Below are 57032 nucleotides of genomic sequence, written 5' to 3' on the forward strand. Positions count from 1 at the left end.
CGACTCCTCCTTCTTCTTAGGCGATGCCGAAGGCGCCGGCGACGAGGGTGCCGATCTTCGTGATGACCCAGGCCAGAACTCCCTGGACGCCCTCGCCGATCGGGCCGGGGATCGTGGAGGCCAGCACCGGCAGGACCGCGCCCAGGGCGAGCGTGCGGTGCTCGACCTTCCGGGTCACCAGGTCGTTGGCGAACATGAAGGTGACGAACAGCGCCGGGAAGCCGGTGATGATCAGCCCGGTCCACTCGCCGACCGATGAGGTCGCCCAGGGGACACGGTTGGGGGTTTGACAGAACGTCACAGAGCGTCGTAACCTCGCGCGCGCCCGCACGCGCTCGTGCGCGCAGGTACGCGTGGGCGTACGGGTGAGGGTTTTTTGGGCGGTCACAGGGCTTGTCACAGCTCCGGTCACAGCGGCTGTCACAGCCGGGCCGGTTACTGTGCGTGGCGCTCGCGGATCTGGTCCAGCGTGCTGACCGCGTCCTCGAACGCCCTCTCGCGGGCGTCCGCGGGGAGCGTGTCGAGGGCCTTGCGGAGCCGGTCGAAAGCGACCGCGGCGACCATGTCGGGGCCCTCCTGGCGGGCCTCTTCCAGGCGCCGGCCCCAGTGCTCGGCACGGCGGGCCAGCTTCTCCGCGCGCTTGCGGCGCAGCGGCTTCGCCCGCTCCGGCGGGTTGTTCCACGGGGCGCCCTGGGTGCTGTTCATGTGTTCTCACCTCCTTCTCGCGGGCTGGGGTGGCAGGGTGGGACCGGCGCTTCGGCGCCTTCACCGAGCTCCCGGGGCGCTGTCTTCGTCCCGGGGGCCGGTGGAACCGTCGAAACAGGTCGTTTGTGCAGGTCACACCGTCAGGCGGTAGCCGTCGGCGATGAGGATCGCGGCTTCCTGGCGGTACTTGGACGCGGTGTCGGTGGAGGACACATCGCACTCGCGCTGGACGTCGGCGATCGAGACCAGCTCGTTCAGCTCGTACTGCACGTCCTCCAGGGCCAAGCCGTCGTGGAAGATCCCGGCGGTGAGGGCCATCCGTGCGACCTTGCGCACGGAGCGCTCGCGCGGGTGGAGCTTGGCCTCGTCCTCGATTTCGACCGCGCGCCGCTCGATTTCGGCAGCGGCCCGCCGCGTTTCGGCAGCAGCCTTCTCCGCTTCGGCAGCAGCCTTGCGGGCGACCTCCACACCGGCTTCGGCGCGCGCCGTCCGCTCGATCTCCTCGGCCTCCTTCCGCGCCGTTTCGGCAGCGGCCCGACGCGTTTCGGCAGCAGCCACTTCGATTTCGGCAGCGGCCCGGTCGGCTTCGGCCGTGGCCTTGCGGGCTTCGGCGATGGCCTGGGTCTCGACCGCCTGCGCTTCGGCGGCGGCGACCCGGTCGGCCTCCGCCGCCTCCTTCCGCTTCTGCGCCGCCTGCCGTTCCAGCTCGGCCGTACGGAGGTCGGCGTCGGCCGTTGCCTCGCGGGCTTCGGCCTCCTGGCGCTCGGCCTCGGCCCGGCGGGTGCGGGCCTCGGCCTGGACCGCCGTCTCCAGCGCCGCCTCGTCCCGCTCGACGGCCTTCTCGGCGGCGCTGATCTGTGCCTTGGAGTGCGCGCGGGCCATCCCCTTCTCGCCCTCCACCCGGGCCCGGACCGATTCGAGCTTGCCGTCGGCTTCCAGGCGCTCGGCCTCGGCCAGCTTCTCGGCGAGCTCCTGGCGCGTCGTCGCTTCCAGGCGCCGCTGCTCGGCCTCCTCCTTCCGTGCGTCCGCTGCGGCTTCCTGCTGGTCAGGCATGGCGAGGGCCTCGCTGACGGTGTAGCCGTAGGGCGCCATCTTCATCGGCAGCCGCTCATCGTCGGTGGCCTTGGACAGGTCACCCTTGTACTTGCGCTTGAGCCACTGCTCGTACGCCAGGAGGTCCTGCTCACGGCGGACCATCTCCGGGTAGGAGGCCACCCCCCACAGCCGCATCCGCCGGTAGATCCGGGGAGTCGCGACCGGTGCCAGCACCCAGCGGATCAGCGGGATCGCATCGCGTCCCTCCCGGTCGGGGCGCACGATCCGGTCGATCGCGTCCCGGCCGACCTCCACGATCATGATGAACAGGACCGGGACGACGCCGTGCGCGAACGCGGCAACGTAGTCCAGCAGCGCCCACTGCTTGTCCTTGGGAGTGGCAGAGGCCGCGTTCAGGACGACAGTTGCGCTGGTCAGGAGCCATACCGGGTAGCGGACCCAGGTGATGGGGCGCTTGAGCCAGGCCATCAGCAGGTCGACCGCGATCATCACCATGATCCCGACGTCGACACCGACCGCGAACAGCTGGCCCTTTTCCAGCGACCCGAAGCGGAGCTCCTTGTGCGCGAAGCTCGCGACGTGCGCGAACGACAGGTAGAGGCCGATGCCGGCGAGGATCAGCGCGAAGGCCACGATCCCGCCGACGGCCAGCTTCTGCATACCCGTCAGCGGGCCGCGCGGGACGGCGGGAGCGGTCTCGTCCGGATTCCGCTTCTGCGTCTCCGAAACGAAATCCGGTGTCTCCGAAACGATGCCGGGTGTTGCCGAAACGGCGGCCGGTGTCTCCGAAACGACAGTCGGTGCGGGCGAAACGGGGTCGGGTGCGGCCGCGGTCTGCGGCCACTCGGTAATCGTCATGAGGGCCTCCGGAATGAGGGATTCAGGGCGTGAACGAAACGGGAGGCGCTGCCCCCGAAACGCGGGCGGCTGCCCCCGAAACGGGGTGGGATGGAACCGAAACAGGGGCCGTGCGGCTCACCGGCCGCAGCCCGGAGTTCCGTCTCCGCCGGGTCCAGCGCGGCGGGAACACCGGTGCCCGGAGGCGGGCGGCCGGTGCTCCCGAAACGCTGTCGGGCGGAGGCGAAACGCAGAGTGCGTGGGGACGAAACGCGGGGCGGCTCGGATACCGAGAGGGTCAGGCCGGCCGCGAGGCGCCGGTCGCCATCGCCGCGTGGAGCGCGGCCGTGTTGGTCTTGCCGCTGCGGGTCGTGCCCCCGATGAACGTGCCGGTGTCCGTGAACCGGAGGAGCAGGGCCCCGTCGACGCTGTCGGTGGGCCGGTGCGGGGCAACGACCTGGCCGTCGGGGAGCAGCGCTCCGGTGTCCTCCCAGAGCAGCAACGCGTTGCACAAAAGGCTCCAGCCCTGCTCCGGGCGGGCAGCCACCACCTTCGCGGCCTCCCGGTCGGGGCTGTCGGCGCTCGGGCACCTGGGGGTGTGCTGGCACAGCGAGTCCGGCAGCACCGTGGTGGTGGTCGGGGTGGTGGGGTGGCTGCTTTCCATGGGGCTCTCCTCGAGGAGGGAAGCGGTCCCGGGAGTGTCCCGGGCTGGAGGCGTGCGAAAGGGCCGGCGGCCCGTGGTGCGGGCGGCCGGTGCGAGCGTTCAGCGTGGGGCGGGAGAGGAGTTGGGATCCTGTCCCGTGGTGCGGTCAGGCGCGCTTCGTCTTCTGCTGGGCGAGGTAGTCGTCCTGGAGCCGGACGAGCTCGCCGTACAGGCGGCGGCCGGTGGTGCAGCGGCGGTCCGGCGAGCACGTGGTGCAGGTGGCGTCGTGCTGCCGGACCGCCGCTGCGGCGTCCATGTAGAGGTCGTACAGGCTGCGCTTCGTCACGCGGCGGCCCGCTGCTCCTTGAGGCGGAGGCGAGCGGCCCGCCGGTGGATCCGGCGCCGGTCTTCCTCGTCGGTGCCGCCCCACACGCCGTGGTCCTGGCCGGACTCCAGCGCCCAGTCCAGGCAGGCCTCCATGACCGGGCAGGTACGGCACACGGCCTTGGCTTCCTCGGCCTGGGCGATGGCCGGGCCGGTGGTGCCGATAGGGAAGAAAAGGTCGGGGTCCTCGTCCCGGCACACCGCGCTGACCCGCCAGTTGGTGTTGACCGGCAGGTTCGCGGAGGGCGCGTAGACGGCGTTGACGATGGTGCTCTGCATCAAGGGCTCCGGAGGGTGTGTGCGGAGCAGGCCGGGGAGTTGGCTCCCGGGCTGCTCACGGTGTTGGCGGGGTGGATGTCCGTCACGCGGTGGCCGGCCTCCCACGCCCTGGCGGCCGTCGTGGAGGCGGCCGCCAGGAGCGCGAGGGTGAGCGGGTGGGCCAGGCCGTGCGCGGTGAGGGCCCGGACCGCGAGGTGCTGCGCGGTCCGGGCGGCGCGTATGAGCGGCACCTACTTCGGGCGAGACTCGCTGCGCTTGTTGGCCTCGCCAACCTTGCGCGAGAGGTCCTCGCGCTCCTGCTGGTCGGAGAGGTCCTTGCACTCCGGCCTGGTCGCGGTGACGGCGGGCGGGCAGTCGTGCCCGCCGCAGTTCCACCGCAAGCAGAGCGGGCACTGGCCCATCACCGGCCGGTGCAGGATCAGCACCGGCTGACGGTCGTAGCCGGGGGCCATTTCCTGGAGCGTGCGCCGCGCCCGGCGGCCTGCCCCGGCGGCACGGTCGTCGCCGTCATCCACGAGCTGCTGCACGAGCTGGCGGAACTGTTCGGTCTCGTCGCGCTCCGGTCCGCGGTTGTTGTCGTCCTCGGTCATGTCGTCGTAGATACCGAACGACGGAGTCGGGATCGTGCGTGTCATGCTGAGCTGCATCAGGTCCTCCGATTCAGGTCCTGGACAGTCCGAGGGCCGTAATCCCAAGGGCTGTCGCGATCACTCCCCATTTGGGGAGTCGACTGCGTCGAGCAGCCGAGGCCCCGGCCGACCCTGTGATGGGTCGGCCGGGGCCTCGGTCGTTCGTCGCAAGGTCAGGCGGGCAGAGTCGCCGTGGTCTTCCGCTGCGCGTACTGCATGCCCAGCTCGGCCTGCCGCCGGTCGAAGGCCTCGAAGTCGTACGGCTCCGTCGGCACGCTGGGGGCCTCGGCCTGGGCGGGCGCCTCGGGCCGGGCGGGAGGAACGGGAACGACCGCACGGCGGGTGTCGGCATCCTGCACCGCCGGGAGTACGGCGGCCCACCCGGCCTCACGCTTCGGAGCGGCCGCGCGACCGCCCCGCTGGCGCTCCTGGTGCTTCAGCTGCTCGCGGGCGATCGTGCAGGACGCCTGGGTCTCAGCGGCGCGGACCTCTAGGGCGCGGCCCGTCTCGCACCGTCCGCCAGCCGTGCAGCAGGAGCAGGCGGCACGGTGCTGGTCGACGGCGTGGCGAGCGCGCTGCAGCAGCGGGAGCAGGCGGTGCAGGGTCGGCGTGCCCTGCAGTCCCCGGTCAGCGAGGCGGTAGATCGGGGTGGGCGGCTGCGCCAGCGGCTTGTAGTGCTGGCGGGCGGAGCGGCGGCCTGTCGCCGTGCTGTCGGCGGCGAGCATCCTCTCGCCCCACTGCTCGACGCTGATGTCCATGTCGATCAGCTGCGCGCTGCCGGGGCAGCGGGGAGCGCGGCCGCCGCGGACCTCGCGGTCCAGGTGGTGGGTTTTGATCATCTTGCGGTAGAGCGGGTGCCACGAGTCGCAGTCGGGACAGACGATCGACTGGCGCTCGCCCTCGCGGAGGTTGAGGTTCTGGGGCGGGATCTCGCTCGCCTTGAGGGCAGGCCGACGGCTGGGACGCATCAGGAACTCCCTGGTCAACAAGAAAGAAGCTCGGGTCCGGACTTGGTTGCGTTCTCCGCCCGCCACGGGCGTACGAGGGGCCGTGGAGAGGGGGCAGCGCAACTGCTGTGGGTGGTGCGCGCAAAGGGCCGGCACGGGGACCTCGTCGTTCGTCACCCGGCATCCCGCCAGTTGAGGCGGGCATCCACATAGCTCTCTGCGGTAGTGCTCTTCGGTTGTGGGTGGTGCAGGGGACCGAGGTTCCGGCTCCCTCATCCGGCCGCGTGCTAGACGGCGTCCGGGTGGGGGAGCCGGGTCCGTGAAGACCCGGCTGGAGCTAGGCCGCGAGCGGCATGGGCTCCGTGGCGGTGACGGGCGGCGTGATGCGCAGCTGCTCGGCGTAGGGGAGAAGGACGTCGACCAGGCGCTCGCGCACCAACTCGGTGGTGGTCGGATCGACGGCGACGATGTCGCGGGCGGCGAGCATGCGGTTCTCGCGGGCCTCGATCGCGGCGATGGCGGCGGTGATGTCCAGGCCGTCCAGCCGCTCGTGGGGGAGGGGGCCGGCCTCGTACATCTCCAGCGGTGTACCGAAGGCGACGTCCAGGTCGAGGTCGGCGAAGTCGGGGAGCGGCACTTCGACGGCCTCCAGGAGCGCGAGCGTCTCCGCGTCGAAGGTCTCGGTGGTAAGGCTGGCGGCGGGGCGGCTGGTGGTGTTCATGAGGTGGTGCTCCCTTCGGAGGTGCTGAGCTCGGGAGGCGTCCCGATGGCGTGTGGGCAGGGCGAAGCAGCACCTCTTCGGCGCCCGCCCCGACCTCGTTACCGAGGTTCGGTGCGTCTTCAGTACACCTATCCTCGTTAACGATGTCAAGAAGTACGTTAACGAGGTACGCTCGCCCGGTGGCTGCCTCACACACCGGGGTGCCCTGCCGGTTCCTCGATAGCCAGCGGCCGTAGGATCGCTAACGAGGTAGGGAGATGCATGGCGAAGGACACGGGCGAACAGCGGCCCAAGTACCAGCGGATTGCCGACGACCTGAAAGCGGCGATCGAGTCCGGCGCGTACGGCCCCGGCGATCGGCTGCCGGGGGAGAGCGCACTTGCCGCCAAGTACGAGGTCGCTGTGCTTACCGCCCGCCAGGCGCTGAAGATCCTGCGGATCGAAGGCTTGGTGGAGACGAAGAAGGGTGCCGGCGCTCGAGTCATCGAGTTCCGCCCGATCCGGCGTCACGGCATCCAGCGGCTCGCACGCGAGCAGTGGGGCGCTGGCAAGTCCATCTGGTCCGCCGACGAGGAACGCCCGGTCACGATCGATGTCCGCGTGGACACCGTGGCCGCGCCCGCACACATCGCCCGAATGCTGGACATTGAGGAGGGCGAACTCCTCTGCGCTCGGTCCCGACGCTTCGTGCTGGCTGACAGGCCCGTCATGCTCGCTACCTCGTACCTGCCTCTCAGCCTGGCCGAAGGCACAGCGATCATGCGCGTAGACACCGGCGAGGGCGGCACGTACGCCCGGCTCGCTGAGCTCGGGCACGCGCCCGCTCACTTCCGCGAAGAGATCCGGTGCCGCCTGCCCATCGCTGGGGAGGCCAAAGGGCTGGCCATGCCCCTGGAGCGTCCGGTCATCAAGCTGTGTCGCACCGCCTTCGACGCCGGGCTTGAGGCCGTCGAAGTGAACGAGATGACCATGGACAGCGCGGCCTACGTGCTGGAGTACGCGTTCGATGCCTAAGCGGCTCAGCTCGTCCATGTCGTGCCCCCTGATGACTGGTCGTCTTGTGGGGGCCATCACACTCGCGAGCGCCGCTCCGCAACATCACAAAGCCTTGTCGAAGCTCGTGCACACCCGTGTTCACGGGTTTTCAACATCTACGTACACATGGGATTTGGAGCGTGAGCTCTAGGCTCGCGGCCATGACGATGACGGAGGAGCAGAGGGTGGGGAAGCAGCGAGCAGGGTGGAGGCCAGACCGGCTCCGGGAGCAGCGTGAGGCCCACGGCCTGACCCTGGAGAAGGCTGGCGAGCGTCTTCGGGCGGTTGCCGAGCAAGCGAAGCTCAAGGGCATCCCCGCCGCAAATCCTCAGACCCTGTGGCAGCACGAGCAGGGCGAGGTCTTCCCCGGCCCCCACTACCGGCGGGCCTACTGCCTCCTCTACCGGGCCACTGAACCTGACTTGGGATTCCGTACGGCCCTGCCCGGTGAGGAGTCCTCCTTCAAGCTCACGCCGCTGGACGACCGCCTTAACGGATCACACGTCCTGGCTGTTGAGCGCGCTATCCACCGCATCGCGCCGGGCTCGGACGAGGCTGACCACTTCGACCTGCAGCAGCGGATCATCGATGCGTGGAAGCGTCGGCACACGGGCGGAGACCCTCACCGTCCGGTGCTCATCCTGGTCGGCGGCTTCGCCGGCAGTGGAAAGACCGAGCTCGCCCGCTTTTTCGTCCAGCTCACCGGCTGGCCGCTGCTCGACAAGGACCCGCTCACCCGCCCGCTCGTTGAGCGCCTCCTCGTCGCCCTGGGCGGCGACGCGAACGACAGGCACACCGACCTCTACCGCGAGCAAGTCCGGCCGGTGGAGTACGACTGCCTGATGCAGTCGGCCATGGCCAACATCAGGTGCGGCATCTCCACCGTGCTCACCGCGCCGTTCATTGCGGAGATGACCGACCCGGCCTGGATGCAGCGCCTGACCAACCGGGCCGGCTCCATGGGCGTCGACGTCTTCCCCGTGTGGGTGCGTTGCGACGAAGAATCGATGCGCGAATACATCGGATTCCGGTCCGCGGCCCGCGATGCGTGGAAGCTGGCGCGCTGGGACGAGTACATAGCGACCATCGACCTAGACCTGCGCCCTGCGGTGCCGCACCTGGTGGTGGACAACCGGCTGGGCACAGCGGTGACGCTCGCAGACCAGGCCCGGCAGGCGATGGGAGCGATGTACACGTGACCCCGAAACTGGGCGTGATCCTGTACGGCCCGCCGGCATCAGGCAAGGACACTGTCACCACCGCGCTCACCGAGCTGGACCCGAAGTACGCGCAGTTCGCGCGGCTCAAGGTGGGGACGGGTAAGGCCACCGGCTACCGAATGGGCACACCCGAGCAGCTGCACGAGCTGGAGTCCGTAGGCGACGTCGTCTACGCGAACTCCCGGTATGGCAACACGTACGCGATCGACCGGCCTGGCGTCGACGCGGCGTTCGCGGCCGGGGTGCCGGTGATGCACCTCGGGCAGATCGACGGCATTCGCGCGCTGGTCGACGGCTACCCGGCCGACTGGTCGGTGGTGCTGCTGTGGTGCCCGCGCGAGGTGACCGCGCAGCGGTCGGCGGGGCGCGGCGACAGCGACACCGCAGCACGCCTGGCGGCGTGGGACGCGACCCGTGCAGACCTGGACGCGCACCCCGGTGCGACCTGGGACCTGACCGTGGACACCACGGCGGCGGCCCCGCAGGACGCGGCTCGACTCATCGACCAGCTGCTGGCGCAGCGGGCGGGGGCGGCGTCGGTATGACCGTGGGCTACGGGTGGGCGAGTCGGTCTAGGGCGTCGGTGAGCGTGAGCGCGCTGTCGTCCTTGACCTCATGCCACCGTGCCAGCGTGGACGCGGCCGCGCGCAGCATCTCCGGGGGAAGGCCGGCGGCCGCGAGGGCGTCGGCGGCTTCCTCGAGCTCCGGCCCCCAGCGCCAGGCGCGGGCTGCGGTCTTGGCGACGTACTGCGGCTCGGACAGGTACGAGTCGGTGCGCCGTGAGGCGACCTCGATGAGCTCCTGGTCGACGCCGTGCTCGCGCGCCATCCCGACCGCAAGCGCCACCAGCACCCGCGAGGTCTTCTGGAAGCTGGCGTACGACAGCTTCAGCGCGGACGCCTTCCCCACCTCCGTGCCCAGCACCGAAGTCTGGACGGCGGTGTCCGTGAACAGCGCCTCGATGCGGGCGGTCGCGTCAGCGGGCCCGGACAGATACAGGGTCGGCGCCTTGCCTCCGACCGGCGGGGAACCGACTACGCCGCCGTCCACGACGGTCGCGGTCGGTGCGAGCAGGGCGGCGATTCGCTGCACGCGCGTGGGATTGATGGCGTTCGCCTCCACGTACACCCCGGCGAAGCGGTGCTCGGCGACGTCGCGGGCCAGGTCCTCGGCAAAGGCCGGCGGGCAGAGGCTGATGACAATGTCGCTGCGGTCAAGCAGTTCGGCCAACGCGACCACCGGTGTCAGGCCGAACTCGGCGGCGCGCGCCGCCGACGCGGTGCTGCGCCCCGTCTCGCACCAGAGGACTGCGGTCGCGTTGGTCGCGGCGCAGGCGGCGACGGCGGCGCCCATGCTGCCGGGGTGGAGGATACCGACAGTCGGCTGGTCCACAGTGCTACTCCGAGTTCTCGTTGAGCAGGATGGTGATGGCGTCGGTGACGTCGTCGACGACGTGGTGCGCGGCGGGAAGTCCGTCAGGCCAGGGGCGTCCGCGCAGCCAGATGGTGCGCAGGCCAGCCTGGTGGCCACCGCCGATGTCTCCGGTCGGGTTGTCACCGACCATCCAGCCGCCATCCGCGAGGTTCGCGCCGCAACGGGCGGCTGCGAGTTGGAAGAGGCGCAGGTCCGGCTTGCGGACCTCCAGGTCGCCCGAGACCGCAAGGCCGTCGACCAGGACGTCGAGGCCGGTCGCGGCGAGTTTGGCGCGCTGGATGTCACCGGCCCCGTTGGTGATGATGCCGATCGTCCAGGCAGCCGCGCGCAGGCGGACCAAGCCCTCGATGACCTCGGGGCGGCAAGTGACGGCGGACGACATGAGGTCGACGTACTCCTCCCACAGGTCCGCAGCCGACGCCTTCAGGGTGAAGGCATTCCGCAGCCGGGCGAAGTCGTTGACGGTCGCGCGGTCGGCCAGCTCGATGCGCAGCCACCGCTCGGCGTCTGGGGAGAGCGCGCGGGAGCGGCACAGGCAGGTCAACGCGTCGCTGAGCGCCGCCTGTCGGTCGGTCAGCGTGCCGTCCAGATCGAAAAGCGCGAGTCGGTGCACGGTCCCGGACCCTACCGGGCGTCGGGCGCATCGCCGTTCACGGCAGCAGCGCACCCCCACTCTAGATCAAATGGTGTATGTTTCGGAGATCCATCGATCATGGGAGCCTGCGCTATGTCCGACCCGGACCGCCTGAAGCGGGTTGATGCCCTGCTGGACGGCCCACCACAGGGGCTTCGCGGTTCACCGGCCAAACGAAGGAAGAGAGGTGATCCCCACTCGCCTGATCGGTGTCCAACCTCATCTGCACATCCAGACCGGGCCCGAGGGCTCTGGTATGTCCGCGCATCTGAAAGCTGGTCAACGTCATAGTGCCCGATCTCCCGGTTTATGAAAAGCCGACCCATGTCCGTTTCGAGTTCGACGGCATACCGGTCAGTCACCCGGTATAGCGGTGGTGCCCTGTGAGCGCGGGCGCGGCGTCAGCCGCCGTGCTGGACCACCCCCTGCGTGAGGACGTCGACAACTCGGTCGACGAGCTGCGGGGAGAGATTCCCGGGCAGCGGAATGAGGTGCTGCCGAAGGCGCCCGAGGCGGGCTCGCCGGAGGTGCGGCATGCCCGTGTGGTGGGCCGGGAGCAGGACATCGTCTGGACGCGGTCGCGGCGGGCTGAGCCGCGGGCGTGGCTGCGTGCGGTGGTGTGGCTGGTGGCTGCCGGGCTGCATGACGGTGCCGGTCCGACGACGCTCGTGGTCGCTCGGGATCTCGCGGCCCGGATGGACTACCGGCGCGGGATCGTCGTCTACGACCTGGCGGGCGCGGCCCGGCGGACTGATACGTCGGAGGCGACGGTGAAGCGGCACGTGAAGGTGCTGCGCGAGCTGGGCGCGCTGGTGTGGCTGGTCCACGGCAGCAAGCGCAACCTGGCGTCACCGGGGGAGCCGTACATGGCGACGGCAACGATCTACGGTGCGGTCATTCCGGCCGTGTTCGACGAGGCGATGGGTCACCGGCTGACCGGGACGGGCTACGAGGGCCGGGTGTGCGGGGTGACCGAGGCCGGGCGGGAGCGTGCGGTCGCGCAGGCGACGGTGCGCAGCGAGGCCCGGCACCAGGGCCGGCGGCGTACGGACCGGCAGCGGCCCTCCGGTCGGCGTGGTGCCCGGGTCCGCACGGCCCGCCCTGTGGATAACCCGGCTGTGGATAACCGCAGCTCGCAGCCGCGTGAGCCCCATTCTCCTGGTCGTTACCACCGAGCACCTGCAGTTCAGGTTGATGGTGGTTGTAAAGACACCTCGCGCGAGCGCGCGACCTGCCGAACCTCTCCCCGCCCCTTCTTCAAGATCAGCTACAACCCGGACGGGAGCCGCCGTACAGCGGGCCAGACGCAGCGGGCGATCGGCATCATCCAGCAGGTCAGGCCCCGGGTCACCTGGACCCAGCGGGCCAGCCAGCGGGAGCTGGAAGTCGCGCTTCGGCCGTTCACGGACGCCGGGTGGGACTGGCCGACGATCACAGCGGAGCTCCACTCCTGGCACCTGACCTGGCGCCCGGCCCGGCCCGCCGCCTACATCTGCTCCCGCCTGGCCCAGCAGGCCACCGCTGAGCACCAGACGGCAGCAGCAGAGATGGCCGAGGGCTGGGACGAGCAGGCAGCCTCCGGCCCGCTCGCCGCCCCCAGCCCCGACCTGGTGCGCAACGTGATGCACGGCCTCGCCGAAGGCCTCGCCAAGCACTCCGCCCGCCAGGCCGAACTCGGCCTGGACGACCTCACCGACCACAGCGCGGCCGCCACCATGGCCGCCTTCCTCAACAGCGGGACGGGAGCCCCGGCATGAACGAAACCACCACCGCGAGCGGCGCCGACCTGGCCCGCATCGCCCTCCAGACCGCCCGCGCCGCCGCGAAGATCACACCCCAGCCCAAGCGCACCCGGACCACGACCACCCGCACCCAGCGCAGCGGCGGCCGCGAACCGCTGCCCTTCGCCGACGCCCTGTCCCGGATGATCGCTGAGCGCGGCTGGGCCTCTCCGGCGGCCGCGGCCGCGACGGCGGACAGCGTCATCGACCAGTGGCCGGCCATCGCCCCCGAGCTCACCGGGAAGGTCAACGCCGTCCACTTCGACACCACCACCCGCACCCTGCACCTGCGCCCCGCCACCCCCGCCTACCGCACCCAGCTAACCCTCCACCAGAAGCAGATCACCGCCAAGGTCAACGCCTCGGTCGGCCCGGACACCGTCCGGCACCTGGAGATCCTGCGCCCCGCCGCACTCACCCCGCCCAGCGATGCCCGGACACCTGCGTCCGCTGCCACTCCGCAACCTGTTGCCGTATCCGGCGAGCTGCCTGCCCGGCAAGAGACGCCGGACGGCTACCGCGAGGCCATCGCCGCCCACCGCGCCACCTGGGCCACCACCCGGCAGCACTCCAACCCACAGATCCAGAAGGCGGCCGAACGGCAGCTCCGGGAACGGCTCCGGGAACCGGAGGAGCACTTCGCCGACGGCCGCCAGGCCCTCGAGGAGCTCCGCGCGAAAGCTGCCGCCCAGCAGCAGGTGCGCCCCAGCGACACGTCCCGGGCACGGGCCCTGCAACGTCTGGCCGCCGAACGGGCCGGGCTGGCCACCATCACCCCGGCGGCGGACGCGCCGCAGCGGCTGGACCGTACGGCGTGAACGAAGACCACAGAGGCGAGAAGATCTCTGAGGCAGAGAGCTGAATTCCCAAGACGGGCCAGCGTCGTTGTACTGAACGAAGGCGCCAGAGAGAAGAGGACGGGCAGTGCCGAAGAAGCGTAAGAAGAACCGCAAGACGTCCCGAGGCTCGGCCGCCACCGTGATGTCACGTGCCTTGCTGCCCGCCCAGCTTGCGGACGTCCCGGATTGCGATGCCGAGTGCTGCGACGACGAGAACTTCCCCGTGGACGAAGACTTTCCCACGTCCGCCTTCCGGGAACAGTTCGCAAGCCCAGCCGACGCTGCTGCGGCGGTACGGGAAGACAAACGGTGGGAATGGGTCGGATGCATCGACGGCTCACGCATGCGCCACCGCATCCTGGCGTCTGACGACGGCACTGCGGCAGTCGAGCAGGCCGTCTTCCTGGGCACCACCCAGGAAGGCGCGATCCTGTGCGCCTGGCACGAAACCCCCGACGGCGAGCGTCCAGCGCTCAAGAAGAACATCCTCAGTGCCCTGGACCGGTTGCAAGGAGCGCTCCGGCCGCACCTGGAAGCAGAGATCAGGGAAGGCCGCGACGACGACGACTACACCGCCCTCGTCCCAGAAGCGTTCTGCGACGCCCCGGAACCGTACGGAGCGGGCATCCCGCTCTTCGGCTGGCGCATCCTGCACCCCGTGACCCCCGAGACCACCTGGGAAGACACCCTCGACATCGCCCTGTGGAACAGCTCAATTGCCATCGGAGACTGGTCAGGCCACTACGACCACGTCGACGAGATCAGCCTGGACGGCTTCACCCGACTGCTGCGCCACCATGGAATCCCCGCCGTCCTGTGCGCCGAGTGCGAGAACCCCATCACCTCCCGCCACCCACGCTGGCCCGGGATCTGGGCCACACCCACGGACGAGGGCGGCGGCGCTAGCTGTGAAGGCAAGGGCACGGGACCGTTCCCTCCTGCGCCTCGTCTCGGCTGGTACACCGACAGCGAATTCGGCACACCCCACCAGCCGCAGTCGGCCAGTTGACCACCGAGGTACAGGCGACCGCCGAACGGCACCTCCATGACCAGCTCCGGAAGCCAAAGAAGAACTTCGCCGACGGCCGCCAGGCTCTCGAGGAACTCCGCGCCAAAGCGGCCGCCCAACAGCAGGCGCGCCCCAGCGACGCATCCCGGACACGGGCCCTGCAACGCCTCGCCGCCGAACGCGCTGGACTGGCCACCATCGCCCCGACGTCTGGACCGTACGGCGTGAGGTTAGGTGCCGACGCGTCCATGGCGTCGGGTGGCTCCAGGTCGAACAGGAGCTTCGGCGGCCGGAAGCGCGGTGTTCTGGGAGGGCGAGGCCCGATGCGCTGCGCGGCTGCCGCCGGGCGGGCCGCCTCACGAGTCCTGCGGGCGGTCGGGTCTGGTTGTCTGCGTGCCATGCCTGCGCAACGGCTGGTCTTCGGCCGGGTTTCGGGTCGCGCTGTCCTCGCCGTGCCGGACCTGGGGCCGCCGGGGGGTGTGCCGGTGTCGACGACGCTGGGCCCGGCTACTAGATTCCCGAATGGAGGTTCGAATGCTGATGTTACAAAAGGTGACCGGAAGCTTACGAATATCGAGGCGCGCAGCCCGAATCCCCGGGCGAGCGGGCATCGTTGGGCACCACAGCGCGTCGTTGGTATTGCGACGGCGCGGGAGTCGTGCACGGCAGGAGGAAACCGGTGAGTGACCGCAGCGCCATCGAGTGGACCGAGGCGACCTGGAACCCCACGACCGGGTGCGACAGGGTATCGGTCGGCTGCGACAACTGCTATGCCCTGGCGCTGGCGAAACGGCTCAAGGCGATGGGCGCGGCGAAGTATCAGAACGACGGGGACCCGCGGACATCCGGACCCGGGTTCGATGTGACGCTTCACCCGGACGCGTTGGACGTCCCGTACGGGTGGAAGGCGCCGCGGGTAGTGTTCGTCAACTCGATGTCGGACCTGTTCCACGCCCGCGTCCCGCTGGCTTTCGTGCGCCAGGTATTCCAGGTCATGGCCGATACTCCGCAGCACACCTACCAGGTACTGACGAAGCGGGCGCGGCGGCTGCGCCAGATCGCGCCGAAGCTGGACTGGCCGGCGAACCTCTGGATGGGCGTCTCCGTCGAGTCCGAGGCCGAGCTGCCGCGTATCGACGACCTGCGCCAGGTGCCCGCCGCCGTGCGGTTCCTGTCCTGCGAGCCGCTGCTGGGCCCGCTGCCCGGCCTCGACCTGGACGGGATCCACTGGGTCATCGCCGGCGGCGAGTCCGGGCCCAGCCACCGGATGCTGGACGAGGCATGGGTGACGCAGATCCGCGACACCTGTCAGAAGGCGGATGTGGCCTTCTTCTTCAAGCAGTGGGGCGGGCGCACCCCGAAGGCCGGCGGCCGCCTCCTGGAGGGCCGGACCTGGGACCAGATGCCGCTGCTCGTCCCGGCCTGACCCCGTACGTGCAACGTGTGGCCGGGCCCCGGGAGAGCAGGGGCCTGGCCACACGTGCGTCAGACCAGGAGAGAGCCGGGGGCGACGGTGATTTCCCGGGTCCGTTTTACGCCGACCCCATTGCTGGGCGTCTTGCCCTGTTCGTGCAGGAGCCGCACCGCCTGGCGGGCCACCTTTTCGGTCACCTGCCCGTAGAAGGACCCGAAAATCTCCAGCGTGTGGTCGACGAGCTTCACCTGGCGCCGGGACCGGATCAGCAGCTTCTCCAGGTTGGCCGCGATCTCCGGCAGGGCTTTCGCCTCGACTTCCTTCGGGTCCGGGGCCAGGGAGAACAGGGCGTCCTCCTCGCGCTCCTCCAGCTCTTTCCACCACTCGGCCCTCGCCCGGGCCACGGCGTCGCCGAACACCCATAGGCCGTACGGGCTGCGGGTCGCGAACACCAGCCGGTAGACGGCGCGCTGGCGCGGCGAGTGCGATACCGGAACCGACTGCACCACCATGCCGGTGCGCTGCTCCAGCCGGCGGGCGTACTCGGCCGCCACCGCTTCGATGGCGTCCTCGGCCGCACCGTTCCTGCCGCGGGAGGCGACCGCGTCGGCGAAGTACTCCCGCCACCAGGTCCCGCCGCACACGTCGTCGAACCGCTGCAGCGACCGCTCATTTCCCTTAGGGGAGCGGACGTGGCCGCCCAGGCGCCACACCGCCATCATGCTGAAGTTCATCAGCAGCTCCGTCGCCGGCCGTTTCTGCGGGCGCTTGCGGGCGAGCACCTCCACCAGGCGGTCCTGCGGCAGGACGAGCCCGCACGGGTCCAGGAACAGGAACAGCGGCTCGCGTACCGCCCGTTCGACGACCTGGTCCAGGACGCTGTCGACCTCTCCGCGGTGGGCATGCGCCCGGACCCCTCTGGACCGGTACTGCTGGACCACTTCGCTCAGCCGGTCATGCGACTTCGCCTGCGCTTCCGAGAAGAAGCACTCCAGGGTGAGCCCCGCCTTGGCCCGCAGATGTGAGGCCACGCGCAGGGCGATCTCGCCCGAGGCCGGCTGACCGTTCTCGTAGCGGCCCTCGCCCGCGTACCCGTCCAGGTAGACCACCCGCTTGTCGTGGGACTGCGTGCCCGTCATCCCGCCGAACTGCGGCAGATACCGCCGCAGCAGGTCGTGCTTGAACACACTGGGCAATGCCTTGTCCGCCCAGTACTCTCCGCTCGTGCCTGACGACATCGCAACCCCCGACTTCACCGTATCCAATTGATCACAGATAGTGAGGCACGAGGGCGGGGTTGAGCACAAGAGCACCACCGGGCGACAAGGCCGAACGGGCGGAGCGGGCACGGGCTGCCCTGGAGGAGTGGAACGGCTACGCCCCTACTCCCGCCGAGCAGGACGACCTGGACCACGAGCTGGACCGGCGCCTGGCCCAGGTGGCCGGCCGGTGACCGACACCCTGCACATCGTCCTGGACGACACCGCGATGACAGCGGCGGGACAGGGCAACGTCCTGACCTCCCGCCTCATCCATCGCGCCCATGTGGAACCGGGATGGTTCTTATACGCCCCGGCCTGCGCTCTCGTCGAAGCCGACCGGACCCGCCCCGGCACCGCCGAACACCTGGCCTCCCTGCCCGGCGTCACCGTCCTGGACCTCGACCTGGCCGCCGCCCTGGCCATCGCCCAGCAGCAGACCTGGGCCACCGCCCACAGCCAGTACGCCGCCCAGCCCACCGCCGACCGCCCCGACGGAGCGGTCATCGCCACCACCGCCCCGCACCGGTGGGCAAGCAAACCGGTCCGAGTGCTGGACCTGACCCCGTGATCGCAGCGGCGGAGGACCTGACGTGTCCTCGGTGCGAAGCACCGCCTCACAGCCCGTGCGTACGAAGGAACGGAAGGAAGCGGAAGCCGCACCTCACCCGGCGCACGCTCACCGCCGCTGTATCGCTGGTGCTACGCCGCCTCAGGCACCATCCGCCGACGGAGCGCACCCGAGTGGCCGGCGAGCTGCTGGCCCTCGGGAAGAGGGACAAGCTCAGCCGGGCGGGCTATGCCTGGCATGACGCAGGCAGCGAGTTGCGGACACTGCAACGGCTGGTCGAGGACGCCGGGCGTCACGCCGAAGTCGCCGTCGACGCCTGGCTTGACGGCGAGGAGCTGCGCAGCGGGGCCGATGCCCTGGCTTGGCAGCTGAAGCGCACGGCGGTCCTCCTGGAGGAACTGCATCGAGACGACGGGCAGAATCCCGTCGACGAGGAGCTCCTGGCCGGTGTGCTCAAGCCCGCTCCCTCACTGGTCGACCGGGCGAGGAGGCGTGGTGATCTGTGTCAGCTGCGGCGTGAGCTGGCCCGGCGCAGTAGCCGGCTCACGGTGGCCGGTGATCGGTGGCAGGCCACGTGGCATCAAGGCCAGGTGACGGCCCGGAGTGAGGACGGGCGCGTGGTGCGGGGCTACGCGGCGGCTCCCGAAGCTGTGGAGCAGTTCCTGCAGCCGTTCGAGGCGACCAGTTGTCACCGGCCACGGGCCAGGGTCGTGGTGGTGGACGAGCGGCCCGAGCACCGGGTCACTGACCGTCATACGGCCGGGACTTCCTATACCGACCGGGCGGCGGCCTTCGACGCCGATTCAGCTGCTCTCGCCGGCGTTGTCGCGGCCCTGAACGGGTTACGACAGCAGTGGCCTGCCGAAGCGGTGGCCGAGCGTGTTCACAGTGCCGCGGAGGAGCTGCAGCTTGTCGCGCCGCCCGCCCCCAGCTTCAGCCTGTATCGGGGGACCTGGCCCTACTGGGCGACGAGTACCAGCGCGGGCTGGGTCTCCACCCCGGCCGTCGTCTCCGGCATCGACCCGATATGGGGCGTCTTCGACCGTGCCGAAGAACTGCGGGGAGCGGGGTGGGTCTCACGCGCCGCGAGTGAACTGCTGGCCACCGACCCGGGCGACCTGCCCGGCTTCCTGCGCCACCACCTGCTGGCCGGCGGATCGGTCGACCTGACCGTCATCAACGGTCCGGCCGGCCCGCTCTACACCGTCTCCAGCGGTGGAGCACACCGTACTCACCTGTTCAAGATTCTTGGCCTGCCGTTCCTGTTCGCCCACCTCACCGCCCGCATCGCACCGAGCCGGATCGACGTCACGTCCGTCATCGACACGTCCAAGGGCGTAGCCGAGGCCAAGCGTGTAGCCGAGGGATGGCATCTGCTGATCGAACGAGGCCTGGTGCACGGCACCGTCAGCTACCAGGGAGAGTTCGCCACCCTGCACATCGACTTCGCCCCCGCACCATGGCTCCTCGGTAACGACGCCTTCGTCACCGCCTACAACCAGGCCTACGAACGGGTCTACCCCGGAGCGCTGGCACAGCTCGGCGTCCCCACCCACGCCCTGGCCGATGAGCAGACCTGGCGAGCCTGGCTGCACACCTGAACTGCGCCTCGGACGTCTCCGGCCGTCACGGCACCGGCCCAGCCAGGGTGTTACCCGGGTGGCGCCTCGAAGAAGTCGGAGTCAGGGCGGCATGCCTGCACCCATCGGTTCAGAAGCGGCAATTCCGTGGAGTGGTCACGCAGATGCGACCCGCGCTTGACGTAGAGGGTCACCACATCAGTGTTCGCCCGCTCGCTCCACCGGTTCTCCCGTGCCGCCTCACAGACCGCGTAGTAACTGATATCCAAACCCGACATCCTGGGCGAGCGGCCGAAATCGACAGCCGGTTCCAGATCGGCGAAGAACACCCAGCTCGCAGGAAGCCCGATGCCCACCTGCCCTGCGAACTCCACCACGTAGCCGCGCCGCACGATGCGCTCGTCGGTGTAGCACGCCAGGGGGAGGCGGTCGACGGTGTGGATGTGGTCGTAGTGCGACTGCCCCGAGCAATCGGTGCACGCAGGGGCGGAACCAGCGGGAAGCACGCCGGGAGCCCTCCGACTCGTCGTTGCCTTCTCCTTCTTCAACGACACCCGGTACGCGTAGGTACGCCCACAGCAGGGGGCGATGTCGGGTGGGCTGCCGGGGGCATCGTGACTTTGTCTGCGCTGGCAACCCGGGGAGCGCGGCAGCGGTGGGGGGATTTACGCCATCCTTCGCCAAGGTCCAGCGGGGGCTGTGAGGCTCTCGCGATACTCGGTCCGCTCGTCCCCCGAAGACCTGGGGCGGGCGTGGAGCGAGGGGGGACCGGTGGGCGAAACGCAGACGGAGCACCTAGTGCACCAGCGGCATCAGGAGCTGGTCCGTGCTGTGGCTGACCAGCACGCCCGTACCGTCACCCAGGATCACGGTGACGGTGTTCCGGACGAGGCGTTCGACGCGCTGATGGAAAGCGCGCAGACGCTGATGACGTATGAGAAGCAGATGCCGGCTCTCCTGGCCGAACCGGAGCGGGCCCGCAGCGAGAGGATCATTTTCTGGTCTTGGCGGATCCAGAGCTCGGTGGCCTTCACTTTGATCGTCACCATGTATCTGCTGGGGTCTGCGGGCGGCTGGTACTTCCTCGTGGTGCCGTATCTGCTGGCCACGTTCTTCGGCTGGCCGCTCAAGGCGGCGGTGAACAACCACCTGGCCCGGCGTAACGCCTCCTTCGCTCTGCACGTGCTCGGGGTGCTGCTCGCCCTGGTCGTTCTGGGCGTGGTGGTGCCGTGGCTCGTCGCCGTGCTGGTGATCGGCTGGTTCGTCGTGGCCGTAGCCGCCGCGGACGGGCAGGAGGCGGGGAAGTGAGCGAAGCGCTGGACGCCCAGTTCCGGGCCACCGACCGGCGGGTCCGCACCATCGACATGCAGGTGAGCGGCCTCGACAGCCGGCTGGACGATCTGGAGGGCGAGCACGAGCGGCTGAAGTCCCGGTTCGGCTACACCGAGGACCTGGACCACGAACTACGCTCCCTGCGCGACGACGTCTCCGGCCTGGAGACCACGACCGAGGAAGTCGACGGCCGGGTCGACGACCTCGAGGACCGCGTCGACACCGCAGAGCGGACAGTGAAGAGGCTCACCCAGCACGTGCGGCTGCTGGAAGGCCAGATCATGGCCACCGGGAACATCCCCCCGGCAGACCTGGACACCTTCACCAAGGACCAGCACACCCTGGCCGCCACCATGGCATCCGGCTGGGACGCCGCCGACGCCCTCCTCACCCCCACCCTGCGCTCCCACCACCAAGGGCGGGTACAACGCTTCCGCACCGCCCAGGCCGAACACCACGCCACCCGCCAGGAAGCCGTCGCCCTCGTCGCCACCCTGCTGGGCACCACCCACAACACCCAGGCCCACAAAAAGATAGGCACCAGGCTGCGCTCGCTCATTGACCGGGAGTCCACCGAGCGCCAGGCCCTCGCCCGACAGACCGCTGAGGCTCGCGCGGCAACTGCGGCGCTCGCCGCGGACCAGGCCGCGACCGCGGACAAGCAGCCGGCCATCGCCGCCGGACAGCGCGCAGAGCAACGCCTCACCCTGGCACTGCGCAGCAAACTCGCCGACGCGATCAGCAACCGCCTGCTCCTGCCCGCCTGGTTCACAACCGTCCTTGGCCCGGCCCCACCCGCCCGAACACCGACCGCTGGCTCGAATGCGCCACGCGCGTCCTGCTCTACCGCCTCACCTACCGCGTCACCGACCAGGTCCTCGCCCTCGGCACCCGCCCCGACCCCGAAGACGAACACCGCCACGAACGGTGGGAGGAACTACGCACCACGCTCCGCCCCTGGTGAACCGCGCTGACTGCTGGCCCGCCGGTCCGCCCCCGCGAGCGCAGCACCCCCGGCACGCACGGCGGTGCGCCCGGCGCAGAGCAGCGCCTGGCCGGCCCCACCTTGACGGGCGGCCGAGCCGGAGTCCGGGGGCTGTTCGCGGTTGTTTGCCGGGCGTACGCTCCCGTCCATGACACCTACCGCAGTGTTTGCCGCACACCGCCAGGAGCCGGACCCCGGCTGGGGTTTCACCCCCACGTCCGGCGAGCTGGTTGTTCTCGTAGATGGTGACCATCGGCACGAACAACGGCATCTGCTCCCGCAGCCGCCCAGCCACCGAATGCGTCAGTCACCCGCCGTTTACCAGCACCTGACCGCTACGGCCCTCAGCCACGGATAGCACCCCGCCGTCAGGGGTGAAGTGGTACTTCTTCTCCGCACCGTCCGTTATCAGCCCCGCGTCGATCGCCCGGTCTCAGGCGGCCGAGACCCGGACGAACTCCGCCTGGAAGATCTGCTGCAGTCCGTCCAAGCCGAGAACTTCCTTGCTCGGCGCTTGTCCCGCCGGGCCTGCTTGGCGTCCCGTCCCACCGCTGTCCTCCTTCTGCACGCCCCCCCACTACCGGACAACGAGCAGACGGGGCAGCGGGGAGCGCGTTCTCGGTATCGCTGAGAAACGGGTCAAAGGGGCATCAGTGGATGTTGAACGCGGAAAATCCCAGGTCACGACCGCAGATCTCTGGCAGGTTTCTGGGCCAGATACGAAGCAGGAACTGTGTTCTCCCTGCTCAACGCCCCGCCCCCAAACGACTACCTTGCGCCCCGCCCAGTGCCTTCAGAAGAAACGGGCTGAGATCCTCCAGCGCGATCCATGCTCCTTCGTAGTCAATGCCCGACCCGATCCGCGCCACGGGCCTCACACGCTGCGGAACTGCCCGATGCTCCCGAGCAACCCGGGCGAGCGCGTGCCCTAGTTCCGCCGCGTTGGCAAGCACCTGCCCACCCGCATGGCTGCTCAGCCTGAAAGGCAGCTGGACCTTCCGTCCAGGCCCGACGGGAGGGAAGAGGTACGGCAGCACGGGGGCTTCGCCACCGTAGTCGACCTCGATGCGTACGTCCTCAATCTGCACCTCGTGAACACCACGGTTGGCGGCCCGCACAACAAGGTAATACGGCTCGGAGAAGCCCTGTCGCCCCTCCTGGCCTGCGAGCCCCACGGGAACGCTGATGATCCCGCCAGCCTCCAGCGTGCACCCGGCCAGCAGATCCACGCCGATGTCCGGCTTGCCAGCATCTCCGCCAGGGGAACCGACGTCCTGTGCGGCAGGGCTCCCAGACGGAAGCAGACCCCGGGCATTCAGCAGATTCACCAGAATCCTATACGCGCTCAGGAGCTCATCCCGGGCTTGGCATGCCTGCCGGTTGAGCTCGTTGCGCTCGGCTGTGGTGCCCGGGTAGCTCATCTCCAGAAACGGTCGGCCTTCATCGGAGACATCGTGCATGCCGTTCAGCTCGTCGTGGAACGCCTGCAGACGAACCAGGACGACCTCGTGGGCCTCTTGCATAGCCGGATCGACGTAGTCGAACACGTCACCTTCCAGCCCCGCATAGGCGTCACAAACGACGTGGCTCACCCAGAGGGGAACCCGGAACAGAGCTGCTGCCTTGCGAAGCCAGGCATTCCAAGGCCCGTCAGGAGGCAGCAGATCTAGCAACCGGACCGCCTTGAGCCGGTCGGAGTCAGACGGTGGACCGGACGGTGCGGCAGAAGCGCCGTTCACGACGGTCTGCGGCGGAGGCGCAGTGTCGTTCGAGCCCGACGGCAGGAAGCGACGCTCCTCAGACGCCGCCTTGCGCAGCAGCTCCCACCTGCCCACCCCCTGCTTCGGACGCCCGACTTTTCGGAAGGCCCGGTCCTCAAGCAACCCAACCAAGGTGTTGAAAGGCCGTCCGGGCTCCGGCACGGACTTCCCGTTGAACCACGGGCTGGTCTTGCTCTTACCGAGGTTCACTGGCGGCGTCTGTGTTTTCCCGTAGCTCTCGATCTGCCCCCGTGACAGGCCTGTCACTTCCAAGAGCTGCTTCAGCCCGGTGGCGAGCCGATCAACCGCCGGCGTGTCACTCATGCGCCCCTCCTGTTCAGTCCGAACGTTCGCTGAACGGCAATTCCACCAGGTCTGACCTGGCTGAACACCCCGTTCAGCGGGGTTCAGCCGACGACGAGATGCACATCCGACCGACTCCATGGGGCTATCGACCGCACGGGTCGACCTCAAGGAGGGGACACGATGAACAAGTTCACGGCCGCCTGGCGCGACAAGGAGCTGCGGCGCGATGCGGCGAAGGCTGCCAGCAGGTGGATCGCGTGGCAGGTGGTGAAGGTCGTCCTGCGCCTTGCGTTGGAGCTCTGGCTCCAGACTTGATCGATCGCCACCGAGCGTCGAGGCTGTGATGCCCCGACTCGGACCAGCACCGTGACCTGGGACTTCCCGCGGTCAAGATCTGCTGATTGTCCCTCTGGCCCATATCTCGGCGGTACCCGGTTCTCGCCCGGACAGCCGGACGCTGGGCCGTCCGGTCAGCGGCGTGCGTCACCAGGCGCGAGGAGAATGGTCAGCTCGGAGATCGCTTCGTGGGAGGGCTTGAAGTAGCGGCGGACGTTCTCCGGCTTCTTGACGCCCGGACCTTGTCTTCAGCATCAGTAGGGAGGCTCCTTGCAGACCGAGTTCGGTCAACTCAGAATGCCGATACTCGTGCAGGTCCCAGCCGGTCCCCGGCCCGCGTACGGGGGTGTGCTCATCGAGGAGGGCGCGGGCCTGGCCGTAGGAGAGGCGGGCCATGTCGGTGTCCCGGCACACATCGCGCGGGCTGACGACCTTCCCGCCCCGGGCGTCGGTGGGTGACGAAAACCGGGCCTTGGGAGCGGCCCTTGAGCAGCCGGAACAGGAGCCGGGCGGTGCCCGCGTCCCAGTAGACGGTCTCGACCACGAAGTCCTCCCGTGTCTGCCCGCGCCGCCGGCCCTTGATCCGGGCACCCTTGGCCTTCAGCAGGCAGCGGCGGGCGGCGAGGTCCAGGTCCTCGATGTTCACGCCGAGGACTTCCTCCGCGTGGGCGCACGTCTCGTAGAGCATCCGCCACAGCGTCCTCTCCCGCAGGTGGACCTCCCGGCGGGCGATGAGCCGGACCACAGCCATTTTTGAGCGGGCCCGGGGTCTCCGAGTCCGGCAGGGCCAGCCGCTTCGTCCAGGCCGGGACGGACGGACTGTCGTAGCCGTACTCCGCGCACCAACCAGGACGGCACCGCGCCCCGGCGAACTCTCCAGGTGTTGACCCCAGCGGTGCCCCACAGGAGTTCCAGGGCCTCGCCCATCTCGTCCTCCGCGTCCGACCCGAGCGGGCGGGTTTCCCCGAGCCGCTCGGCGGTCTGCCGACCCCGACTCCGTAACTGCGGATGGTGTTCGGGTTACGGAGCAAGTCGAGGGAGGCGTCGGCCGCCGCGCGCACGGTCAACACCTTCCCGGCTGGCAGCTGCACAACGGTGGGGCACTGAGCCCTTTCCGAGTGGCCACCGATCGGGTGACGGTCCGGTGCCCCGCAACGCAGGAGGCTACTGTGCCGTTGAGAGAGGTGTTCGACATCTCAAATCATCATCGCAGGAGCCTCGTTGGTTCCCGATTCTGACCCTCACTCGACCTGCCTCAAACTCTGGTCAAATGGGTAACCATGCTCATCGCCACCCGTGAGGGTGACCGCCGCTGCAAGCTCCCGCCACATCAGCGTGCTCTTGTCGCCTTGATCTACCTCCGTCGGCACGACCCGCTCACGCAGATCGCCGCCGGCTTCAACATTTCCGTGGGCACCGCCACGCCTATGTCACCGGCCACCTCGCCCGCCGGGCGCCGGGCCTGCTGCGGGTTCTGGGGGAGACCGACCCTGATCACGTTCTGCTCGACGGGACACTCGCCGAATGCGACCGGGTCGGCGACAGCCGGGCCGACTTCTCCCAGAAGCACCGCCGCCGCAGCGTGAACATGCAGGCCGTCGCCGACCCCGCGGGCAACCTGCTGTGGATCTCGCCGGCCCTGCCCGGCCGCACCCACGACCTGACCGCGGCCCGCACCCACCACATCATCCGGATCTGCGAACGCCAGGGCGTTCCCGTCCTCGCCGACGGCGCCTACATCGGCACCGACCCCTGGGTGACCACACCGATCAGGCGGCTCCCGCACCAGGACCTCAACCTGACCCAGCGGACGATTAAGCGAGCACTGTCAGCGGCACGAGCACCCGTCGAACGAAGCGTCGCGTGGCTCAAGTCCTGGCGCATCTTCCGCCGGTCCCGTTGCAGCCCGAATCGTATGTCCGTCATCGCCGCCGCCGTCATCACCCTGGAGACGCAGCGCTGAAAACGCTCGCTGCTTCCCTCCTTGCCACGGATAACAGGGCCGCTTCATGTACGGCCCGGAGAACGTCACCGCAGGTGACAAACCACGATCCCCAGATAAAAGGGCGCTATCCGTGGAAGAATTCAGGCCGTCCCCCATGACTGACGCGCCGTCAGCCGCCCACTAGAGCCGACGAGGGCTTAGCCCTCGGGTCCACCGCCATGTCGTCGACAGCGTGTTACACCACCGGCTACACCCTGGACGCCGAGGAGATCGTCACCTCCCAGGCCCAGGCCCGGTACGACGAAAGCTCCGTGTGGCTGAACCTCCGAGGACGCCGCAGCCGCCATGCCCGTTTTCGAAGCGCGCATCGGCGCGGCCGAAGCCGGGAAATTTACGGAAGACAGCGGTTGCACCAGCCTGACTGGCGCGGGATCCGCTTGGATTTGGGCTTTAAGGGAGAAGTCTGGAAGCGTGATTTCGCCGGCAGGGGCTTTCACTTGATCCAGTGGTAGCGGCGTTCGGGTCTTCCGGGAGAACCATACCGAAGACACAGCTTGACGCGGCCGGCATCGTGGAAGTGTTCAAGATATCGCCGCGCGCTCACCCGTGAAAGCCCGGTCAACGCTGCACATTCTGCGGCGGAAAGATTTTCAACAGAACCACGCAGGGCACTTTCCACCAGCTTCGCGGTTTCTGTACTCATGCCTTTCGGCAGCACGAAGTTCGATGCCGGTGGCTGCCTCTGGAGGAGCGCTCTGTCTATGTCCGTCTGATCTCGTACGACTGCTGCGAGCAGACTTTCGCGCTGCGCTGCATAGTGCATGAGTCTCAAGCGTAGGTCTTCGAACTCGAACGGCTTCAAGAGAAAGTTGACAACGCCCTGACGCAAGGAGCTCCGCACCTCATCAGCATTGCGCGACCCACTAATCACCATTATGTCGCAGTTGTGCCCTTCGATCCTCAATTGCGGAATTATATCCAGGCCAAACATATCCGGAAGATAGAGATCGAGCAGAATCAGATGAGGGTGCATTCTGCGGATCGCCGCCAGCGCTTGTTCTCCGGTATTGACTGCACCGACTACCTTAAAGGGGGCAACGCGATCGACGTACGACTGATGGATCCCGGCCACCATGAAGTCGTCTTCCACTATCAGGACATCAATCACTGGAAAACACTTCGCCTTGCTTCTTCGAAAGAAAAACGACGTTTAGCACTGCCCTGAAAACAGTTTCATTGCTCGAAGTTGTAAACGCTACTTCGCCCCCTCTACGCTCACATATCGCCCGGGTGAGCGCCAACCCAATTCCACGTTCCCCCTTCTCGGCCGATTTCGTGGTATAGCCGTTACGAAATATATTCTGCGCGCACTCAAGGGGAATTCTCGAACCTGAATTACGTACGACAATTGTCACTTTAGAGCCATCCTGCCGAATCCCGACTTCCACCCAGGCGCTTCCTCCTCGTGAATCCTGTGCCGCATCGACTGCATTGTCGACGAGGTTTCCAATAACAGTCACCACATCGATCGCTGCCGTCGGATCCAGCGGATCGAGCACTGTACTTTCGGCGACACTGAGCACAACATGTTGTTGGGCTGCGAACGAAGACTTAGCGATTAGCAGACCGCTCACGCAACTATCATGAACTCGTGCACCCAAGTCTTCTTCCAGAAGGCGATCTTGTTTATTGAGTGACCGAATATAACGGATAGCTTCGCCATGCCTACCCATTTGAAGCATTCCAGATATTGCGTGCAGCTGATTGTTGAACTCGTGCACCTGCGCACGCAAAAAGCTGTTGGACCTGCGCAGGGATTTTAGCTCGCGCTCCAGCTGCACAAGTTCGGCAGTGTCTCTCTTCGGCGTGACGAGAGAGCCGATGTTTTGTCCACCCCTGTTTACGCGAATTCGATTCAAAACCGTCACTCTACCTTTGCGCACTGAAATCAATTAGTACTGCATAATCTCGTCGCGAGAATCGCAAGAGATCGGCCCATAAGCGTAAACTCTAGATTTCCATAAAGGTGCACTCTCTGCAGCTTGCAGTGATTTACGAAGATGGAATGCGTGATTTACGCAAAGCGCTTTTTTGGAGGCTGATGCAGATTCGCAGTCCAGCACGATAGGGGCTAGTAGGCGGCTCGCCGGCGGCAGCGGAGACACAGGACCATGATGACCCACGTCTTTCGAAAGAACAGATCAGCGATGCGGTTGCGAACCTCCTCAGAAGATCATCCGGAACCTCGGACAAGGTTGACAGAATGTTGCCAGTGAGAGTGAACCGGCGAACAGTCATGACCACAATCAACTCAATCTTCAGTTTCAACTTAAGGCAGACCTGGCGTGAAATACATCGGATAATTGCGTAGATCGGAACTTCGAGTACCCAAAGTAGATGCGAGATGCAATGAGAACGCGTAGAGCCTGTTTCATCAGTGCCTTGACTGCTATGTCTCTGCTCGTGGTTGGTGGCTGCAGCATCATAGGAGAGAAGGAAGAGGCCGCTGAGCCTGTCGGCCTGAAGATCATGGTCCCCAACACTAAGGGAGGTGGCTACGACACCACAGCACGTACGGCTGCGAAAGTTCTGCAAGAAACTGAGATTGCTAGAAATATCCAGGTGTTCAATCTCCCTGGGGCAGGTGGCACGCGCGGACTGCAGGAGACGGTAAAAGAAAAGGGAAATGGCAAGCTTGCAATGCAAATGGGATTGGGGGTTGTCGGAGCAGTTTATGCTTCAAAATCGCGTGTATCTTTCGCCGAAACGACACCGATCGCTAAACTAATGGAAGAAGCTGGCGCGATCGTTGTACCGAGAGACTCACCCTACAGATCGATCAGAGAGCTCATCGCTGCTTGGCAGTCCAGCCCTAAAGACATCTCCGTCGGAGGTGGTTCGTCCGTAGGGGGCCCTGACCACCTTCTGTCGATGATGCTCGCCAAGACGATCGGAATTTCCGCAAAAAGGGTCAAATATGTGCGCCACGACGGCGGTGGTGAACTTCTCCCAGCAGTCCTCGGGGGAGAAGTTTCCTTCGGTGTCAGCGGATTCGGAGAGTTTCTTGAGCAGATCAACTCTGGAGAAGTTCGCGTACTTGCGGTAACCAGCGAAAATCCGATCGACGTTTTGCCGAATATTCCGACGTTGCAGTCCGTGGGGCTAAATCTGACGTTCACCAATTGGCGTGGCATTGTAGCACCTCCCGGAATAAGCATGGCCGAAAGGAAGGTCTGGATTGAATCGCTGACCGCGATGCATGACTCCCGGGAATGGAAATCCGAACTGGCCAAACACGGCTGGACAGACGCGTTCATGACGGGTTTCGAGTTCGCCGGCTACCTGACCGACCAAGATAGGCAAGTAGCTGAAATTCTGGCTGAGCTGGACCTGGCCTAGCCGCTGAGAACCGCAGGTGAAAATGGCCGGCAGTAGGGTGCGAGCCTCCTTCTTGGACATCAATTCGCATCTCATGCATCGCGTCTTTACGTGCATCCAAGTCGTCAGAGTGTGCACTGGGTGGGAACGTCGGATCGATGGGCGCACCTCACAATCTGGCCAAGTGCTGTCCCATTATGCGCATGCTCGGGCACCACAAGACTGGCCGACCCGGCTCGCTCGAAAGTCTTATGCCTGAACCCGCCCAACTGTTATGCCCTGGCCCGATCGATGCCGGATCGGCAGCTCCTTCCCCTTCTACCAGGAGCTCTTGCTCTGAGCTGTGCCAATACTTGGGGCCGTCGTGCACCCACTGGCAACCACGCATTTGTCCAGACGGCTTCCGCTCCTCATGTGGTCTGTGTCATGGTCCGTCTCCCAGAGCGTGGCCATGCCAAGTCGTGCACCGCTCTGACCCCCACCACGTCGGCACGGGCACTCCCGCTGCCCACGTCCTCTCCAGCGTTCCCCGGCTACGCAACGCATAGCCAGATCCCCCTCACATGGGAGGCGTAGTGAATCTTCCACTTCTCCGGCGAAGTCTGGGCGCGGCCATGCCGCTCGCCCTGACTCTCGCCCTGAGCGCAGGCCTGCTGGCTCAGTCAGCCGCTGTACCTGAAAAGGCAGAGGCCGTCGCCTACACCGTGAAGGGAGAGCCGGACCAGACGGGGACGCCACCCGTCGCACAAAGCGTCGCAACCGAAAAGGAGCACGTCGCGACGGGGCGCATGAAGGCGTCCCAGCTTCCGCCCCTGGCAGCGAACAAGGATTCGCTCAGGGAGGTCTACGGCGATTCCGCGAAGCCCCCTCTGCAGCTCTCCAAGAAGACGCCCCTGCGAACCAGTGGAACGAAGAACGCGGCTGCCTGCAACACCTCCGACTTCACCAGCCGCACCGGCAGCGCTCTCGTGCAGCAGATCAAGGACTCCACGACCGACTGCATCAACACGCTGTTCAACCTGACCGGGAACGATGCGTACTACGCCTTCCGCGAGGCGCAGATGGCCTCTGTCGCCTATGCCGTGCGCGATGCTTCGGCCTCGTACCCCGGCAACGCAAGCACCGGCATGCCGCAGCTGATGCTCTACCTGCGAGCCGGCTACTACGTGCACTACTACAACGAAGCCACGGTCGGCAGCTACGGGAGCACGCTGCAGACCGCGATCCGCTCGGGTCTCGACGGCTTCTTCGCGAGTTCGCACTCTCGCGATGTCAATGACGCAAACGGTGAGGCACTCGCGGAGGCCGTCACGCTCATCGACAGCGCCGAGGAGAACGCTCGCTACATCTACGTCGTCAAGCGGATGCTGACGAGCTACGACTCCTCCTGGAACAGCTCCTGGTGGATGCTCAACGCGGTCAACAACGTCTACACGGTGACCTTCCGCGGCCACCAGGTGCCCGCGTTCGTGACCGCGGTCCAGTCCGACCCCAGCCTGGTCGATGCGCTGTACAACTTCACCAACAGTCACATAGCCCTGCTGGGGACCGACCAGTCCTACCTGGTCTCCAACGCAGGACGTGAACTGGGCAGATTTCTCCAGCACTCACCACTGCAGTCCAAGGTTCGGCCCCTCGCCCGTGGTCTGCTGAACGCCAGCTCGATCAAGGGCACCACTGCACCGCTCTGGGTCGGTGTGGCTGAGATGACCGACTACTACGACAAGGCGAACTGTACAACCTACGGCACCTGCAACCTGCAGTCGCAGCTGGCCAAAGCTGTCCTGCCTGTGACCTACCCGTGCAGCTCCAGCATCACCATCAAGGCCCAGCAGATCAGCTCCGCTGAGCTCTCCTCCAGCTGCGACAGCCTGCGCAGCCAGGACGCGTACTTCCACAACATCGTCCGTGACAACGGTCCCGTAGCAAACGACAAGAACAGCACCATCGAGGTCGTGGTCTTCGACTCCAGTACCGACTACCAGACCTACGCCGGCGCGATGTACGGGATCGACACCAACAACGGCGGCATGTACCTGGAAGGGGACCCGGCGGCTGCCGGCAACCAGCCCCGGTTCATCGCCTACGAGGCCGAGTGGTTGCGACCGGACTTCCAGATCTGGAACCTCAACCACGAGTACACGCACTACCTCGACGGCCGCTTCAACATGCACGGCGACTTCGGCGCCAACATCACCACCCCGACCATCTGGTGGATCGAAGGCTTCGCAGAGTACGTCTCCTACTCCTACCGCGGTGTCCCCTACACGGAGGCGATGACGGAAGCCGGGCGTCGCACCTACGCCCTGAGCACCCTCTTCGACACCACCTACAGCCACGACACCACGCGCATCTACCGCTGGGGCTACCTCGCCACCCGGTACATGCTGGAAAAGCACCGCTCAGACATGGACACGGTCCTCGGCCACTACCGTTCCGGAAACTGGAACGCCGCCCGTACCTACCTGAGCAGCACCATCGGTTCCCGATACGACAGCGACTGGTACACCTGGCTGGCGGGCTGCGCAGCCGGCGACTGCGGCGGAGGCACCAACCCGCCCGGCAACCAGGCACCCACCGCCGCGTTCACCACCGCCATCCAAGGGCTGAAGGCCACCTTCACCGACCAGTCCACAGACGCCGACGGCACCATCGCCAAACGCTCCTGGAACTTCGGCGACGGCACCACCTCCACCGCCACCAACCCCAGCAAGACCTACACCACGGCCGGAACCTACACGGTGAAACTCACCGTCACCGACGACAAAGGCACCACCTCCACTGCCACAAGGACCGTCACCGCCAGCAGCAGCGGAGGCACCGGCACCGAGTGCACCGCCGCGGACACGCGTGAGCTCGGTCAGAACTGCCAGCGCAGCAACCAGTCCGCCACCACCGGCAACTACGCCTACCTCTACCTCTACGTCCCCGCCGGCACCACCCAACTCAAGATCACCGCTTCCGGCGGCACCGGCGACGCCGACCTGTACTACAGCCGCAGCGGCTGGCCCGCCACCACCAGCTACACGCAGCGAGCGGCAGGCACTGGCAACAGCCACACCTTCACCATCAAGAACCCGTCGCCAGGCGCCCAGTACATCAGCCTCTACGCGGTGAACAGTTTCAGCGGAGTAACCGTCAGTACCAGCTACTGACAGGCGAAGAACCGGGAGGATCACATCTCCGCTAGGGCCCGGGGCGGCTTTCCGCCTCGGGCCTTGCCGTAGAAAAATTTTCCAGTGTATTACCTCGCGGCACCCGAGCATAGAAGCGTATCGCTACGAATCGATATTGACGCACCCATCGCCTCCAAGCCGCGATTACCTTCCCGGCCCGATACCCCCCTTTCATCGCAGCTTGCATGCTGGATTCCGAGATAGGCAACTACACCGGTACCACCCTTTGTCTGCACCCAAGAGGCAAAGAGGAAACCTGCCCTATAGGTTGTCTCGCAATTCTTAAAGACACCTATGTGTACCTGTTTCGAGCCGGTCCTCTTCACCGCGGCCGATGCTGCGGTTCACATAGGAGCCGAACAAACTGCCCAGCGCCGGTAGTTCGCCAGCCGGTGAGCCGCGATGCAGGATAGCCTTTGCCTTTCGCAAGGACACCTTGGCCGCCGTCACCCGGTAACTTCCCCGCTAACGAAGCCGGCGCTCAACGTTGACGGATCGTGTCTGCCACGGCGGCACCCTTCCTGGTTCAGCCAGAGCACCTGCTCCCGCGCAGGCAGGCCAGAGGCCAGCCGAGGTTGAAGACAGTAGGTCATACATCGGGATTACGACTCTCAGACGATAGTAAATAACCCCGTGTAGCTTTCTTCCCAGCAGCGGTTAAGCAGGGAGGGGAAACGCACCGATGAAAACATCGTGCTGGAACACCTCGGTCAACGCTCATCAGCTCAATTCGCCCAGCGCGGGCAAGGCCAGTCACCCACATCATGTGCAGTTCCCTCATAAACAAATCAGCCCCCGCAGACCTCACAGCCTTACACGCAAGAGAGCAGGAAATCCAGGTGTTCCCCGAGACTCCGATATACCACCGCCTCGTCGAGGAGCTAGGCGACGTCCCAGCCCAAGTACGCGGCGAGGCCGAGCAACTGTATGCCGATCTAGAACGCGTCAGCTTCTTTGCTCCTCAAGCGGCCGACACCGCGTATGACGCTGCTGATCAGCCGAACACCAGGAATTCGAGCCGAAAGCCTTAAAAGTCATCTCACTTAAACGGCACGGTGGAGCAGACCGTGGGTAGATCAGTTGCGCAACTGGCGCCGGAACAGCCGTTGCAGATGTTCCAGCGAACGGTCCGTGACCTGCCGTCCAAGCCGGAAATCAGATTTCTGCGCCAGCACGGCGATCAGGAGATGCTGCCCGCAGGCGACCTCGGGCTGCGCGTGGCAGCGCCTTCCGAAACCCTCCGGAAACCTCGAAGAACAGCGGGCAGCCCGGCCTCACCGCAACGCGTTCATCCACGCCTCGACCGCGTCCGCGTCGCGTGGTAGGTCCGACGACAGGCACAACGCACCGTCGGTAGTGATGACAAAGTCGTCCTCGATGCGCACGCCGATGCCACGCAGTTCCTCGGGGATCGTCAAGTCGTCGGGCTGGAAGTACAGTCCCGGCTCGACGGTAAGCACATGCCCCTCCTCCAGCACACCGCCCAGGTACGTCTCGCTGCGGGCCGCAGCGCAGTCGTGGCAGTCGAGACCAAGCATGTGGCCGGTGCCGCACACGGTGTAGCGACGGTAGAGGTCGGACTCGTGCGCGATCGCCGCGCCACCGGGCCGCAGGCCCCAGGCATCGAGCCCCTGGGCGATGACCCGCGTCGCTGCATCGTGGAAGGCGCTGTACGGTGCTCCGGGCCGCAGGGCGGCGATGCCCGCCGACTGGGCGGCGAGCACCAGGTCGTAGACGCGGCGCTGCACATCCGTGAAGCGCCCGCCGACCGGCAGGGTCCGGGTGACATCCCCGGTGTAGAACGAGTCGGCTTCGACGCCCGCGTCCAGCAGGAGCAGCTCCCCTTCCCGCACCGGGCCGTCGTTGTGCATCCAGTGGAGCACGCACGCGTGCGCGCCGGCCGCCGCGATGGTCTCGAACCCCAGGCCGTAACCCTCCAGCCGGGCCCGCCGGTTGAAGGTGCCCTCCACCCACCGCTCCCCGCGGGCGAGGCGGGTGGCGTGGGGCAGTTCACCGGCGACGTCGTGGAAGCCCGCAACCGTGTGCCCCACGGCGGCACGCAGCTGCTCAATCTCCCACGCATCCTTGACCAGCCGCGACTCGGACAAGAAGGCGAGCAGTTCGGCGTCGGCCGGTGCGGACGGTGGGACGGTCGCGTCGACGAGCGCGTCCTCGCCGCGCACCACGCGGGTCGGAACGTCGCCGACGAGTGCCCGCTCCAGACCCTCCCGGGGGGCAGCCTCGACGCCGAGGGCTTCGGCGGTCTCCCGGAGCGTCCGGCGCCGACCGACCCAGAACTCGCCGTGCTGCCGGTCACTGTAGAACTCAGCACCGAACAGACCGGCGTCGCGCGGTGACCGGGGCCGGATGAACACGGTGATCTCGTGCCCGTTGCCGGTGGGCTCGAAGAGGAGCACACTGTCCGGCACCGCCGACGTCCCCTGTTCGGCTGTGAGGTGGATGTAGGCGGAATGCGGGCGGAAAGCATAGTCGAAGTCGTTGCTGCGGGCCTTGAGCCCGCCCGACGGGACGACGATCCGCTCGCCGGGGAACCGCGTCGACAGCACCGCGCGCCGCTTGGCCGCATATGCGGCGCCGGACACGGGCGAAAGCCTCCTGTCTGTGTCGGCCCACCCCTGCCGAAAGACTTCCGCCACTGCCTCCGGTGCTCGACGATCGTGACTCCGTGCCCCACGCGGGCCGTCCTGCCGTTCCATCGCATGCCTCCTCGTCATACCGTTTCGTGGTGGTGCGCTCTCACTCCACAGGGAGAGCGCACCTGTTAGAGCCGCGGCGCCGAGGGGCCGCGGCGGCCGATGTCAGCCGCGGAGCCGGGCCATCCATGCCTCCACTTCGTCGGCCGCCCGGGGAAGGTCGGCCGAGAGGTTCTCGTTGCCCTCGTCGGTGACCAGCAAATCGTCCTCGATCCGCACGCCGATGCCGCGGAACTCCGCGGGCACGGTCAGGTCATCCAGCTGGAAGTACAGGCCGGGCTCGACGGTAAGCACCATGCCCGTCTCCAGCGTCCCCTCCACATAAAGCTCGGTGCGGGCCTTCGCGCAGTCGTGGACGTCCAGGCCGATCATGTGGCCCGTGCCGGCCAGCGTCCAGCGGCGGTACAGCCCGAGTTCGTACGCCTCGTCCACCGACCGCTCACCGAACAGGCCCCAGGAGGCGAGGTGCTCGGTCAGCACCCGCTGGGCGGCGTGGTGGAAGTCCCGGTACTTCGCGCCGGGCCGGACCGCGGCTATACCGGCCGACTGCGCCGCGTATACAGCGTCGTACACCTTGCGCTGGACCGGTGTGAAACGGCCGTCGACGGGGAACGTGCGGGTGACATCGGCGGTGTAGAGGTTGCTGCTCTCCACTCCGGCGTCAATCAGTAGCAGTTCACCCGGCCGGGCCTCACCGTCGTTGCGGACCCAGTGAAGCGTCGTGGCGTGGGCTCCCGCAGCGCAGACCGACGCGTACCCCACGTCGTTGCCCTCGGTCCGCGCACGCATCCAGAACCTGCCCTCGATGGCCCGCTCAGCAGTCGGTGCGTCCGTACCGAGAAAGCGGACCACGTCCTCGAAACCACGCGCCGTCGCCTGACAGGCGTGGCGCAGGTCGGCGATCTCGAACTCGTCCTTGAGCAGGCGCATCTCGGACAGGGCGACGCGGAACTCGGCGTCGCGCTCGGCGGTCACCTTGTGGTCCAGGGCGGCGTCGACGCCCGTGTCGTAGCCGCGCAGCAGACGGATCGGGCCGGTGGCCTCGGCAAGCCGCTTTGCAAGCGTGCGTATATCGCGGCAAGGCAGGCCCAGGAGCCGCTCGTTCTCGGTGAGGCTGTTGCGGCGGCCGTCCCAGAGCTCCCCGTGGTAGTCGCGCCAGAACTCCCCGTTCTCGCGGTCCGACCGGGGCAGCAGATAGGCGACCGCCAGGTGCTTGCCGTCCGCATCGGGTTGCAGGACCAGAACGGAGTCCTGGGACTGGTCACCTGTCAGGTAGGCGTAGTCCGAGGACGGGCGGAACGGATAGTCTGTGTCATTGGCACGGACCTTCGGGTTTCCGGCCGGCACCACCAGCAGTTCACCGGGGAACCGCGCGGAGAGTGCCGCCCGTCGGCGCGCGGTGTACGGTGCCTGGGCGATGGGTTCGAGGTCACAGCGCTCGGTGTCGGCCCAACCCTGCTTCATGTTCTCGGCCAGCTCGACACTCACGTCCACGTACAGACCGTTCTTCCGCGTCTTGTTCTCATCCGTCTCATCAGCCACGACGTCCTCCTGATGCGAATCTGTCACGCGTATTCCTCTCCATCGCGGAAGTCAGTGCCCGCCCGGAACCGATCAGAGAATCTGCAAGAAGCCAGCGCGTTGCAACTGTGACGTGTTCGAGTGCACGCTCTGAGCCAGGAGAGCGGGATGTGCGGTTGGCCCGGTCGTCCGCGCTGCTTCGGTACAGGCCTCGCGCGGTGGTGCAATTGCCGCCATTGCGGCGGCCTCGAGTCCGCCGGCAACAAGGCTTTGTGCGACAGCCACACTCTGGCAGCCCCTCCCCTTCCCCCCTTCATACAAATGCTTAGAATCTCGCTGAGATTCTTGCGTCATTTGTCGCTGGGCGAGCCCAACCGCCCTCGTGAGGTCTGGGTCGGTAGCCCCCTGAACGCCGGGTAGTCATCACAGACCTGCGTCTGCCAGTACTGACTGCCGGACAGCCCTCGGCCGGCGGGGGAGGCCAGCGTAGACCGTGTCCTATGTGGGGCTGGCTCTCTGGGCCGGGGTACGTGAAGTTGGATTGTTCCGGACGGGCTGTAGGAGATCGCGGAGCCGCTGATCCCGCTGCCGAAGGTGCAGCCGCAGGGCAGCGGGATGCAGGACACGCCCGATGAGACGCTGTTCGCCGCGATCATCTACGTCCTGGTCAGCGGATGCGCCTGGCGGGCACTGCCGCCGTGCTTCGGGATATCGAAGTCGACTGGCCACCGAAGGTTCCTGATCGGGTCCAGAGCCGGTGTCTGGGCCCGGCTGCACGAGGAGGTCCTGCACCGCCTGGACGACGCGGCTTCCTCGACCTCTCCAGGGCCGTTCTCGACTCCGCCCACGTGAGGGCCAAAAAGGACGAACTCACAGGTACGAGCCCCGTGGACCGGGGCAAGCAGGGTTCCGGGATGCATGTCCTGTCGGACGCGAACGGATTGCCCCTCCTTGTCGGGATATCCGCAGCCAACGACCACGACAGCCTCGCGCTGAAGCCCGTGGTTCAGGGCCACCAAACGAGACACGACCCCCACCGCGGCCGCTACCTCAAACCCCAGCGCCTGTACGCCGACAAAGCCTACGACGCTCCTCACCTGCGGAAATGGCTACGGGGCAAGCACATCGGCGTCCGCACCGCCTGCAAGGGAGCCGAATCCAGCGAACGGTTGGGCCGCCGCAAATGGGTCATCGAGCGGACCATGTCCTGGCTGACCGGCCACCGCAGGCTCAACCATCACTGCGAACGCTATCCCCGCAACCACCTGGCCTTCCTCGGCCTCGCCGCCGCCCTCTGCTGCCACAAACGACTCGCTCGACTCACCACATAGGACACGGTTTAACTGATCGTTTCAGAATGAAGCGCTTGGCCAGAGAGTTATGCGCTGCGATGATGCGAATTCGACTGGGTGGTGGGGGACGGGGACACCAGATGACGCGGTGGCAGCTCTTGCAGGGAGACGTCCTGGTCGGTGAGCTCAGTGAGTACGGCTGTGATCAGCCGTTCTTCCTGGCGCGCTTCACCCCGGGACCTGGCTGGGAGAGCGTGAGGCCGTTGTTTGAGGCATTGGCGACCTACAGGGGCCCGGACCCGGATGGGCTCAGGTTCGTCGCCCTGGCCAAGCCGTTGCAGGATTTGGGGCTCACACTGGCTCCGGTTGACGGTCAGCAGACTCCGTTGCAGCTCTTCAAGGACTGCATGGTGCGTATCTATGGGGCTGAAGCTCGCCTCCGCAACTGACTGAGCGATTGGCCGTCCGTGGGAGTCGGCGTAGGCATATGAGGCTGCAGGCCAGGTCGAGCAGTCCCTGGTGGAGGTCGGCGCGTCGTTCGTAGCGGGTGCGGAGTCGTTTGAACTGGTGCAGCCAGGCGAAGGTGCGCTCGACGACCCACCGCACCTTGCCCAGTCCGGAGCCGTGGGCGACGCCGCGTCGGGCGATCAGGGGTTTGATGCCGCGTTTCCACAGCAGGCGGCGGTACTTGTCGAAGTCGTAGCCCCGGTCGGCATACAGGCGCCGGGGCTTGCGGCGTGGACGTCCCCGCCTGCCCCGGATCGGCGGGACGGCGTCGAGCAGCGGCAGGAGCTGGGTGACGTCGTGCCGGTTGCCGCCGGTGAGGGTGACGGCGAGCGGGGTTCCGTGCCGGTCGACGATCAGGTGGTGCTTGGAACCGGGGCGGGCGCGGTCGACGGGCGAGGGGCCGACGTGATCCCCCCTTTGAGGGCCCGGACATGTGATCCGTCCACGGAGCAGTCATCCAGGTCCAGCAAGTCGGCGCGGCGCAGTTCGGTCAGCAGGGCGGCGTGCAGGCGGGGCCAGACACCGGCCTCGGTCCAGTCCCGCAGCCGGCGCCAGGCCGTCACACCGGAGCAGCCCACCGTCTCCGCCGGGACATCCCGCCAGGCGACGCCGGTCCGCAGGACGTACATGATGCCCGCGAGAGCCGCCCGGTCCGGAACGCGAAGCCGCCCGGGATGCCGGCGGCGCCGTTCGGGAGGTGGCGGCAGCAGCGGGGCCACCCGCTCCCACAGGTCGTCAGGAACAAGATCAGCACGCACCTGGACACCCTGCCGACCAAGATCGGCAAGCGCAAGACCCGCAGCTCAACTCATTCTGAAACGATCAGTAAGTCGGGACGTCGATGCTTCTCAGGAGGTCTCGGCGCACAGGTGACCGGCACGTCTGCGCCGTTCGTGCGCAAGCGCGAGCCGAGAACCCTCCGGCCGGCCTTCACCTCGAGCCTCCGTATGAACTCGGAACACGGACTGAGGAAGGCGGATCTGGTCTGGTCCGGTTGCAGAGCCACTCCTGCAAAACTCACGAACCAGAGGCCCAGACCGAGCACTGCATCCTTGAGCAGGCCAGCGTCGAGCAGAAGACTGACCATGGGCGCGCAGCTGTTACGTGGAGGGCACCGTCCCACGGGCGATCCAACCGTTTGGCATGCGAAGCCTTCGCTACCGCAGGCTCGCGAAGCCCCAGATGCTGCACCACTTCGTCGGTGCCGCCATAAAGACTCGGAACACCATCGCGGATCACCGACAGGCCGGTCGCCAGGGCCCGAGCTTCACCCTTCGCAAGGCTCCGCCCTGCTGGATGTGGTCCAGCAGGGCGGAGTTCATGAACCGCGTCCTGGGCAGGGCGGGCTCAATAGATGACGCGGGACGGGGCATACGGCCTCGAAACCTGCTCCGTCTCGCAACATGCCTGCGGTCTCAGGTTCTTCTCACCCCTGCCAGTCTGCAGATGCCAACGGCGAAGACAGTGTCTGCACCCAGATCATTCCGCTCGGGCCGACCACGGCTGCTACGCCCGTGTCCTTATAGCGGCAGTCGAGCATGTTCTGCTGATGGATCGATCCATCCATCCAGTCGTTGACGACTGTCTCTGGGTTCGTTGTGCCACGGTCAAGATTCTCAGCCCACAGGCCTACGGGGTAACCTGCGCTCCGCATCCGGTGGTCGGGGTTGTGGCCTTCTGTATCCACGTGATCAAAGTACGAGCGCTTCACCATGTCCTGAGCATGGTTGCGGGCTGCGGTACTGAGCCGAGGATCGGTCCGCAGAGCTGCGCACCCGGCTTCCAGCCGTCGGGCATTGACCAGTCCAGTGAGCTGCTGCTCCGGTGTGTGTGGCGGGGAGGGAGGCCGAGTAGGAGTTGTTGGGGTTGGTAGTGCCGAGCGACTCGGGGGAGGGCTGGGCACGCTCGTGCGCGAGGGTTCAACGTCCGCAGCGGGAGAAGAAGCAGCGTGTTGAGGTGGAGTGTGCTCATGCGAGGGTGCCGATGAGGGTTTCGGTGCTGTTGGCGTGCTGGACGGCCATAGGAGTACGAGGAGGATGCAGCTGATGACCACGGTGCCACCTGCGATCGCCCGTTTTCTCAACCGTCCTCGTGGCGCGGCGGAAGACTGGTCAGTGGGGTTCGAGGTAGTGACTTGAAGGGCAACTTCCGCTGAGTCGAGGGGGCGGTTGCTATCAGAAGCCGCTGGAAACTGGGCTGCGACTGCACTGCCTGGGGCACTCGAGGTGTTGACAGCCATCGCTACCAGGTCGGGTAGCCACGACGAAACGTTGTAGCCGAACAAGGGGGCTACCAAGGCGACACCGACAAGCAGCCCCTCCGCGGGGACAAGGTTCGACCAGTGGCCTGAACATGCCGAGCAGGCGCGTGCATGACGCACGATGCGTTTACGCCAGACGGGCGCGGGGCGGCCATCCCAGACCGACAACAGTGAGGAAAGTTCTGAGCAGCGCGGCTCGATGCTGAGTGCCCGAACAACTACACGACTGGTATCGAGACTGGACTTCATCCGCTGGATACGCACTGCGGCGTGCTGGGGAGAAACGTCCAGGACCGTGGCCATTTCAGCTCGTGTCAGCCGCCCTCCGACCTCCTGCCACCAGAGCGCCAGAAGGTAGCGGTCGTCATCATCGAGCCAGCGAGTGGCCTCGGCGACTTCCTGGCGCTGTCCGGTCAACCCCAACTGCAGGATCGTAAGGTTCACAAAGTCACCCATGGGATCGGGGACCTCTGCTAGATGCTCGATGGGCGTAGCCGTCTTCTGCCGCTCCGTCCAACGCTGGCGCACCTGATTCATCGCGATGGCGACCAGCCACGACCGAAAACTGGACGGTTCACGAAGTCCGCCGAGGTTTTGAAGGGCGCGGTACATGGTTTCTTGCACGACGTCGTCGACGTCTGGATGTCCGTTCATGGAACGCCCGACAATGTTGTAAATCAGCGGCAAATAGGTTGCAATCAGACCTTCCAGAGCGTACTGGTCACCTGCTTGCGCCGATCTCACCAGACTTGATATGTCGCTATCATCCTGGTACACGATTTAATCCTTTGTTTGCCGCTTGCGTGCGCTTCCGCGAGGATCTCGCCCCCCTTGGGGGCAGAGTCTGAGTCATCCGGCTCTCGGCGCGATCACGGTCGCGTTCCCGGTAGAGGGCTGGGCTGTAAGGGTGTGACCCAAGGTTCGTCTGGGAGATCAACGGCCGATGACTGCTACCAACTTTTCGATGGCCTTCCCTTCATACCTGTCGTCGGCGGTCGTAACGGACTATCGCGCTGACCGTCGGGGCGGAGGTCCCGCTCACCATCGCGCTTGCGTCCAATGCCCGATCAAGAGACGGACTCAGTCAGCAGCGCGCAACCAGTACCGAAGCGATTGGTGAACCCGCTGTGCGGGCGCACCGCAGCCTTGGGTGCGCCCGCACAGCCAGCCATCAGCTCTTCGTGCCGAAGTTCTGCACCCACCAGGGGCCGTTAGCCGTCAGATTGACGCCGGCGCCGAAGTCCTTGTAGGAGCAGTCCAGGATGTTGGTGCGATGCGCGGGGCTGTTCATCCAATCCCGCATGGCGGTTTTGGGGTCCTTGGGGCCCTTGTGAATGTTCTCGCCCCACGAACCTATGGGGTAGCCGGCCTTTCGCATCCGCTCCCCAGGGCCCTCCCCCTCGGGGCTGACATGGTCGTAGTAGTTTCGGGCGGCCATGTCCCCGGCGTGAGCTCGCGCAGCGGCGCGCAACTTCTTGTCCAACTTCAGCGGACGACAGCCCGCGTTCGCCCGCTCGACGTTGACCAGTGCCAACACATCGTCCTCGAAGCGGGCCGCCGTCCCAGCCGGCTGGGATTCCGATGGCGACACGGAAGCGGGCGTCGCGCTGGCCGGCATCACGCCGCCGGACGGATTGGCCAGCGCCAGCGTACCGATCGAGGCGAGCGCCGCGGCGGCTACGGCGCCCCCGGCCAGGACTCGAATCTTCACGCTGCGGTTGCCGCGGCGGTGGCGGCTCGGCGAACCGTCCTCGCTGCTGGCACCAAGCCCTGAAAGGGTTCTCTGAGCGTGTTCGTCGTGATCGTTTGCGTGCATGGGAGCTCCGTTCTTCTGCTTGTCGGCAGGTCCGACTCACAGGAGATAGGGCAGTGCCGCCAGGACAACACTTTTTCGCAGAAGAATCTGCTGGGGCGCTGGAGAGGCCACGCGCATGCCGCTGCGGGTGTTGCTGCACACCAGCTCAGGCACCCGGATCTCTCGTCAGCGCAGCTTCTCCACCGGCGGCGGACCGACGATGCCACGGGAGCTCAGCGAGCGCGGAATACCACCAAGGCTTGGACCGCTCTCCCCGCGACGACAGCTGGCGATGAGGGGCCAGAGACGGTCAACTCACGGGAAAAACAGCACGGTTCACCGGCTTTGGGCCGATTTAATGCAGCGAGATGTGCAGCAACTAAGCTCAATATGTGATGAGTTGGTGAAGGACTTGATCCGAGGGCGCGCTTCGAGCATGGTTTCGAAGCGCCCCCGGAAGTCTTCCGGCTGAGGCCCTTTCTGCGAGAAAATTTACGAGAAGAGCTCTCTTCCATGGCAAATCACAAACGTGCGCGTCGGCTCAAACTCACCGCCGCCATCGCCGCCGTAGCTGCGGCTGCTGGTGCCGCCCTGTTCGGCACATCGTTCGCGAATGCGACGCCAGAGCCCAAGATGGGGACCATCTACGGGGCGGATGCGGCAACCGCTGTATCGGGCAGCTACATCGTCATGCTGAGCGAGAAGGCGGACAAGGCCGAACTCGCCAAGCAGTACGGGGGCAAGCTCCAGCGAAGCTTCAGCTCGACCATCAACGGGTTCTCGGCCAACAAGCTGTCCGAGACTGAGGCCAAGCGTCTGGCTGCAGACCCTGCCGTCGCGAAGGTCGTGCAGAACAAAACGTTCCGAATCAGTGCCACACAGCAGCGGCCTCCGTCCTGGGGACTGGACCGGATCGACCAGGCCCAGACACCTGGTGACAACGCCTACACCTATCCGGATTCGGCCGGCGATGGCGTGACCGCCTATGTCATCGACACTGGCGTCCGAGTCACGCACAAGGACTTCGGCGGCCGAGCCTCCTCGGGCTTCGACGCCGTGGACCGGGACAATGACGCCAATGACGGCAACGGCCACGGGACTCATGTGGCTGGCACGATCGCCGGCACATCCCACGGCGTCGCCAAGAAGGCAAAGATCGTGGGAGTCCGTGTACTGAATGACTCAGGCTCCGGCACCACGGACCAGGTCATAGCTGGCATCGACTGGGTCGTAGCCAACCGCAAGGGCCCCGCCGTCGCGAACATGAGCCTCGGCGGCGGCGTGGACCCTGCTCTCGACGCCGCAGTCCGAAAGGCCGTCGCGTCCGGCGTCACCTTCGCGATCGCAGCCGGCAATGAGGCCCGGGACGCAACCCAAAGCTCCCCCGCGCGGGTTGCCGAGGCCATAACCGTCGCTTCGTCCACCGTCACCGACGGACAGTCGTCGTTCTCGAACTACGGACCGGTGGTGGACATCTACGCCCCGGGGTCGAACATCACGTCCACCTGGCACGGAAGTGACAGCGCAACGAACGTCATGTCAGGAACATCGATGGCAACTCCGCACGTCGCTGGCGTGGCAGCTCTCTACCTGGCTGGCCACCCAGAGGCCACACCCGGTGAAGTCGCTGCGGCGCTTACTCGCGGAGCGACTCAGGGCGCAATATCCAATGCGACCCCGGGGACGACGAATAAACTGCTGAAGGTCATCAAGTAAAGCGACCCTGGGCAGAAGGCAGCGGCCGCGCATCGGCCAATAAATCCGATGCGCGGCCGCTCCTCATCTGCACAGCACCCGTTGATCGACCATTCGGAAACCGATGGCCGAATTGCACATGCGGCCAATCCTGCTGGAGATCACAGGACCGCGCGACCCTAATATCCCCGCATGGGAGGCCACCAGCTTATGCATGTGTTCTCAGGATGAACGCCAGAAATGTCGGCTAGCAGACTGACGATCTTTCAAGGGGTAGGAAAAAGACGGGACATCAGCCCTTTCCCAAACGGGGAGAGTGACCAGCGTACGTCGTCGGTTGCAGAGCCATTGCACTCCTCCTCTCGCGGCTGCACCTCAGCAGCCCGAGCGGGTGCGGTCTCCACAGAGAGAATTGCCCAGCAGCGTTTCCCGCTATCTGTTGTCTCAGCCCCCTGAAGCAGACAGAGATCCTCTATCAGCATGAGTCCCCGCCCGCACTCGTCATCGATCTGCGTCAATCTAGGCCGCGGCAGATCCCTGCTCCCGTCGAAGACCTCGACGACAGCAAGACCATGCACGAGTGCCACCTGGGCTGTCATACGCCCACAGGCATGCCGCAAACCATTGGTAAGCAGCTCCGACGTCACCAACTCCAAGTTGAAGTACAGGTCTTCGTCCAGATGCCCCACCCACCCCCTGACCGCACTCGACACACGGCGGCGGGCACTGTGAACCCCTGCTTCGGTTGCTTCGACGGTGAAGCTGATCGAGGGGTGAGGCATGGTATCGCTCCTCAGTTGCGGGTCCGCTGCAAGCTCCACGATCGCGTCAGCGGAACAACAAGCGATTTCAAGACTTGCACCACACCTCATCAAAAACAACAAATCGGTGCATACTGGAACGCGAGGTCAGCCCATAACACCTACCAGAACGAGGCGATGGCGAGCTCAGGAGTAGTCACCGCCAAGTGGTGCCTATTCAGTATCTTCTGGCGCATAATGGCCCTCCGCTCGCCCGGAACGAGGTTTCGCCATGGATCTTGAGTTGCGCCACCTGCGGGTACTCTGCGCGCTAGCAGACTCAGGGAGCGTCGGCAAGGCAGCCACTGCTCTCGGATACACCCAGCCAGCGATGAGTACGCAGCTGCGCCGAATCGAGGGACTGCTCGGAGAAGGAGTATTCGTTCGCAGCAATAGCGGGATCGAACTCACTCCCTTCGGCGCGCAGGTCGTGAGCCAGGCTCGGGAGGTCCTGGCACTCACAGATAACCTCACGCGCCTACGCCGTCATTCAACATCTACGGAAGCGCATCGACTGCGACTCGGTGTTATCAACACACCAGCGGTACCCATGCTCCTGGACGCCCTCCGCGATGCCTGTCCAGACCTCGTTGTATCAATCAGCAGCGTGTACGCCACCGGAGAGCTAATCAGTCTTCTGGAATCCGGGGAACTAGATGCGGGCCTTGGGTGCGACTACCCCGGAATGCCAATCCGCCACTCTCCGAACCTAGAGCATAGGGCGATCAAAACCGTCCCAGTCTTCGTCGCCACCCATGCCAGCCACCCGCTGTCGCATCGCCTGGAGATTCCCCTGGAAGGACTTTCTGAAGACACGTGGTTCGTCTCTTCTGACGACGGAGTAGGTTGGCCTGGAGCTTTCTACGACGCTTGCCGGGCTGCAGGGTTCAAACCTGCGGTTACCCACGAGTTTCATATGCTTGATCAATTGCTGTCGATGATCTCCCGAGGACTTGGTGTGACAGCAGTTCAGCCCACTGTATGCCCAACAAGCGGGGTCTTGATCAAGCCCCTGGCAGGCGACCCGCTGTGGCAGCGGCATCTACTTCTCTGGCGTCGAGACCTGATCGAAGCTTCGGTCGTGGAAACCCTGCACCATCACGCCGTCCGTACCCACCGTCACCTTCTCGCTCAGGCTCCACACTTTCAGAAATGGGTAGCTCGCTCGTATGCAACCCCCCGCTCCAATGACGGCCCGGGATAAATTCACCGAACTCCGCACCCGCGCAGCCGCTCAGCAGCGAGTCCAGCCGAGCGACGTGTCCAGGCACGGGGCCCTGCAACGGCTTGCCGCCGAACGAGCTGGGCTGGCCACCATCACCCCAGCGTCCATGCCGCACCGGCTGGACCGTACGGCGCGAGATGTCAGGGCATGTCGCCTTCCCAGCCCCATGGGCCGTCGGGGTAACTGATGGTCGGCGCGTACGAGGCGCGCCCACCCTGCCCATACGTGCTGTGCAGCGTGATCAGGTAAGCGCCGGTGGTGTCTCTTCGTCCGTCCAGCCGGTGACGTCGATCAGCTGCCCGTCCAGGGGTCCGCCGGTCAGCACCCGGTAGGTGCGGCCGGGCTGCGGTCCGGCCGCGGGAAGGTCGTGCTCGGTGCCGTACACCCGGGCGGGGTGCCTGCGTCATGGAGCCCAGTCTGGTCCGCCACCCGTGCACCCGGCAGCGAGTTCCGGGGAAGTCGCCCCTGGCGGGGGACCAGGAGCAGCGAGGTGCCAGGCCGGCCTTTCGGTCGGGCTCGGCCTGAGCAGACCGGCCGTAGACGCGGCAGGGACTGAGGTGACCGTGTCGGTGGTCCAGGCAGTTGTCGATGCGTACTTCCGCAGAATCGATCAGGGCGACGATTCGAGGCACGTATCCGACTTCGCGGGGGGAGCGACGCATCGACTGCTCGGGAACGACGGCGCGCCGCATCACCCGTGACGCGCCCAGCGCGGGCCGGGGGCAGACCTGTCGGTAGCGAAGCCCTCGCACGACGAGCTTGATCTTGACGTTCCGTGCTGTGACGGAGACCGCTGGCGGATCACCACGAGTAAAGTCAGCAAGATCAACCCGAAACCATGGGATCCCTGTCACGCACGGGATCCGTTCCCAGAAACCGTTCGGTGTAGTCGAGCTGGCCTTGCTGGGCGGGGTCGGCTCACTGGCGGCGGGGCGGCAGCCGGTGACGATGACGAAGATCGCGTTCGGAAGCAGTCACACCTTGCTGGATCAGGCGTTCCAGGCTCAGTGGGTGCGGTCGCCGACGTCCTTGAACGACTACGACAGCGTGCCTGCGCCGGATCCGATACCGCAGCTGCCTCATCGATGGATGCCTTATCGGAACAGAGTTCACCCTGACGACATCGCGACTACAACCTCAGTACGGGGTGAGCCGGCGCTGAAAGGGCCGCCGTGCCTCGCGGACGGCGGCCTTTTTACGATGCGTGGACTTGCTACTTTCCGGGTTCCACCTGGAGGTGGCTGCCATGGGACGCTAGCGGGTCGGTTTGGTCCCGCTTCAGCCCTGGTGTGGGCTCAAGGCCGGTGGTCTCTCTGGTCAGCAGGACACCGCGGCCGAGACGGTCGCGGTCGAGGGGGGCCAGCCCCACTGGTCGACGGAGAAGCTGCCGTTGACCGTGGAGCCGCATGGCGCGGTGGTGACAATGCTGCCGACCGAGGTCGCGCCCGCCTGTATGAGCACGGTCGGGTTGATGGGCGCTATCGGGGCACCGCCGACGACTGTGCCGGAGACCGTGAAGCCGACCTGCTGGGGTTGCCAACCGGAGTTGGTCGTGGCCGCGACCCCATAGAAACGGACCTGGTTGCCGGTCACCTCGACACAGGCTCGGGTCAGTAAGATTCCGGGCGCACCGGGGGCGCCGCAGGTTGTGACGGCGCTTACCGGGGCGGTCGGCGCGGCGACGGCTTCTTGGCCGGTGGCCAGAGTGGCCAGGGTCGCAGCGGCGACCGCAGCAGTGGCAAGACTCTTCATGAGGTACCTCCCTCTTCCGCTGCCCTCACCAGAGAGCAATGTGAAATGTCACATGTTCGTCGGGTAGATCATGGCAGCAAACCGAGACGGGTAGCGCCTAACTCCAGGGAAACAGCATTTTTCTACTGGTTCCGACTAAAAAATGGCTGATTCCAGTGCAAATGACCACGAGAGAAGTCGCCGCACTCACGCCGATGTCAGCGATGAAGGAGGCAGCCGCACCTGGACACGTTCCAGAGACGCGGAGATCGTCACCGCCCTCTCGCAGGAACACGCCCTGTAGCTACCGGCATCACCCCGCGGCTATACGGAAGCCCGGCCTGCGCAGCCGGGCCGCTGCGGGCAAGCTCAGGCGGCAGGTTCAGAAGGCTCCGGCTGTGGCTGGAGAGCGAGCCACAGCCGTTGCTGGCGCCGATCGCCCTGACCGAAACAGGTTCACGTTCTAACGAGCTCGTGCGTGGTAAGCGGTGAGACGTCGAGGGCTTCGGTGGGACCGGTGCTCATCTCTGTCGTCGGGGTTCCAGGTCCGCGGTCTGCTGGTGGGACAGTAGGCCGGCGACGGCCTGGACGGTGTCGCTGATGTGCTCGCGACGGCCGAGGCGGCGGGCGAGAGCTCGCCAGTTCTTCAGGTGGGCGATGCCGTGCTCGACCCGGATGCGGCGTGAGGAGTGTGCCTTGCGCTGTCGCTCGTGCATCTCCTCGTACCAGTCCGGGGCGTCCTTCTTGAACTTCCGGTGCGGTGGCGTCACCACGCGTCCGCCGGTCTGGGCGCCGAGCCCCTGGTAGCCGGCATCGGCAAGGATCTCGACGACGGGCCCGTCGGCCAGGAGCTTGACCAGCCCTAACTGGCGGGCGTGAGTGATGTCCGCGCAGCTGCCTGGTCTGGCTGGGCTGCTGAAGATCACCCTTCCGTTCTGGTCGGTGAGGACCATGGTCTTGACGGCGTTCTGCTTGCCCGGGCCAAACCGGGCAGTGCGCGAGTGCGCTGGATCTGTGGTGACGCGACAGCCCTCCCGCCGCTGCGGGTCGACCTGGCAACGATGACAGCGAATGTCGCCCAGGAGATCGTTGATCCGGACACCTGGCAGAAGACGCTCCAGGGAGCCTACGATGCGCTACGGCCGGGCGGGCACCTGGTGTTCGAGACCCGAGATCCCGCCAGACGCGCCTGGGAAGAGTGGACCCGCGAGCACTCCTACCGCGTGACACGGATCCCGGGCACCGGCACTGTGGAGAGCTGGGTCCAGCTGATCGACGTGAGCCCGCCCCTGGTGACCTTCCGCTGGACCTACGTCTTCGCCGCGGACGGACAGGTGCTCACCTCGGACTCGACACTGCGCTTCCGGGAGCGCGACGAGGTCGAGACGGATCTAGTCGCCCACGGGTACGTGGTGCACGACGTGCGCGATGCGCCTGACCGGCCAGGCAGAGAGTTCGTCTTCCTCGCACGACGCCCCTGACCTAGTGATCCACGCCACTCAAACTTCGATGGCACATGCTCAAAGTTCAATGGCACAGGACAGCCGGGCGGCCTTCCCGCATGTCCACCCCACACCTTCAGGATAGTTCGCACGGGTTAAAAAACAGGATAAACTTCAGGGTAAACGGTGCTAGGGTGCGGGTGCGAAAGGAGACCCACCCATGGCATCCGAGCAAGAACTGTTCGCGAACATCGACGCCCTGCTGGAGGAGGAGCCGCAGCTGCCGCCCCCGGCGGAGCGTGCCCGGCTGCGTGAGGCCGCCGGTATCACCCAGGCCCGTCTCGCGACCGCGTTGAAGTCGACCGTGCAGACGGTGAAGAACTACGAGAACGGGCGCTCCGAGCCGAAGTCGCCGCGCCTGGAGGCCTACCAGCGGCTGCTGAACGGGTGGGCCGCGCGGTACCCCGCCCACGCCATCTCCACCGCTCCTACTCCGGTCGCCGCGCCGCATCCGGTGCCGGAAACGTTCACCGGCCCTGCCACCCCAAAGGCGTCTGAACTGGAGACCGTCGCACCGGTTCAGGCCCCCGCTGCCCCGGAACGCCCCGTCACCCGTCCGGCAACGTCGTCACGTCGCCCGGCACGCAAGCGCGTAGTTCCGAACATCGCCGCCCCGCCCTACCAGCATGGCCCGCTGGCCGTGTTGGACGGCGACGGTTCCGCGTACGGCGTCGACGGCATCGTGCTGGACTGCCCGGCGACCACAGTGGTGGAGCTGGTGGAGTGGACGCTGCGCGAGGCCGGCCTCGGTGCGCCGAAGCTGCACCGCAACGGCAAGGACTCCGACCCGCTGATCGTCCTGACCACGGCGGCCGCCGTGAAGCTCGGGCTGCCCGAGCGCCTGGAAGACCGCCGCGGGCTGCGCCTGGAGGAGAACCACCCGGTCGTCAAGCAGATCCTCAAGGCCAAGTGGCAGCTCACCCAACGCGGGTTCGGCCCCTGGGCCCGTATCTACCGCAAGGCGACCGGTGCCCAGCGCCAGTGCGTGCAGCTCGCGATCCTGCCCTGGGACGCCCTCGACACCCGCTCCTGGCCCGGCGTCGCCGACATGGACCCGGCCGCCATCGCCCAGGTCCTCGGCCTCTACGCCCAGCGGGTCGCCACCCCGCGCGGCTCCACCGCCGTCTCCGGCCTGGAACTGATGACCGCGCTGCGCCCGCCGACCCGCCCCGTGCGCAACGAGGAGACCGGCAACTGGGTCTCCGGCCACAACCCCGGCAGCCTCGGTACGGAGCCGATGGACCCGGCCCCGCCGGAGGGCCAGATCGAGCACCCCGCAGTCCACCGCATCGGCTGGAAGGGCGGCTTCCTCCGGGAAGAGGCGTACCAGTGGGTGCGGTCGGTGGACACCCTGTCCGATGAGGAGTGCCTGCTCCCGTACGCGGTGGGCCTCGACCTCAACACGGCGTTCCTCGCGGCCGCGGCACGGCTCACCGTCGGCCTGTCCGCCCCCGACCACTTCGTGGCCCCGAAGTTCAACCCGAAGATTCCCGGGTCCTGGCTCGTCGACCTCTCCCACGTGGAGATCGACGAGCGCCTGCCCTCCCCGTTCACACCGGACGGCGAGCGCCCGACGGGACCGGCCTGGTACCAGACGCACACCGTCGCCTACGCCCAGGAGCTCGGCTACAACGTCGAGATCCTGGAGGCGTACCTGCGCCGCGAGACCGGGGCGTACCTCGACCCGTGGCACGACCGGCTCAAGGCCGCCTACGTCGACACCCTCGCCGACATGGGCGTCACCAAGGACCTCACCGACCCGGAGTTCCTCGCGGCGATGGAGGAGCACAAGCAGGTCGACCCGGTGCTGACCGCCGTGCTCGCCGCGATCAAGGGCACCATCAAGGGCGGCATCGGGAAGCTGTTCGAGAACCCGCAGGGCAAGGGCCACAAGGACGGCGAGCCGTGGCCGGCCATGATGCGCCCGACCTGGCGCCCCGACATCCGGGCCGCCGTCATCAGCAAGGCCCGGGTCAACATGCACCGCAAGCTGGCGAACATGGCGAAGATGACCGGCATGTACCCGCTGGCCGTGCTGTCGGACTGCGTCGTCTACCCGGCCCCCAGCGACAGCCCGCTGGACTTCCTCCCCTACGCCGCGTCCGGCAAGCCGCAGCCCGGCGCTTTCCGCCTGGGCCCCACGCCGGGCCTGGCGAAGCTGGAGGGCGTCCAGGAGATGGCGTGGGCGGTCGACCTGATGGAAAAGGGCTTCAACCCGGCCCGCCACATCAAGGGTGACGGCCACGACGCCGTCCTGGACGAAGGGAAGTGACCGTGGGGGAGATCGAGGACGCGATCGAGCGGGCCGACCGGGAGAGCTTCACCCGCGAACCACCGAAGACGCTCAAGGGCCAGATCAGCTACCTGCTCAAGCAAATGGGCAGCGCCAAGGCCGTCGCCCAGGAGCTCGGGGTGACCGCCGACTCCGTCAACCGCTACCGGCGCGGGGCCCGCAAGCACGCCCGCGCCGATGTCGCCTCGAAGATCGACGACGCCGTACGACAGCGGTGGCAGCCCATGGTGCGCAAGCGCCGGCAGAAGCAGGCCGCCGCATCCGGTGGGATCACGGTGGAGACCCGGGCCCGGTTCGGCTACACCTCGTCCGCCGGATCGACCGACGACGGCCGGTTCCGGCGACTCACCGTGAAGCTCCCCGCCGCGTACGCGCAGCGCCTCTTCGACGCCCGCGACACGGGGGCTAGCGACCAGCAGATGCGTGAAATCATCGCCGACGGGTTCAAAGAAGTGTATTTCCAGGACGGCGGCGGTCGCGCTATGGGACTGGCGGACGTGGAAATCAACGACATTGATTACCTCGATCTGGACTACTGAATAGGAGCGGAAAGTATGACCACGCAATTCCTGTGACTGAGCGCTCCAGTTGGCGAGTGAGCGTGATATCTGGCAGCAGAGGCAGGAATTTCCGGGCGCAGAGCGCCTCGCCGATGTCACAGTGGCATTCGAATCGGCGATCAAATGGGAGTAATCATGACAGAGCGGGACGAGTGGCAGCCTTTGTCGCGTCGCAGCCACATCACGACTCGTGAACAGGCTCTGCTCGAAGGGGTACCGAATCATTTGATTCGCCCGCTGAAGACTTGGATTGTCGAGTATCTCGCCGCCCATCCGAAGCTCACGGGACGAGTCGCTCTGCAGATGCGCATTGCTCTCGACACCCCAGATCCTGAGCAGCTTGTCGAGGCCGTTGAGGCCAGCGATCCCTCGCTGCTCCTTGATGTTGTCGACGTGGTGCTGCACCTTGACAAGGGGCTGTGGTGGGAACTTGATGTCGTAGGCCCTGAACGAACGATGGAAGGCGGCCTGGCCGACTGGCTCCCGGAGTTCTCCTGGCCGAAGGGAAGCAAGGCAGCAGCGGTCGAAGGGCTCGACGACATGCTCATGGACGCTGGCTCGGCTTTCGAGGTCGATTGGCGTCAGCGGCGCTTGCAGCGCCGAGTCGACGCCACGGTGGCTCTCGCTGCCGAAGAGGCAATGGGCCTGGAGGCCGGAACGCATCTTCGGGCGGCGTGGGTCGCTACGTACGGGCGGCACCCGGATCCGTCGAAAGCCTACGATGAAGCGATCCGAGCCGTTGAGGCTGCAGCCATCCCGGTCGTGCTGCCGAAAGGCACGAAAGAGACCCTTGGCAAAGTCCACGGGCACCTCAAGACTGCCAGTCACAAGTGGGAACTCGCGATCGAGGGAAGAGGTGGCGGCTCTGTTGCTCCTCTGACCGAGCTGATCGGTCTGCTCTGGACGGGGCACGTCGCTCGACATGCTGGCGGCCCCACCTTCCGCCCGCAGCGTCAAGACGAAGCGCAGATGGCGGTCCATCTGGCTGCAACGCTGGTGCACTGGTTCATAACCGGTGCGGTTCGGCCGCGAACGTCAGAGTGAACATGGAGCACCTGCCCGCCAGCACGCGGGCAGGCGGCTTTGCTCAACTCGCCAACTGAAGCGCTCAGTCACAATTCCCGCCCACCGACCTCATCGACCTCGACAAGAGCCCGCTGATCGACGCCGACCACGACCCCGAGCGCATCGCCGACGCGCTGCGCAACAGCCCGCACTTCCTCGGCGCCGACGGCGAGGCCGGCGGGGACACCGTCACCTTCAGCACCCCGGCCGGTGTCGGCTACGTCCTGACCCTGAAGGACGCCGAACCCACCGACGACGACCTCCTGCCCGAGGCCGTCGCCGCCGCGATCCTTAACCACCCGAACTTCGTGGTCGCCGACGCCGACAGCCCCCGCGAGGACACCATCACCGTCCAGAGCCGGGGCGGCATCCGCTACCAGCTGGCCCTGGCCTACGACCGCACCGTCGACCCCGGCGCCGGAAAGGTGTCGACCCCGGCCGCCGACGTCGCGGCCGCCGCCGACCAGGTCCTCATCAGCAACCCCAGCGACGTCGACCGCTCCGTGGCCGGACTCCTCAACTACGTCGCGGCGACCTGGGAGAAGCAGGACATCGCCCTGCGCGAGCACGCCCAAGCAGTCGCCCGTGACCTGACGGGCTCCCGCACCCGGTAGAACCCCGGCCTCAGCCCGGCCCCGGCCCGGCTGACCGCCCCTCCTACGGCTCGGGTCCCCGGCATGTCAGCTGCCGGGGACCCGAGCCATCAGTGTCCCCCAGCCCACCAGCACACACACCCCACCCCCTCATCAGGAGGAAGCCGTGCCGTACGACCACGATGACGACCTGGACGACGCCTTCCGCACCAGGCGCCGCCAGGCCCACGAGCTCGGCTACATCAACACCTACTACCGGCTGCCCGAACGGCTCGGCGTCCGCGGCACCATCGGCGGCCGGGTCCGCTGGACCGACCGGGAAGGCGCGATCGTCGACACCTCCGGGGCCTACCTCCAGGTCCTCCTGGACGGCGACACCGACCCGGTCCCCTGCCACCCCACCTCGAACATGGCCTACTGGACGCCGACCGGCTAGGTACAGGCCACCCGGCTGCCCGACCCGTACGCCACGGCCAGCAGCGCCGGGGGAGCGTCCCGGTGACCGCGCCCGCCGACACCAAGCAGGCACCGGCCATGCCGATCGGATCAGCCTCGTGACCACAAGCAACCTCGAAGAGTTCGCCGATCGCGTCCGGTTCGACCTGCAGAGCGCCGGCCTGCTCCAGCCCCCGCCCCCGGCCATGCCCTCTGCCGATGACGCGGTCCAGGGCAGGCCAGTGGTCTACATCGACGACGGCCAGGTCCACGTGGACTGGCTGTGCCACGCCCGCCTCAACGCCGCCTCGCTCGACATGGTTGAAGCAGGCCGCGACGAGGACGACGTCGTACGTCGCTATGACGCGGTGCGCGTCGCCATGCACACCGCCCTCGGAGCCATCCTCCACGGCTTCGATTACCAGCTCGACGCCCCGCACTTCGGGTACGGCTACACGATTCGGCCCTGACCTTCCGGAGCACTCCCATGCCTGAGCCTGACCACAACCCCGGACCACCCCAGGCCCACGTCGTCGCCTACCAGCACCCTGAACTGGCCGGTGTCCTGCTGTGCCACGAGCACGGCGAGAGCTGGGCGGGCTTGGTCCCGCTCACCGCCGGCGACCTGCCGCACGGCGGGTTCTGCGGCTGGGGAACGTCCGACTCGCACGTGTGCGGCCGCGCCCTTGCCACGAAGAAGCCCCGGCAGTGACCCACCCCCAACCCTCACCGGAAGAAGACATGCGCATGCCCACCGAACCCGCAGCCATCGACCGCGACAAGAGCCCGCTGCCCGACGCCGACCACGACCCGGTCCGTATCGCCGACGCCCTGCGCCGCAGCCCGCACATCACCTTCGTCGCCCCGGCCGCGCCCGGCGACGAGACCGTCCGTTTCCGCGACGCAGACGGCATCGGCTTCGAGCTGTCCCTGTCCACCGTTGAGCCGGAACCCGATGCTGAGCGGGTCGCGTACGCCCATGACGCCGTCGCGGCCGCGATCGGCAACCACCCGCACTTCATCCGCGCCGTCCTGGAACAGCCGTCCTTCGGGCCGCTCAACCTCGACGCGATCACCGCGCTCACCCGCACCGGCAACGAGTACACCCTCACCCTGACCGCCGCGTACCACCCCGCCCGCGACCAGGAGCACGGCGTCCCGGCCGAGGCCATCGCCTACGCCGCCGACCGGCTGCTCTCCAGCGACCCGAGCGACTCGGAGCGCGCGACGGCCAAACTCCTCAACTACGTGGCCGCCACCTGGGACACCCAGGACCAGCCGCTACGCGAGCACGCCCAGGCCCTCGCCCGCGCCCTGCACACCCGGTAGGAGGGGATCACCGCATGCCCCCTTCCATGGCCACCCGGCGCGCGTACGGTGAGGTGACGACCCGCCGGGAGGACCAAATGAGCGCGCAGCCCGACCACGCCCCCCTCACCCCGTACGCCCCCGCGCCCGGGGCACCGGCCGAACTTCTCCACCAGCTGCGCGCCGACCGGCGCGCCGCGCAGTGGGTGCCGGCCTTCGAGCAGGAGTGGGCGGCCGCCCTGGAGGAGTCCCGCCGGACGTTCTCCCTCGGCGGGCTGTACGCGGTCCTCCAGGACTGGCAGGGCCGACTCGCGCACGCCCCGGCCGTCGACGCGTTCGTCGCCTCCGGCTACGACGACAGCGACGCCATCGACATGGCGGAGCTCCGGGGAAGGCGAAGGCGCCGGTGAGCGGACAGCCGTACGCGGTCCGCTTCTCCACCCCGGCCGCGAAGGTCCTCACCACCCTGCCCGAACATGTCGAAGACACCGTGTGGGACGTCCTGGAGGCCGCGGCCGCCGACCCGTGGGGGTTCCGGCAGTGGAACGCGCAGGACCTCGAGGGCGAGGACGTCCGCTACGCGTCCGTCGGCCAGCTCTCCCTCACCTACTGGATCAACCGGCCGCTGCGCCGGCTGACCGTGCTGAACATCGTCTGGCTCGGGTAGCCACCCGCTGACAACGCCACGACCCCGGCATCGCAACTGCCGGGGTCGTGGCGTTCCGCATCGTAGCCACGGCCGTAGCCACCCGGACGGCACCGTGGATCCGCGCCGTGGTCACGAGGTGCCGCGGGGACGGTCGGCACCGAGCTGGACCTCCCGCCGGCACTCGCGGCAGTCCGGCAAGCCGCTCACACGCCGCCCTTCCCCCTCCGCCCATCTGAAGCCGCACAGCGACATGGTCAGATCCTCGGCGGGATCGGTGACGTGCGAGCCGTGGCCCGGCACGTTCCACGTGACCGTCGTCCCGCCCTCGTAGGGCGCGCCCTCCGGCCATTCGTAGACGTCTTCGGTCGTGGTGCAGCGCATCCGGAGGTCGGGGCCTTCCCAGCGGGCGCCCTGCCGGGTTGCGGCGCCGGTGTCCACGGCATCGGCCAGGCGCTCGAAGGACAAGTCGTAGTCACTCATGTGCTCCCAGCTGCCGGGCGCCTGCTGGCTGACCAGCGAGCGGAACTCCAGCAACAGCCGCTCCAGGTCATGCCGCCCGACGCGGACCGTGTCGCTCTCGGGGTCGTACGCGTCATCCGGGGCGGTCATCTTGGGCATCGCACTTCTCCTCGTCCACACGGGCTGGTGGGCTGAGTGTGCCGGGAACCCTGCGGTCCAAGGGGCCGTATCCACCAGTTGCCACCCGGGCGGCAACACCTATCCGCCCGGTAGTCACCAGCGGCCGCGGGGCCGTTCGGCACCGAGCTGGACCTCGCGCCGGCACTCGGGGCAGTCCGGCAGGTCCTCCGTCCGGCGCGGCCTGTCGTCCTTCGTCCAGCTGAACCCGCACAGCGCCGTGTGCATGATTCCCCGGAAGAGTTCGTCCTTCGTG

General features: G+C 66.9%; 57 protein-coding genes and 4 pseudogenes (1 of these 61 running past the window's edge). 31 read left to right on the top strand and 30 right to left on the bottom strand.

Annotated features, from left to right (window positions below; translation table 11 throughout):
* Positions 1–16: 16 nt before the first annotated feature.
* The 10 genes and pseudogenes from IG90_RS0134335 to IG90_RS0134380 all read right to left on the bottom strand — a co-directional run bounded on the left by IG90_RS0134335 (position 17) and on the right by IG90_RS0134380 (position 6201).
* On the bottom strand, positions 17–301 hold the full coding sequence (locus IG90_RS0134335; protein WP_030593776.1) for a hypothetical protein: 285 nt from the start codon (positions 299–301) through the stop codon (positions 17–19).
* A gap of 134 nt (positions 302–435) precedes the next feature.
* Positions 436–705, bottom strand: coding sequence for a hypothetical protein (locus IG90_RS0134340; protein WP_030593779.1), 270 nt, complete (start codon positions 703–705; stop codon positions 436–438).
* A gap of 132 nt (positions 706–837) precedes the next feature.
* Positions 838–2619, bottom strand: a complete 1782-nt coding sequence (locus IG90_RS0134345) for a DUF2637 domain-containing protein (RefSeq protein WP_030593781.1) — start codon at positions 2617–2619, stop codon at positions 838–840.
* 415 nt (positions 2620–3034) lie between these two features.
* A pseudogene (locus tag IG90_RS46970) lies at positions 3035–3208 on the bottom strand (DUF5999 family protein); the annotation flags it as partial.
* Positions 3209–3407: 199 nt separating this feature from the next.
* Positions 3408–3587: a hypothetical protein gene (locus IG90_RS40030; protein WP_033894924.1), complete on the bottom strand. Its 180-nt coding sequence runs from the start codon at positions 3585–3587 to the stop codon at positions 3408–3410.
* The gene (locus IG90_RS0134360; protein ID WP_051860441.1) at positions 3584–3904 is read right to left on the bottom strand and encodes a WhiB family transcriptional regulator; all 321 of its coding nucleotides are present in this window, start codon (positions 3902–3904) and stop codon (positions 3584–3586) included. Before IG90_RS0134360 ends, IG90_RS40030 begins: the two co-directional genes overlap by 4 nt.
* Positions 3904–4134, bottom strand: a complete 231-nt coding sequence (locus IG90_RS0134365; RefSeq protein WP_030593787.1) for a hypothetical protein — start codon at positions 4132–4134, stop codon at positions 3904–3906. The genes IG90_RS0134360 and IG90_RS0134365 overlap by 1 nt, the downstream gene beginning before the upstream one ends.
* Positions 4135–4539 carry a hypothetical protein gene (locus IG90_RS40930; protein WP_157846398.1) on the bottom strand — a complete coding sequence of 135 codons (405 nt, stop codon included), beginning with the start codon at positions 4537–4539 and terminating at the stop codon, positions 4135–4137.
* Positions 4540–4706: 167 nt separating this feature from the next.
* Positions 4707–5501 carry a hypothetical protein gene (locus IG90_RS44510; RefSeq protein WP_051860439.1) on the bottom strand — a complete coding sequence of 265 codons (795 nt, stop codon included), beginning with the start codon at positions 5499–5501 and terminating at the stop codon, positions 4707–4709.
* Between the two features lie 316 nt (positions 5502–5817).
* Positions 5818–6201: a hypothetical protein gene (locus IG90_RS0134380; RefSeq protein ID WP_051860438.1), complete on the bottom strand. Its 384-nt coding sequence runs from the start codon at positions 6199–6201 to the stop codon at positions 5818–5820.
* Between the two features lie 261 nt (positions 6202–6462).
* Here IG90_RS0134380 and IG90_RS0134385 point away from each other — a divergent pair, with 261 nt between their 5' ends.
* From IG90_RS0134385 to IG90_RS0134395, 3 genes are all read left to right on the top strand, one after another.
* The gene (locus IG90_RS0134385; RefSeq protein ID WP_030593793.1) at positions 6463–7215 is read left to right on the top strand and encodes a GntR family transcriptional regulator; all 753 of its coding nucleotides are present in this window, start codon (positions 6463–6465) and stop codon (positions 7213–7215) included.
* Between the two features lie 182 nt (positions 7216–7397).
* Entirely contained in the window at positions 7398–8435 is a 1038-nt protein-coding gene (locus tag IG90_RS0134390) for an AAA family ATPase (protein WP_030593794.1), read from the top strand.
* Positions 8432–9001: a phosphotransferase-like protein gene (locus IG90_RS0134395; RefSeq protein WP_030593796.1), complete on the top strand. Its 570-nt coding sequence runs from the start codon at positions 8432–8434 to the stop codon at positions 8999–9001. Before IG90_RS0134390 ends, IG90_RS0134395 begins: the two co-directional genes overlap by 4 nt.
* A 7-nt stretch (positions 9002–9008) precedes the next feature.
* On the opposite strand, the gene IG90_RS0134400 is transcribed toward IG90_RS0134395, so the two are convergent.
* Complete coding sequence (locus tag IG90_RS0134400) at positions 9009–9848, bottom strand: DUF1932 domain-containing protein (RefSeq protein ID WP_030593798.1); 840 nt, start codon at positions 9846–9848, stop codon at positions 9009–9011.
* Positions 9849–9852: 4 nt separating this feature from the next.
* Complete coding sequence (locus IG90_RS0134405) at positions 9853–10503, bottom strand: HAD family hydrolase (RefSeq protein ID WP_030593800.1); 651 nt, start codon at positions 10501–10503, stop codon at positions 9853–9855.
* A 404-nt stretch (positions 10504–10907) separates the two neighbouring features.
* On the opposite strand from IG90_RS0134405, the gene IG90_RS40940 reads away from it, so the two are divergent.
* From IG90_RS40940 to IG90_RS0134425, 4 genes are all read left to right on the top strand, one after another.
* Positions 10908–12281, top strand: coding sequence for a hypothetical protein (locus IG90_RS40940; RefSeq protein WP_051860404.1), 1374 nt, complete (start codon positions 10908–10910; stop codon positions 12279–12281).
* Positions 12278–13123, top strand: a complete 846-nt coding sequence (locus tag IG90_RS0134415; RefSeq protein ID WP_030593804.1) for a DciA family protein — start codon at positions 12278–12280, stop codon at positions 13121–13123. The genes IG90_RS40940 and IG90_RS0134415 overlap by 4 nt, the downstream gene beginning before the upstream one ends.
* 175 nt (positions 13124–13298) lie before the next feature.
* Positions 13299–14153, top strand: a complete 855-nt coding sequence (locus IG90_RS0134420) for a hypothetical protein (RefSeq protein WP_157846383.1) — start codon at positions 13299–13301, stop codon at positions 14151–14153.
* Between the two features lie 679 nt (positions 14154–14832).
* On the top strand, positions 14833–15579 hold the full coding sequence (locus IG90_RS0134425; RefSeq protein ID WP_030593810.1) for a DUF5131 family protein: 747 nt from the start codon (positions 14833–14835) through the stop codon (positions 15577–15579).
* A 59-nt stretch (positions 15580–15638) separates the two neighbouring features.
* On the opposite strand, the gene tcmP is transcribed toward IG90_RS0134425, so the two are convergent.
* Positions 15639–16754 (bottom strand): three-Cys-motif partner protein TcmP, encoded by a 1116-nt coding sequence (gene tcmP / locus IG90_RS42845; RefSeq protein ID WP_157846384.1) that lies wholly within the window; start codon positions 16752–16754, stop codon positions 15639–15641.
* Positions 16755–16864: 110 nt separating this feature from the next.
* On the opposite strand from tcmP, the gene IG90_RS44515 reads away from it, so the two are divergent.
* From IG90_RS44515 to IG90_RS0134445, 3 genes are all read left to right on the top strand, one after another.
* Positions 16865–17020, top strand: a complete 156-nt coding sequence (locus IG90_RS44515; RefSeq protein ID WP_157847099.1) for a hypothetical protein — start codon at positions 16865–16867, stop codon at positions 17018–17020.
* Positions 17017–17397 (top strand): PIN domain-containing protein, encoded by a 381-nt coding sequence (locus IG90_RS0134440; RefSeq protein WP_030593815.1) that lies wholly within the window; start codon positions 17017–17019, stop codon positions 17395–17397. Before IG90_RS44515 ends, IG90_RS0134440 begins: the two co-directional genes overlap by 4 nt.
* Before the next feature lie 173 nt (positions 17398–17570).
* Positions 17571–18998: a hypothetical protein gene (locus tag IG90_RS0134445; RefSeq protein ID WP_030593818.1), complete on the top strand. Its 1428-nt coding sequence runs from the start codon at positions 17571–17573 to the stop codon at positions 18996–18998.
* A 50-nt stretch (positions 18999–19048) separates the two neighbouring features.
* On the opposite strand, the gene IG90_RS0134450 is transcribed toward IG90_RS0134445, so the two are convergent.
* Positions 19049–19531, bottom strand: coding sequence for a hypothetical protein (locus tag IG90_RS0134450; protein WP_157846385.1), 483 nt, complete (start codon positions 19529–19531; stop codon positions 19049–19051).
* 277 nt (positions 19532–19808) lie between these two features.
* Here IG90_RS0134450 and IG90_RS0134455 point away from each other — a divergent pair, with 277 nt between their 5' ends.
* Positions 19809–20285, top strand: a complete 477-nt coding sequence (locus IG90_RS0134455) for a hypothetical protein (RefSeq protein WP_157846386.1) — start codon at positions 19809–19811, stop codon at positions 20283–20285.
* Positions 20282–21283, top strand: a complete 1002-nt coding sequence (locus tag IG90_RS46395) for a hypothetical protein (protein WP_233436183.1) — start codon at positions 20282–20284, stop codon at positions 21281–21283. The genes IG90_RS0134455 and IG90_RS46395 overlap by 4 nt, the downstream gene beginning before the upstream one ends.
* Positions 21284–22040: 757 nt before the next feature.
* On the opposite strand, the gene IG90_RS0134465 is transcribed toward IG90_RS46395, so the two are convergent.
* Complete coding sequence (locus IG90_RS0134465; protein ID WP_030593827.1) at positions 22041–23378, bottom strand: hypothetical protein; 1338 nt, start codon at positions 23376–23378, stop codon at positions 22041–22043.
* A gap of 162 nt (positions 23379–23540) precedes the next feature.
* On the opposite strand from IG90_RS0134465, the gene IG90_RS46765 reads away from it, so the two are divergent.
* A complete protein-coding gene (locus IG90_RS46765) occupies positions 23541–23675 on the top strand; it encodes a hypothetical protein (protein ID WP_267958712.1) in 135 nt (44 codons plus the stop codon).
* A gap of 155 nt (positions 23676–23830) precedes the next feature.
* Here the strand turns inward: IG90_RS46765 and IG90_RS42860 are convergent.
* Positions 23831–24826 (bottom strand): annotated as a pseudogene (locus IG90_RS42860) (site-specific integrase).
* A 150-nt stretch (positions 24827–24976) separates the two neighbouring features.
* Here IG90_RS42860 and IG90_RS40055 point away from each other — a divergent pair.
* Positions 24977–25659, top strand: a pseudogene (locus tag IG90_RS40055) (transposase).
* Between the two features lie 475 nt (positions 25660–26134).
* Here the strand turns inward: IG90_RS40055 and IG90_RS42865 are convergent.
* Entirely contained in the window at positions 26135–26809 is a 675-nt protein-coding gene (locus tag IG90_RS42865; RefSeq protein ID WP_078585527.1) for a response regulator, read from the bottom strand.
* The gene (locus IG90_RS42870) at positions 26802–27584 is read right to left on the bottom strand and encodes a sensor histidine kinase (protein WP_233436187.1); all 783 of its coding nucleotides are present in this window, start codon (positions 27582–27584) and stop codon (positions 26802–26804) included. Before IG90_RS42870 ends, IG90_RS42865 begins: the two co-directional genes overlap by 8 nt.
* A 466-nt stretch (positions 27585–28050) precedes the next feature.
* On the opposite strand from IG90_RS42870, the gene IG90_RS0134485 reads away from it, so the two are divergent.
* On the top strand, positions 28051–29040 hold the full coding sequence (locus IG90_RS0134485; protein ID WP_030593829.1) for a Bug family tripartite tricarboxylate transporter substrate binding protein: 990 nt from the start codon (positions 28051–28053) through the stop codon (positions 29038–29040).
* Between the two features lie 593 nt (positions 29041–29633).
* The gene (locus IG90_RS0134490) at positions 29634–32174 is read left to right on the top strand and encodes a collagenase (protein ID WP_233436184.1); all 2541 of its coding nucleotides are present in this window, start codon (positions 29634–29636) and stop codon (positions 32172–32174) included.
* Positions 32175–33469: 1295 nt separating this feature from the next.
* Here IG90_RS0134490 and IG90_RS0134495 read toward each other — a convergent pair.
* Both IG90_RS0134495 and IG90_RS0134500 read right to left on the bottom strand, forming a co-directional pair.
* Positions 33470–34912: an aminopeptidase P family protein gene (locus IG90_RS0134495; protein WP_030593834.1), complete on the bottom strand. Its 1443-nt coding sequence runs from the start codon at positions 34910–34912 to the stop codon at positions 33470–33472.
* 102 nt (positions 34913–35014) lie between these two features.
* Complete coding sequence (locus tag IG90_RS0134500) at positions 35015–36451, bottom strand: aminopeptidase P family protein (protein ID WP_030593836.1); 1437 nt, start codon at positions 36449–36451, stop codon at positions 35015–35017.
* 543 nt (positions 36452–36994) lie between these two features.
* Here IG90_RS0134500 and IG90_RS44010 point away from each other — a divergent pair.
* Positions 36995–37761 (top strand): IS5 family transposase gene (locus IG90_RS44010; RefSeq protein ID WP_233436188.1). Its coding sequence is split into 2 segments (ribosomal slippage): positions 36995–37235 and positions 37235–37761, totalling 768 coding nucleotides; the frame shifts between segments, so codons are not numbered across the junction.
* A gap of 101 nt (positions 37762–37862) precedes the next feature.
* Complete coding sequence (locus IG90_RS0134515; RefSeq protein ID WP_030593842.1) at positions 37863–38171, top strand: hypothetical protein; 309 nt, start codon at positions 37863–37865, stop codon at positions 38169–38171.
* On the opposite strand, the gene IG90_RS42885 is transcribed toward IG90_RS0134515, so the two are convergent.
* The 3 genes from IG90_RS42885 to IG90_RS0134525 all read right to left on the bottom strand — a co-directional run bounded on the left by IG90_RS42885 (position 38119) and on the right by IG90_RS0134525 (position 42305).
* A protein-coding gene (locus IG90_RS42885; protein ID WP_106973028.1) for an IS5 family transposase occupies positions 38119–38987 on the bottom strand; the annotation gives its coding sequence in 2 pieces (ribosomal slippage) (positions 38119–38648 and positions 38648–38987; 870 coding nt in all). The genes IG90_RS0134515 and IG90_RS42885 overlap by 53 nt on opposite strands.
* A gap of 668 nt (positions 38988–39655) precedes the next feature.
* Entirely contained in the window at positions 39656–41266 is a 1611-nt protein-coding gene (locus tag IG90_RS42890; RefSeq protein WP_078585532.1) for a sigma-70 family RNA polymerase sigma factor, read from the bottom strand.
* Between the two features lie 394 nt (positions 41267–41660).
* Positions 41661–42305: a CAP domain-containing protein gene (locus tag IG90_RS0134525; protein ID WP_233436185.1), complete on the bottom strand. Its 645-nt coding sequence runs from the start codon at positions 42303–42305 to the stop codon at positions 41661–41663.
* A 492-nt stretch (positions 42306–42797) separates the two neighbouring features.
* On the opposite strand from IG90_RS0134525, the gene IG90_RS0134530 reads away from it, so the two are divergent.
* Positions 42798–44000, top strand: coding sequence for a S8 family peptidase (locus IG90_RS0134530; protein ID WP_030593849.1), 1203 nt, complete (start codon positions 42798–42800; stop codon positions 43998–44000).
* A gap of 245 nt (positions 44001–44245) precedes the next feature.
* On the opposite strand, the gene IG90_RS46975 is transcribed toward IG90_RS0134530, so the two are convergent.
* Positions 44246–44851, bottom strand: a complete 606-nt coding sequence (locus tag IG90_RS46975) for an ATP-binding protein (RefSeq protein WP_324604330.1) — start codon at positions 44849–44851, stop codon at positions 44246–44248.
* A gap of 160 nt (positions 44852–45011) precedes the next feature.
* Between IG90_RS46975 and IG90_RS42900 the strand changes: the two genes are divergently transcribed.
* A complete protein-coding gene (locus tag IG90_RS42900) occupies positions 45012–45983 on the top strand; it encodes a LysR family transcriptional regulator (RefSeq protein ID WP_078585534.1) in 972 nt (323 codons plus the stop codon).
* 262 nt (positions 45984–46245) lie between these two features.
* On the opposite strand, the gene IG90_RS47215 is transcribed toward IG90_RS42900, so the two are convergent.
* The 3 genes from IG90_RS47215 to IG90_RS0134550 form a co-directional block, all read right to left on the bottom strand.
* Positions 46246–46389: a hypothetical protein gene (locus IG90_RS47215; RefSeq protein WP_167345024.1), complete on the bottom strand. Its 144-nt coding sequence runs from the start codon at positions 46387–46389 to the stop codon at positions 46246–46248.
* Positions 46390–47321: 932 nt separating this feature from the next.
* Entirely contained in the window at positions 47322–47756 is a 435-nt protein-coding gene (locus IG90_RS44520; RefSeq protein WP_157846387.1) for a hypothetical protein, read from the bottom strand.
* 500 nt (positions 47757–48256) lie between these two features.
* On the bottom strand, positions 48257–48688 hold the full coding sequence (locus IG90_RS0134550) for a transposase family protein (RefSeq protein ID WP_106973029.1): 432 nt from the start codon (positions 48686–48688) through the stop codon (positions 48257–48259).
* Between the two features lie 18 nt (positions 48689–48706).
* Here IG90_RS0134550 and IG90_RS0134555 point away from each other — a divergent pair.
* The 4 genes and pseudogenes from IG90_RS0134555 to IG90_RS40950 all read left to right on the top strand — a co-directional run.
* Positions 48707–49216: pseudogene (locus IG90_RS0134555) on the top strand (class I SAM-dependent methyltransferase); the annotation flags it as partial.
* Between the two features lie 181 nt (positions 49217–49397).
* Positions 49398–51509 carry a telomere-associated protein Tap gene (gene tap / locus IG90_RS0134560; RefSeq protein ID WP_030593859.1) on the top strand — a complete coding sequence of 704 codons (2112 nt, stop codon included), beginning with the start codon at positions 49398–49400 and terminating at the stop codon, positions 51507–51509.
* 2 nt (positions 51510–51511) lie between these two features.
* Positions 51512–52069: a telomere-protecting terminal protein Tpg gene (gene tpg, locus IG90_RS0134565; RefSeq protein ID WP_030593862.1), complete on the top strand. Its 558-nt coding sequence runs from the start codon at positions 51512–51514 to the stop codon at positions 52067–52069.
* Between the two features lie 156 nt (positions 52070–52225).
* Positions 52226–53134: a hypothetical protein gene (locus tag IG90_RS40950; RefSeq protein WP_157846400.1), complete on the top strand. Its 909-nt coding sequence runs from the start codon at positions 52226–52228 to the stop codon at positions 53132–53134.
* Positions 53135–53202: 68 nt separating this feature from the next.
* Here IG90_RS40950 and IG90_RS0134575 read toward each other — a convergent pair whose 3' ends face one another.
* Complete coding sequence (locus tag IG90_RS0134575; protein ID WP_030593865.1) at positions 53203–53454, bottom strand: hypothetical protein; 252 nt, start codon at positions 53452–53454, stop codon at positions 53203–53205.
* 9 nt (positions 53455–53463) lie between these two features.
* On the opposite strand from IG90_RS0134575, the gene IG90_RS0134580 reads away from it, so the two are divergent.
* From IG90_RS0134580 to IG90_RS0134610, 7 genes are all read left to right on the top strand, one after another.
* Entirely contained in the window at positions 53464–53769 is a 306-nt protein-coding gene (locus tag IG90_RS0134580) for a hypothetical protein (protein WP_030593867.1), read from the top strand.
* Positions 53770–53914: 145 nt separating this feature from the next.
* Entirely contained in the window at positions 53915–54184 is a 270-nt protein-coding gene (locus IG90_RS0134585) for a hypothetical protein (RefSeq protein WP_030593871.1), read from the top strand.
* 118 nt (positions 54185–54302) lie between these two features.
* Positions 54303–54653: a hypothetical protein gene (locus IG90_RS0134590; protein ID WP_051860445.1), complete on the top strand. Its 351-nt coding sequence runs from the start codon at positions 54303–54305 to the stop codon at positions 54651–54653.
* A gap of 17 nt (positions 54654–54670) precedes the next feature.
* Positions 54671–54895, top strand: coding sequence for a hypothetical protein (locus IG90_RS0134595; protein ID WP_030593874.1), 225 nt, complete (start codon positions 54671–54673; stop codon positions 54893–54895).
* A gap of 35 nt (positions 54896–54930) precedes the next feature.
* Positions 54931–55512, top strand: a complete 582-nt coding sequence (locus IG90_RS0134600) for a hypothetical protein (RefSeq protein WP_157846401.1) — start codon at positions 54931–54933, stop codon at positions 55510–55512.
* A 77-nt stretch (positions 55513–55589) separates the two neighbouring features.
* On the top strand, positions 55590–55901 hold the full coding sequence (locus IG90_RS0134605; RefSeq protein ID WP_030593878.1) for a DUF6247 family protein: 312 nt from the start codon (positions 55590–55592) through the stop codon (positions 55899–55901).
* Positions 55898–56158, top strand: coding sequence for a hypothetical protein (locus tag IG90_RS0134610; RefSeq protein WP_030593880.1), 261 nt, complete (start codon positions 55898–55900; stop codon positions 56156–56158). Before IG90_RS0134605 ends, IG90_RS0134610 begins: the two co-directional genes overlap by 4 nt.
* A 111-nt stretch (positions 56159–56269) precedes the next feature.
* On the opposite strand, the gene IG90_RS0134615 is transcribed toward IG90_RS0134610, so the two are convergent.
* Positions 56270–56758, bottom strand: coding sequence for a hypothetical protein (locus tag IG90_RS0134615; RefSeq protein ID WP_233436214.1), 489 nt, complete (start codon positions 56756–56758; stop codon positions 56270–56272).
* A gap of 114 nt (positions 56759–56872) precedes the next feature.
* Positions 56873–57032, bottom strand: partial view of a hypothetical protein gene (locus IG90_RS0134620; protein ID WP_233436215.1) — the 3' end only. The gene runs 347 nt beyond the window's last position; the window shows 160 of its 507 coding nt (coding positions 348–507); its start codon lies off the right edge, out of view; its stop codon occupies positions 56873–56875.

The organism is Streptomyces anulatus (assembly GCF_000721175.1).
In the GTDB taxonomy this organism is placed as follows: Bacteria; Actinomycetota; Actinomycetes; order Streptomycetales; family Streptomycetaceae; genus Streptomyces; species Streptomyces anulatus_C.

Excerpts from the sequence above, each read along its gene's own strand:
- IG90_RS0134340 (WP_030593779.1), bottom strand. The coding sequence starts at position 705 with ATGAACAGCACCCAGGGCGCCCCGTGGAACAACCCGCCGGAGCGGGCG.
- IG90_RS0134345 (WP_030593781.1), bottom strand. The coding sequence starts at position 2,619 with ATGACGATTACCGAGTGGCCGCAGACCGCGGCCGCACCCGACCCCGTT.
- IG90_RS0134360 (WP_051860441.1), bottom strand. The coding sequence starts at position 3,904 with ATGCAGAGCACCATCGTCAACGCCGTCTACGCGCCCTCCGCGAACCTG.
- IG90_RS40930 (WP_157846398.1), bottom strand. The coding sequence starts at position 4,539 with ATGACACGCACGATCCCGACTCCGTCGTTCGGTATCTACGACGACATG.
- IG90_RS44510 (WP_051860439.1), bottom strand. The coding sequence starts at position 5,501 with ATGCGTCCCAGCCGTCGGCCTGCCCTCAAGGCGAGCGAGATCCCGCCC.
- IG90_RS0134380 (WP_051860438.1), bottom strand. The coding sequence starts at position 6,201 with ATGAACACCACCAGCCGCCCCGCCGCCAGCCTTACCACCGAGACCTTC.
- IG90_RS0134385 (WP_030593793.1), top strand. The coding sequence starts at position 6,463 with ATGGCGAAGGACACGGGCGAACAGCGGCCCAAGTACCAGCGGATTGCC.
- IG90_RS0134390 (WP_030593794.1), top strand. The coding sequence starts at position 7,398 with ATGACGATGACGGAGGAGCAGAGGGTGGGGAAGCAGCGAGCAGGGTGG.
- IG90_RS0134415 (WP_030593804.1), top strand. The coding sequence starts at position 12,278 with ATGAACGAAACCACCACCGCGAGCGGCGCCGACCTGGCCCGCATCGCC.
- IG90_RS0134465 (WP_030593827.1), bottom strand. The coding sequence starts at position 23,378 with ATGAGTGACACGCCGGCGGTTGATCGGCTCGCCACCGGGCTGAAGCAG.
- IG90_RS46765 (WP_267958712.1), top strand. The coding sequence starts at position 23,541 with ATGAACAAGTTCACGGCCGCCTGGCGCGACAAGGAGCTGCGGCGCGAT.
- IG90_RS0134485 (WP_030593829.1), top strand. The coding sequence starts at position 28,051 with ATGAGAACGCGTAGAGCCTGTTTCATCAGTGCCTTGACTGCTATGTCT.
- IG90_RS0134490 (WP_233436184.1), top strand. The coding sequence starts at position 29,634 with ATGCCGCTCGCCCTGACTCTCGCCCTGAGCGCAGGCCTGCTGGCTCAG.
- IG90_RS0134495 (WP_030593834.1), bottom strand. The coding sequence starts at position 34,912 with ATGGAACGGCAGGACGGCCCGCGTGGGGCACGGAGTCACGATCGTCGA.
- IG90_RS0134515 (WP_030593842.1), top strand. The coding sequence starts at position 37,863 with ATGACGCGGTGGCAGCTCTTGCAGGGAGACGTCCTGGTCGGTGAGCTC.
- IG90_RS0134525 (WP_233436185.1), bottom strand. The coding sequence starts at position 42,305 with ATGCACGCAAACGATCACGACGAACACGCTCAGAGAACCCTTTCAGGG.
- IG90_RS0134530 (WP_030593849.1), top strand. The coding sequence starts at position 42,798 with ATGGCAAATCACAAACGTGCGCGTCGGCTCAAACTCACCGCCGCCATC.
- IG90_RS46975 (WP_324604330.1), bottom strand. The coding sequence starts at position 44,851 with ATGAGGTGTGGTGCAAGTCTTGAAATCGCTTGTTGTTCCGCTGACGCG.
- IG90_RS42900 (WP_078585534.1), top strand. The coding sequence starts at position 45,012 with ATGGATCTTGAGTTGCGCCACCTGCGGGTACTCTGCGCGCTAGCAGAC.
- IG90_RS44520 (WP_157846387.1), bottom strand. The coding sequence starts at position 47,756 with ATGAAGAGTCTTGCCACTGCTGCGGTCGCCGCTGCGACCCTGGCCACT.
- IG90_RS0134550 (WP_106973029.1), bottom strand. The coding sequence starts at position 48,688 with ATGGTCCTCACCGACCAGAACGGAAGGGTGATCTTCAGCAGCCCAGCC.
- tap (WP_030593859.1), top strand. The coding sequence starts at position 49,398 with ATGGCATCCGAGCAAGAACTGTTCGCGAACATCGACGCCCTGCTGGAG.
- IG90_RS40950 (WP_157846400.1), top strand. The coding sequence starts at position 52,226 with ATGACAGAGCGGGACGAGTGGCAGCCTTTGTCGCGTCGCAGCCACATC.
- IG90_RS0134595 (WP_030593874.1), top strand. The coding sequence starts at position 54,671 with ATGCCTGAGCCTGACCACAACCCCGGACCACCCCAGGCCCACGTCGTC.
- IG90_RS0134600 (WP_157846401.1), top strand. The coding sequence starts at position 54,931 with ATGCCCACCGAACCCGCAGCCATCGACCGCGACAAGAGCCCGCTGCCC.
- IG90_RS0134605 (WP_030593878.1), top strand. The coding sequence starts at position 55,590 with ATGAGCGCGCAGCCCGACCACGCCCCCCTCACCCCGTACGCCCCCGCG.
- IG90_RS0134615 (WP_233436214.1), bottom strand. The coding sequence starts at position 56,758 with ATGCCCAAGATGACCGCCCCGGATGACGCGTACGACCCCGAGAGCGAC.